Consider the following 57,671-nt stretch of genomic DNA (forward strand, 5'->3'; position numbering starts at 1 on the left):
ATGCTCCTTTAACGCCTCAATGGCCACTTTGGCCTTGAACGATGCACTGAATTTTCTTCTTGATCTCTTCATATTTGACAGGGTTAAATTACAACTTAACTTGCTGTCCTAAAATTGGGGAGTATAATATAATTGTGGATTCCTATGGCAAACCGGTTTAAGGAGCTAAGGTAATTCCCTATTCCAACCAGCATTTAACCCTTTATGATCGATAGGTGAATAACCATTCTTGATTGTTTGGATCCTTGCTTTCTGAAACGCATTTAAATCCATTTTTTTCATAGAATAACCGTAACCCCTGCTCTTCAATAGTGAGCCAATAAGATTGATTAGGAAATTCTTCCATCAAAGCCTTAAGCCATTTGGAACCTAAGGCTTGATTTCTATATTTGGAATCAACGAATAAAAAGCCGATATATTGAAATCCCATGTCTATATACTTCTGACCCTCCTCAATTTCAAAATCCGTCATATTTGGAGGAGCACCTTTAAATACAATACCTCCAGCCGTTATTTCCAATGTATTTTTAAAAACAAAAATATTCGCATTCTTTTTCAAATCTTCCCATACAGGAAGAATGATTTGCTGCCAATCTCCCGGGAGAATTTTAAAAAACTCGTGACCATCGAATCCTATATTTACCAATTTCATATAAAATGATTTGCCTCAAATAATACGCCTTCTATTACAATAGACCCCATGACCACAAGCGATCAAAATCGTCGGACCACCTGTCTCCAATATCCGTTCTATAATAAACGTTATTAATAATAATATTGCTTATCCTATTCTGCATCATTTTTTGGGCATCCTTCATGGTAAGCCCAGTTCCTGTAACCAACAAGGCAATTCCTGTATTCCCAGTTATCAGCCATTCGTCATTTATTTTCTTAAGGTGCATGGGATGTACCCCTTCCTTCATATCCTTTTTGAATACGATAACTGAGTCTTTTGAAAACAGTTCAAATGATTTTTTATCCTCAAAAGGAAAAGGAGGAACCACCATATAGGCCCCGACCTGAAATCCTTTTCGTACGCTGATCTTAAAATGTTGTCCGGAGGCGAGTTTATAAAACATATTACCAAGTGGTTCTAAAATTCCGGCCCTTTGTATGAATATCTGTGGGTACCCAAATCTAGAGGTGAATTCCAAAGGATAAATTCCGTTGCCATTAACAATGCAATTAATATCCAATTGCCCTACAAAACCACCTTCGGCCAATGAACTTTCAAACTTTTTTAAAGTAGCCTCAAAGATGGGTGAATCTTTAGTCCAAAACATACTGGACCCCATTTCCCCTGTGGATACACCTAGTTCTTTAGGAAATAATTTTTTATGTTCGAAAGTAATATTTATAGGATAAATAAACTCCTTGCCATTAAAATAGGCCGATGCAGATACCTCCACGCCTTTTACCTTCCGCTGCAACTGAAAATTACCAAAATCATTTCCCCATGATTTTTCATAAGCCTTTAGCACCCGAATTACATCCAAGCCTTCATCGTCACTACCAACAAATAGTAATTGTTTGTATTCCTGGGTCTCCCCGGAAGGTTTTATAACATAGGCGTTGGGGTTGGCCTTAACATAATCAATGGCATCCTGAAAATTAAAAAACTCCTTGGAGGGCAATATTTTTATTCCATGTTTCTTTAATTCCGCCTGCCCAAAACTACGATCCAATTCCAATAGATCGGAATATTCGGTACCACCTACCACTAATTTGCCCTGTGCCCTTAAATCTGAACATATTTTACCATATCCAGTGTAGTCAAAAATTAGGACATCGGCCCAATCGATTTGGGTTTTCCAATCTTTTACTTTTTGAACAAATCCGTACCCAATTTCCCTTGAGGGTTTATCCTCAATGTACATTTTTACAGCATTGCCTTCGTTCAATATGGCTACTGCCATATCCAAGGTTTCTCCCCAGCGGGAAACAATCAAGAAATTTCGTTTTATCTCTACTTGTTTATTTAATTTCTCCTTTTTCAATTTAATAAGTGATTTTATTTATTGGGGTTAAGTGGTAAATAAAAAAAAGGTACTGCAACACTCCTTTTTTTTCATAAAAATAAGACATGCCAAGAGAACTAAATCTCCCTTTACGTAAAACAATTTCGATAAATATTCGTTTATATTCTTCGGTATCCCCTTATAGGAACAAGTATGCGAACTTATGCAATGCCGGAATTTAAGAGTAAGTTTCAATATAATAAGCCCGTGCCCATAGTGTGTAATTGTATAACAAATATATAAGAAAAATTAATTCGATTACGAGAATTAAATTGGCTTAAATGAAAATTTTAATAGAACTCACAATATTACATAAGTATAATTTCCCTTGGCTAGGAATCCAGCTATTCAGTAACTAAAGAAACACTATTTTTGAACTTAAATATATCGTACATGTTTCATTTCTTTAGCAAGAAAAAATTTTTGATAGATTACTTGGTAGATTTTGTGGATATCCATAACCACATACTACCCGGTATAGATGATGGTGCAAAAACTGTAGATGAGTCCATTGCCCTAATAAAGGGTTTCTCTGAGTTTGGGATAAAAAAGTTTATATCCACTCCGCATATCATGCATAATTATTATCCCAATGACTACGATACTATACACACTGCACATGGAAAAGTGCAGGACGGCCTATTAACTGAAGGGATGAAGGATATTACCTTGGATGTGGCAGCTGAACATATGATAGATGCCAATTTTGATTATATATTGGAGAATGATAAGGTGATGCCATTAAGAAATAGATATTTACTAATCGAGATGTCCTATTTACAACCACCTATCAATTTTGATGATGCCATTCAAAATATTGCCACACACCGGTATTTTCCAATTTTAGCACATCCAGAAAGATATTCCTTCCTGCAACTGAATTCCTCCAAATTTGGAAAATTCAAAGAGAATGGGATTTTATTACAGATGAATCTCTTATCCCTTGGACAGTTCTATGGAAAGGATGTACAAAAAAAGGCTCATAAACTATTACAAAGTGGTTTAATAGATTATGTAGCCTCTGATGTTCATAACCATCAACAGTTGCAAAGTATAAAAGAATTACAATTGAGCACTAGCCTCCTGAAGTTACTTTTCCCCGTTATTGAAAAAACCATTTACGATTTCTATTAACTTAAAAATTCCACCATTTTTTATGGGTTTTACCATAGCCATAGCCATAGGAACCACCATATCCCAAATTGGATACCTTTACATTGTTTACAACAAAGGATAATCCCTTTAACTTGCCTTCATTTTTTAGTTTAACAGGGAAGTCAAGAACTTTCTTCTCAGTAACCCCTGCTTTGGTCACATAAATAATATGATCGGCATATTCCGCAATCAGCAAAGTATCTGTAACCACCATCAAAGGCGCGGTATCGACAACAACATAGTCATATTTCTCGGAAACCTCTTCCAATAATTCTTTCATTCGACTACTCATTAGAAGCTCCGCAGGATTAGGTGGAATTTTTCCCGAGTAAATAACATCTATAGTGTTGGTGTGTACCAACAAAGAATTAATAATATCCTTGGCGTTTAAATCCCGATCGTACAAATATTCCGTTAGTCCTATATCCCTACTACGTGAAGAATTCCCTAATTTATCTACGTTTTTACTATTGAAAAAACTATATAATTTCGGGTTTCTAATATCTGCTCCGATCAAAAGAACTTTTTTATTGGTACTAGCAAAGATCATGGATAGATTGGACGATAAAAATGTTTTCCCTTCCCCGGGTACCGAAGAAGTTATATATATTAAATTACCCTTCTCAGAAGCATTCTTGGACTTCATCATATAGTCTATGTTGGTCCTAATAATCCTCAAGGATTCTGCCAAGATCGATCGATCGTCCTTGCCTACCAATTTCGCCTCCTTCTTACCTAGTTTTGGTAGTTCACCCAACACCGGTATATCCTTTATCATCTTTTCTAAAGAGGTTTTACTATGCACTTTATTGTCCAACAAATCGTTAGCATAGATTACAGAAAAAGGTATAATTAATCCAAATAAAAAGAACGTCAAATAAACTATCTTACCATTGGGAGATACCGGCATTGAACTAACGCTATAGGCATGGTCTATAATTTTTGATTTAGGTTTGGCCGATGCATAAGAAATCTGGGATTCCTCCCGTTTCTGAAGCAAATAAAGGTAAAGAGATTCCGTAGTCTCCTGTTTCCTACCAATGTCCCTCAGGGCACGTTGATTTTTTGGTGCAGCGTATAATCGGGAATTCACCTTAGAAAGTTGACTACTCAAACTATTGACTTGTAGCCCTAAATTATTAGTCATACTGCCCAAACTAGACTGCATACTCCTTTTTAAACCCTGTAATTGTTGATCTAAATTTACAATTACGGGATTTTTTTCATTGGAGCTTTTTAACAAACGGTTTCTTTCAGCCACCAGTTCATTGTATCTATTAGTGGTATTCGCAATAGTAGGGTCGGATAATCCCACATTGGAAGGGAGAATTTCATAACCTTCCTGATTCTCAACCAGGTCTTTCATTGAGGAAGCAATGTCCAATTGTAGTGCAGTATTTTGCAATTCTTGCTGACTACTGGCGCTAACAGTTAGATTAACACTAGATTGCGATGCAATATCTGTAATACCCCTTCCCGCTTTGTAATCTTCCTCATTTTGGTCTTGAAGGGAAAGGTTGGAATAAATTTCCGTAATCCTGTCATTAATAAATTCGGAGGTCTTATCTGCAATGGTCTTCCTGTCCTCTATGGCATTATTATTATAAGTCTCTATTAATGTATTTATAATATCATTGGCCTTTTTTTGTATAGGATCGTTCAAAGAAATATTTAGAATATTGGAATATTCGGCAGCTGGTGAAACCCTAATCCCAAATTGATATTGTTGTGCCACATTGGCCACTGGAGTAATAGCTATCCTATAATTTCTGTCCCTGTAGGCCATAATGTCCGTGACATTAGGTGTTATAACAATGTTACCGATGGGTGTCGAAATAGTTTTCCCATAGGCATAGGGCTTCATAGGCAGATCTTCTTGCTGGGAAAACCCAAATGTCGTTTCATTTGAAAGTGTCAAATAAAAACTAAAATTGGCGTTATTTATTATTGAGTCATTGGCAATAAAATTAACTTTAAAGGGAGGGTTTTGATATATTTCTGAATCCAAAATCTTTCCCAAGGAGGTAATCTTTACATTGAGACCCAATTTTTTAACTACCTCAATTAAATTGGATCTGGAATTTATCAATTGCATTTCATCCTCAACCTTATTAGTCCCACCAGAGATCGCACCTAAATCCTGAAAAGTACTGAGTTCAGATGTGGAATTTTTATCATCCAAAATTTGAATTTTAGCTTGGGCTGCATATTGCGGTACGGAATATCTTAGTTTTAAATAAGCAAATGCTAATGCTATTACAACACAAAGAACAAACCACTTCCAATGTTTAGTGTAATTAGTAATAATATCCTTTAATCCAAGTTCGGATGATAGATTTTGAGAGTTCAAACCCATTGTAATCAATAATTTAATTGTAATTAATTTCTGGTAATCAATACTACGGTAGTAGTAATTAATATTGAAGCTATGGATAGCGCAATGGACGACCTACTATCAAGGGTTGCGGAAGCAATAAGGGATTTGTTGGGCTCCACATAGACTACATCATTTTGTGTTAGGTAATATACTGGTGAGTTTAAAACTTCCTTTTTAGTTAAATCAATACGTGTATAGACTTTGGTTCCGTTAAAATCACGGATAACCATTACATTATCGCGCATACCTTTAATGTTGAGGTCGCCTGCCATGCCCAAAGCTTCCAAAACTGTTATTTGCTCCCCATTAACAGGATAAGTCCCTGGTCTATTTACAGCGCCCAGAACAGTAACTGTGAAGTTTTTAAGTCTTATGTTAATAATAGGATCCTTTAAATAATCTTTTAGGCGCTCGGTTAATAAGGTTTTAGCCTCACCTGGCGAAAGTCCAAGTAATTTTATAGTTCCCAATACAGGGAAATCTATTTCACCATTTTTATCAATGATATAATCCAACTCCTCTGGCCTCATGCCCCCTTCTATATAACCTTTCATTATATTGAAAGGCACACTGGCTTGGGGATCTAATGTGGATACATTAATGCTGATCACATCGTCAATCTTTAACCGGTTTAGATTAGAGTTGTTACTCACTATTGTTTCAAATGAACTGGCATCTTGAAAATATACAACATCCTTTTTAGATCCACAGGAAGATATTAGTAGAGAAGATACGGCTAAAGCAAAAATCCTTAGTCCCATAATTTTGGTATTTTTTAACATAATTTCGCTGATTTCTAATGCAAGTATAATGAAAAATTACGATTGTAAAATTTTCTTTGTAGGGATTATATCGGAAGCAACCTGAACTTCCTCAGTAAGTTTGGTCTCCTTTTTATCCAGTTTACAGAGTTCGGAATTATTAGAAACATATTCGGGCACAATTTCCTTCATCAACTTAACCGTGTTTTCATTAAAAAACATGTTTGAAACACACAATTCGTTAATTTTAGATTTTGTTTCTTCATAAAATAATTCCCTGGACTTACTAATCATAATTTTCTTGTGATACGTAGGCATAGTATCCTCACCATTTGCCAGTAGTTCCTCATATAATTTTTCGCCCGGTCTAAGTCCGGTAATTTTGATATCAATATCTTCAGGGTACTTAAGTCCAGATAACTTGATCATGTTTTTAGCTAAATCAAAAATCTTAACAGAATCACCCATGTCAAATATAAAAATTTCCCCGCCTTGTCCCATTCCACCAGCTTCCAAAACCAATTGCGCAGCTTCAGGAATGGTCATAAAATAACGAGTAATATCCTTATGGGTTACCGTTAGTGGGCCGCCCTTTTCTATTTGTTTTTTAAAGAGTGGGATTACGGAACCATTGGACCCCAATACATTTCCAAAACGCGTGGTAATGAACTTGGTCTTCTTCTGTTGTTCCGCACAGCTAATATACATTTCCGCTATTCTTTTTGTTGCCCCCATTACATTGGTCGGGTTCACCGCCTTATCTGTGGATACAAAAATAAATTTATCAACATTATTATCCAAGGAAAGATCCACTATGACTTTAGTGCCCGCTACATTAATTTTTATGGCTTCATAAGAATTATACTCCATTAGGGGTACATGCTTATATGCAGCAGCATGAAAGACCATATTTGGCTTGTATTCCTGGAAGATAGCGGACATTCTATTTTTATCCCTAATATCCCCCACAATAGGAATAAAATTGTGAAATCCATTTTGTTTTAACTCTTGTTGCAGGTCATATAAGGCAGATTCTGCTTGGTCAATAACAATTAACGATTTGTATTCACAATTTGCAATTTGCCTTACAAGTTCACTACCAATGGAACCTGCTCCACCCGTTACGACAATTACCTTGTCCTTGAGCTCATTGGATATTCTTTTATTCTTAATATTAATTGGCACCCGATCAAGCAAATCTTCAATCTGAACTTGTTTTATTTGGGAAATTTTCAGTTCTCCATTGATCCAATCTTCAATGGGTGGTACAATTTTTACCTGCACCTGAAAATCTACCAGCCCCTCTACCAACTCCCTCAGCCTATTATGGTCAATATTCTGGATTGAAAAAATAATCTCGGAAATATCATTGCTCTTTATAAAATAATCTGTTAGTATCTCCGGACCATATACCCTTACCCCATTAATATTTTTACCTACTTTTTCATTATCCTTATCTATATAACCCACCACTTTGGAAATGCTACCACTATGGCTCGTCAATGCATTTTGGGTTAAGATTCCAGATTCTCCTGCACCATAAATAATTACATTCTTCGTAATTTTAAATTGCTTTACAAAGTTGTAATAAGCAGTTTTAAATACATATCGGGATGCCGTTAAGGCAATAAAGTTTAATAAACTATGAATAATAATTATGGACAAGGGAACGGTAAAACCATCCATAAAATCCATTTCCCGATTAAGGATGACCATGAAAATCGTAATGATACTGGAGAGACATATAGCATTAAAGATATTATATACATCCCTTACCCCAGTGTGCCGCACTACTCCCTTGTATGAGCCAGTTATTAAAAATGAAATGGCACCAATTGCTATTATGACAGGTAACTGTAAAAGCAATTTGTCGCTATCAAAGTTAAGTGTAAGATTAAAACGAATAAGATAGGAGAACACAAAAGTAATGGATACCAACATCAAATCGATCACCAATACAATCCATTTGGAAGTATATTTTTGTGCCCTATTGGATAAGTAGTGTTGTATCATTTGGTCATTATTTTTAAAATTACTTCAATTACACGGTCCAAATCCGCTGTTTCGAGGTTGGAACCACTAGGAAGACATAATCCTCTTTCAAATAAATCTTCGGAAGTACCATCAACATATTTGGCACATTCTTCAAACACAGGTTGCAAATGCATGGGCTTCCATAAAGGTCGGGATTCTATATCAACTTCCAGTAATTGATGTCGTATATTTTCCCGAATTTGTACCGATGGTGTTAAAATACATGTAAGCCACCTATTTGAGTACATACCTGGCATTTCCTCCAAAAATTCAATTTCAGAAATATGCCCTAAATTCTGTTTATAATATTCAAAATTGGCCCTTCTAGCCCCCACTCTATCATCCAGCACTTCCATTTGCCCTCGTCCAATACCCGCCAGGACATTGCTCATACGATAGTTATAGCCTATAGCTGAATGTTGGTAGTGGGGTGCATTGTCCCTCGCCTGTGTTGCCAAAAAAACGGCATTTTCCTTATGTTTTTTATTCTTTGACACCAATGCGCCACCACCTGAGGTAGTAATTATCTTGTTCCCATTAAAGGATAAAATACCAATATCACCAAAACTTCCACATTTAATATCGGCGTAGGTACTACCCAATGCTTCAGCGCTATCTTCCAATACTGGAATACCATATTGTTCACCAATCTGTTTTACTTCATTTACCTTGTACGGCATCCCGTAAAGATGTACGGCAATAATAGCTTTGGGCTTTTTGCCTTTTGAAATTCTATCCTCAATCGCCATTTTTAATAAGTCAGGAGAGATATTCCAAGTATCCTTTTCGCTATCAACAAAAATTGGCCTAGCTCCCAAATAACAAATGGGATTGGCGGATGCGGAAAAAGTAAAACTTTGACATATTACCTCATCACCATCAGAAACCCCTAGCAGCACCAATCCCAAATGAATGGCAGCAGTACCAGAACTTAATGCAGCAACATGAACATCATTATTCAAATAACTTTCAATACTGGCCTCAAAACCGTTAACATTGGGACCCAAAGGAGCCACCCAATTCGTATCAAAAGCTTCCTTAACATAGAGCTGTTCATTTTCTCCCATATGTGGGGATGAAAGCCATATTTTTGTACTTGTAATGGTCATTAATATTCAGTGTTTATGTGAAGTGTCTACACAAAAATATATATACTTTTCTGTATTAATTCATTATGCCTTCTAATTTCGTTTAAGACTAGAAAATATCGTTTAAATACCTTAATAGAAGATTTTATCATCACCAAACCCATATAATTTCTATATACTTTTTACATTTCTTAACAATAATCAAAAACTAAAAAACGAACACTTTAAGGCATGTAAAATTAGCCATTAGAGCTTCTTGTATATTAATCTCTTCCACAGAGGAAACAACATAGCCAAATGAAGAGATAACAATAATATACGAAAAAAGCACATGACTATTCAAATCAGTTAATGGAAATTAATATTGACAATAATTCCACCTACAATTATTTCGGAAATTTCGAAAGCTGAATTATAAAGCATAAAATGTACCACTCTGCACCTAAAATAAATGATTGTTATTGTGAATCATTAAAATTTAATTCCACCAACCCTTGAAGTTTAAGAAATAAAAACTCCTTTTTCTTTTTCCGCTGGTGTTTTAAGTGTGCCTACAAAAAGACTTTCCCAGATGTAAGAAAATACCCTTTAAAAACATGAGTTTATGGTGAAAAATCAAAATTTATCTTAAAGAAAAGTGTATTTCATCGAAAAATATACTTTCTAAAGTCCAAACTACTCGAACCCAACGTAAAACCACCAATGCAACCAAAGTGTGTAGTTCATCGAAAATAGCAGGTATTTTGCCGATGATGTTGTAAAAATAAATAATATTGTAGAACCCAAATGTATATCCGTTAAATTAATGTCTTTACTTATGAAATTTCACCCCTCGAATCTCTTTCAAGTGACCCTAGTTTGTTTTGTCCTTTTTTTAAGTTTTTCCTGCAACAAGGATTCTGATCTTTTAGCGGAATATGTAGTGGAAAAACCGCAATCCTTTTTGGTTAATGACGTGGTAGTCACTTTGGCAAACAATCCAATTGTAATAGCCCCGTTAAGCAACGATACTTTTAAAGAACCGGATAAGGTAGCTATCACAGAAGTAACACCACCTAAAATGGGTACGGCTGTGGTAAATGAAGATAATACAATAACGTATACTCCAGATACTGACCAAACCGGAACCGATGAGTTCGACTATTCCACTGCGGTCACCAATCCAGATAACAGTGTATCAGAAGAAACCGGATCGGTAACCGTGACCGTGACCAATAAGACACCTACAGAACCTACTTCACCTTCAGATATGGGGGCCTTAAAAGCGTTTCCGGGTGCTGAGGGATTTGGGAAAAATACCACCGGAGGTAGAGGCGGCATTGTAGTAGAGGTTACCAATTTAAATGATAGCGGTTCAGGTAGTTTACGAAGCGCTTTGAGTTTGAAAGGCAAAAGAACTATAGTGTTTAAGGTTGCAGGAAATATTAATCTTAATTCATATTTATCTATTGGTCCCGACAATGGCGATTTAACTATTGCTGGTCAAACTGCACCTGGAGGCGGAATAACAATAGCTAATCACGGGATTAGGATACAAGGATCTAATACTATTGTACGATATGTGCGATTTAGACCGGGAAACTCTGCTGATACAGGAGAAGATGCGGTTACTATTGTAGCTTATAGCGGAAGAACTACAAAAAATGTTATTTTAGATCATTGCAGTATATCTTGGGGAAAAGATGAAAATTTTAATATTGGAGCAATAGGCGGAGCCGGGGTTAACAATGTAACTCTACAAAATAGTATTGTAGCTGAGAATATAGATACCGGCTATGGTGTTTTACTTTGGAGTAAGGCCACTAACATTAGTTTTCATCAAAACCTATTGGCCCACAACAAGGCAAGAAATATACGCTCCTCAACTTGTACTAGTGATTTCGAATTTATCAATAATGTAGTATATAGTTTCGGCTCAGGTATGCAGCCAACTTTTGAAAATAAATTTGATATTGTGGGGAATGTATTTATTTCGAACCCCAATGTCTCTAAACCTTCAACACTTGTGAAAATTGAGGCTTCAACAAATAATTGCCCTGATGGAATACTTTCTAAAACACAAGCTTATTTAAGTGACAATACCTATGACGGTAGTAATATCTCAGTTGAATCGGAGCTGAAATCCTATCTGGAAAATTCAAAGATTTTTAATTCCGGTATATCTGCGATTCCGAATGCGCAAGTAAAATCCACCGTTTTATCAAAAGTCGGTACAAGCCTTTACAGAGATTCTTTAGATGAGAGGATCATAGACGATGTCAATAACAGAACCGGCAAGATCCCTGGTTCAGCCGGAGGTTACCCGGATCTACCGAAAGGCACAGCTTATTCAGATAGTGACAAAGATGGGATGAGCAATGAATGGGAAACTGTAAATGGCTTAAATCCAAATGATGCCGGTGACAGTAATAAGGACCGGGATAGTGATGGCTATACCAATTTGGAAGAATATCTACATTATTTGACCAAAAGTTAAAATAGTTAACTTAAACAAATCGAAAAGAAAAAGGGACCTGTACAGGTCCCTTTTTCTTTTCGATTTCCCTTAAGGGGAAACACGACATATCAACAGGTAATCCTACTCGTCCCATTAAAAATACTAGAATTATTTCTCTATAATTTGAATAAAAAGCATAGACTATTTATAGGTGTGGGAATAGAAATTAGCGATTTTATCAAAAAATAAACCTTCTGATTAGACCCAAATTTTCGCCTGAAAATTTCATTATTTATTAAAAAACATCGCGGATATATAATCAACCTGTCATTATGTAGTGCTATATAAAATACTTTTAAATATGAGAACTTCTTTCAACAAAATTCACAGCGCAGAATGTGAATAGGCAGTAACAAATAATTATTAAAAATACACCTATAGCACTAGGCCTGATGCTCAAATCAATACTAAAACTTATTTGGCTATTGATATTTCAATATAGCATGCCTCAAGATATTAAGGAAAACTGGCAATCAACACCTAATAGCCCCTCCAAACATATTTACAAGAAATTAAATAATTTCTTAGCACAAAGTCATTCCACTCACTACCTCTCCACAACTTTCTTATCAAACAAATTATTAAAAAGAAGGCACTTGCAACTCGGAACATTCAAGAAGGTAAAATAGGGCTCTAGTTTGTTCATTCGTTGGTAATATGATTTAAGTTATAACTCAAAGGTTTTAAATGGAGATAAACTTAAAATTTTAATTATTCTTTTTTGACAAAAGGTGAAAATGATTGATTTTAAGGTTTCCCGATTATAACTCCATACGGATTGTTACATTCAAATCTCCGTAAAGTCTTATCCATATTTTAAACACTTCGGTAATTGCCATTGGTTTTCATTTTCAAACGAGATGAATGAAGTTACAGGTAAATAAAAATTCCTAGGTTACAGGAACATTTGTCCTCTAAGCAAATTTACCTTTATTAAGTTACAACTAAAATGGAGAACAAATCATCCAATATCAAAGTCTTCGTAAAGCAAATCTGTGCCGAAAAATTAAGTTTACCTACCAAAAACTCTATTCAATAGATGTTAAAAAATACGCTCTATAACAGGAAAAGTTTTAATCATATCATAAAGAAAGGGGTATTTCATCGAATAAGGGATTTTTAAACATCCAAACCTAAAAAGCATACGTAAAACTAACAATGCACATACGAATAGGCAGTTTGTCGAAAATATTTGTCATATGCCGATGATATTGTGAAAATTAAAAATAATTTTAAACCCCAAATGTTTATCATTTAAATTAACGTCTTAGAACTTATGAAAATCACCCCCCCGAATCTATTACAAGTGACCCTGTCATGCCTTGTCCTTTTTTTAAATTTCTCCTGCAACAAGGATTCCGACCTATTGGCGGAATATGTTGTGGAAGATAATCCAATTGGCACTGAACCTAAAGAAGTAATTATTGATTTAGCAAATGCAGTATTTACTACCGACGAAGATCAACCTGTTTCCTTTAACATGCTTTATAACACAACTAGCAAGAGAAAAGGACGTAGAAGATATAAAGGTAGTTCAAAACCAAAATATGGTAATATTACCATTGAAAAAGACAGTATAGCTGTTTACACTCCTTCTAGCGATTATAATGGCAAGGATAATATTGAAATTACCTTGGAAGAGACAAATGAGGATGAAACAACATCGGAAGTAGTGGTAACAGTTGATGTTACCGTGGAGCCCGTAACAGATGTTGTGGAGGATATAATAGAAGTTCCTACAGAGGCCGAGCCGGAAGCACCTATAGTAATTGAACCCCTTAAAAACGATACTTTTAATAAGGAAAGTGAGGTAATAATAACCGAGGTCAGTGAGCCATCCAATGGTACCGCAGTTATCAATGAGGATAATACTATTACCTATACCCCAAATACAAATAATCCTGAAGAGGTTATCACAGAAGAAGTTACTTCTGAAACCGAAGAGGTGGTTACTGAAGAAATTCCTGCGGAAAAGGATACCTTTACCTATACTACTTCTGTCACCAATCCGGACGATACGGTGACCGAAGAAACTGGATCGGTAACCGTGACGGTAGCCGATAAGACACCTACAGAACCTACTTCACCTACAGACATGGGAGCCTTAAAAGCTTTTCCGGGTGCCGAGGGATTTGGAAAAAATACCACCGGAGGTAGAGGCGGCATTGTGGTAGAGGTTACCAATTTAAACGATAGCGGTTCAGGTAGTTTACGAAGCGCTTTGAGTTTGAAGGGAAAAAGAACTATAGTGTTCAAGGTTGCAGGAAATATTAATCTTAATTCATATTTATCTATTGGTCCCGACAATGGCGATTTAACTATTGCTGGTCAAACTGCACCTGGAGGCGGAATAACAATAGCTAATCACGGGATTAGGATACAAGGATCTAATACTATTGTACGATATGTGCGATTTAGACCGGGAAACTCTGCTGATACAGGAGAAGATGCGGTTACTATTGTAGCTTATAGCGGAAGAACTACAAAAAATGTTATTTTAGATCATTGCAGTATATCTTGGGGAAAAGATGAAAATTTTAATATTGGAGCAATAGGCGGAGCCGGGGTTAACAATGTAACTCTACAAAATAGTATTGTAGCTGAGAATATAGATACCGGCTATGGTGTTTTACTTTGGAGTAAGGCCACTAACATTAGTTTTCATCAAAACCTATTGGCCCACAACAAGGCAAGAAATATACGCTCCTCAACTTGTACTAGTGATTTCGAATTTATCAATAATGTAGTATATAGTTTCGGCTCAGGTATGCAGCCAACTTTTGAAAATAAATTTGATATTGTGGGGAATGTATTTATTTCGAACCCCAATGTCTCTAAACCTTCAACACTTGTGAAAATTGAGGCTTCAACAAATAATTGCCCTGATGGAATACTTTCTAAAACACAAGCTTATTTAAGTGACAATACCTATGACGGTAGTAATATCTCAGTTGAATCGGAGCTGAAATCCTATCTGGAAAATTCAAAGATTTTTAATTCCGGTATATCTGCGATTCCGAATGCGCAAGTAAAATCCACCGTTTTATCAAAAGTCGGTACAAGCCTTTACAGAGATTCTTTAGATGAGAGGATCATAGACGATGTCAATAACAGAACCGGCAAGATCCCTGGTTCAGCCGGAGGTTACCCGGATCTACCGAAAGGCACAGCTTATTCAGATAGTGACAAAGATGGGATGAGCAATGAATGGGAAACTGTAAATGCCTTAAATCCAAATGATGCCGGTGACAGTAATAAGGACCGGGATAGTGATGGCTATACCAATTTGGAAGAATATCTACATTATTTGACCAAAAGTTAAAATAGTCAACTTAAACAAATGGAATAAAAAAAGGGGCCTGTCCAAGCAGTCATGGTCGGAAGAAATTCCGACCATTTTTTTATGTTTCAAAATGATCTAATTTCCCTTCACATTTTACCACAATCATAGCAATGGCCAAATTTCTGAGTTCCATTTTAAATCTTCTCTTGGCTGTTTTGTATCCTATCCTATTGGCCTTTTTGTATATTAGGACCAACATGGCCACAATCAAGGTCATATATAACATCACTTCTATTCCGTTTTTGTTCAACGACACAAGGTGGCTCACATTAAGTTCTTGTTTGATAAAACGAAAGAATACCTCAATATCCCATCTTCTTCTATAGGCCTGGGCAACTTCTTTGGCGGATAGATCAAAATCATTGGTAATAAACCAAAAATCCTTAGAACCTTCTGCCTTGGTTTTTGCGACAATCAGACGAAAAGGAGTCTCCACCAATTCTTCTCGATGGTGGATATTGCCTTTTTTGTTATCAATAGCTCTTCCTGTGTAAAGATGGACTTTACTGTCCTTAACAAGAATCAACTCTCCCAAATCCAAGTCTTGATCTTGATCAAGCAATGATTGTAGTTCTATATGTTTTCGATTTTCTTTTGCTCTAACAATAAAAGTGACAGAATCATTAGTGAATGATTTCATTGTTTTTGTAGATTGGAGACCTCTATCAATAACGTAAATGTTTTGATGGTGCGTTTCTTGCTTTACATGGTTTAGTATAGCCTGCGGCAAGGCTATATCTTCACTAGAATACTTTGCTTTATTGAACACATTGGAGTGGCAGGGCAATAAGCCGTCAAAAGCAATACTATTCTTGACCGACTTTTTTCCACTTTTATTGTCAAGTCCTTCCAACAGTTTACCCGATGCCTCACTGACCATAGAACTATCAACATGGATCAAGTGATATTTTTCGCCATCCTTGTTGGAATAGGCATCGTAAAACTGATGGTAGACACATTGATAGATCTGACGGAAGTAATCCGAGTCAATTTTAGATAATCTTTCTGAAATGGAGCTTCGTCTTATACTTTCTGATTTATCCAGATCAAAAAGAGTTTTGAAGATCACATCATTAAATGTATCCTCTAGGGTACGCTGGCTAAGTTTTTCATTTTCTAAAATACCATATAGCAAAAGATAGAACATCTTTTTTCCATGAAGGACCTTGGCATAATAATCTATTTTAGTGGTTACCGAAAGTTTGGATAAAAGAGCTTCTGGAATTACCCCCAACAATTGATTTACTGAAATCTTGTGACCTTTAAATACTGACATAATAGGCTGATTATCAGATATTAAGATACGAAATTTACATCATAAAAACAAGTTAAATGCCTGAAAATCAATCAGTTGGCCAAAAATTATGGGGATGTAAAAAACAAAAAAAGTCGGAAGAAAAAATCTTCCGACCATGACTGCCTGTCCAAGCCCCTTTTTTTATTCCATTTACCTTATCAAGGAAACAACACATGCCTTAAGGTAATCCTACTCCTCCCATAAATTAAGCCAGCCATTTAAGAAATCAAGGTTTAGATTTTCATTTCGTAAAAAAAATAAATAATATAAAGAGCTCTTTATCCAATATTCTTAATTTTCATAAATCCGTTAAAATTTTTAATGAAACAAAATTATATTCTATCAACTATTAATCTAGGCTTGGGGATTGGTTAACTACAATATGTTTTCAAATTAAATAACTTTAAATGGAAACAAAGATGCTCTTTCTCTATAAGAAATGCGCAATTACTAGATTCATTACCTTTACTTTTAAAGTATTACTTGCCTTCAAGAATAAATTAATAACATCAAAAGTTAAAATATTATAAAAAAAATTATTCGGATCTTCAATTCATAATTTTCAATAAGATCTTTATCATATTTTTTATGGTCTTTTTTATCGATTATAACCAATACAGCGGCTTTACAATAATTACATTTCTCTTTATTACACTTAAATTATGGGTTTTAAAATTCACACTAGCTTGTGGTAATAAATATTTAGTTTATAACTTTAGGAAATACCAGCTCTATTATTATAATAAAACCTTTTTGAAAATTATCAATTACCCATTTCAAGTAAGGAAACGAAAAAAATATTAAATTAAATCAATTAAAATAATCTAATTTATTTTTCAATATTTAATATTAAAATGCCAATTTATCGAATACAAATTATCTTACCTCTTAACGAACTTATCCGACTTACATCGTAAATTCATTGTATAAAATTTAATTATAATTATATTTTGTAATGTAAACCAACCAATTAAGTAATTCAACTTTATATGCCTGATGAAAATAGTGCTTTGAAAAATTATTTAGAGCTCGCCATTGAGGCTGCCATAACGGCAGGAATAGCTATCATGAAGGTTTACAATAAACCAAGCTATAATCAGAAATTAAAAGATGATAATTCCCCTTTAACTGAGGCAGATACAGCTGCCAATATAATCATAAATAAAATTTTAAATACTTCCAATATTCCAATAATTAGTGAAGAAAATAAGAATGCGGACTATGACGTAAGAAAGAATTGGAAAAAATGTTGGATAGTGGACCCGTTGGATGGAACAAAAGAATTTGTCAATAAAAATGGCGAATTCACCGTTAATATAGCGATGTGTGAAATGGGAAGACCAATACTCGGAGTAATTTATGCCCCTAATAGCAAAGAACTATTTTATGCCGATGTAAAAAGTAGAAATGCTTATAAAATACTGTTAAAGGAAGAACAGATGTTAAAGGGTGAACTTTATGATGTTCAATATAAAATTTCACCTAATCCTACTCCAACAAGTACCATTAGGGTAGTAGGAAGCCGATCACACATGAATTCGGAAACTTTGGATTTTATAAATGGTTTAAAGAAAAAGTTTGATCAAGTAGAAATTGTTTCCATGGGGAGTTCCCTTAAACTATGTATAGTAGCAGAAGGCAAAGCAGATATTTACCCTCGTTTTGCCCCTACTATGGAATGGGACACGGCTGCAGGTCATGCGATTTGCAATGCGGTAGGATTAAAAGTATTATCAAAAAACTCCCAATATGAATTAATGTATAACAAGGAAAATTTATTGAACAATCATTTTATACTTCAAAGTTCATAATGGATAGCTCTCATAAAAGGCATATTGCCAAAACCATCACCTGGCGACTAGTGGGTACCGTGGACACCATTGTACTTTCATGGGCAATCACAGGTAACCCATTTACAGGGCTAAAAATTGGGATGCTAGAAATGTTCACGAAATTAATACTTTACTATCTCCATGAGAGGTTCTGGTTTAAATTTTATGTTGAAGAAAGCAAAACACGACACTTAATAAAAACTATTTCTTGGCGAATAATTGGTACTTTAGATACAATTACACTTTCATGGATAATTACAGGAAATGCACTCACAGGATTAAAGATTGGAGCAGCCGAAATAATTACAAAAATGATTTTATATTATTTACATGAACGTACATGGTATAAGATTAATTTTGGTTTGGATAAAACGAGAAGAGCTAAAAAATGGAAAAAAACATAGTACAACAAGAGTATAAAATAAGCCGTACTCTCAGAAGAAAAGCAAACGGACATAATTCCTTCTTGATATTTTTTACAGGGTTTTCTGGATCTGGAAAATCTACCATTGCTAATGCATTGGAACAAAAATTGCATCAGCTCAAAATAAAAACCTATGTTCTGGATGGAGATAATGTACGCAGCGGGATTAATCAGAATCTTACTTTTAGTAAAAAGGACCGATCAGAAAATATTAGACGGATAGGGGAAATCTCCAAATTGTTTGTGGACGCTGGGGTGGTAGTACTCGCTGCTTTTATTGCTCCTTATAAAGAAGATCGGGAGTTTATAAAGGCAATTATAGAAAAAGAAAATTATGTGGAGGTATTTGTGAATACGTCTTTGGAAGAATGTGAATTACGTGATGTAAAAGGATTATATAAAAAGGCCAGAAAAGGGGAAATAAAAAATATGACAGGTATTTCCGCACCCTACGAAGCACCTCAAAACCCTGATGTGGAAGTTTCAGAGCTGCACTCTGTTGAAGAATCCGTAGAGATTATATATGACAAAATTAAAAACAAATTAATACTCTGAAATGATGAATAAATACTTTTTAAACTATTTGGATGAATTGGAATCAGAGTCTATTTATGTACTGAGAGAGGTATGGGCCCAATTTCAAAATCCTGTAATCCTTTTCTCTGGCGGTAAAGATTCCATTGTCTTAACACATTTAGCTAAAAAAGCTTTTTTTCCAAGTAAAATTCCATTTGCCTTAATGCATGTGGATACAGGTCATAATTTTCCTGAAACCATTTCTTTTAGAGATGAGTTAGTTAAGGTTATGGGAGTAAGACTTATCGTTGGTTATGTGCAGGATTCCATTGACAAAGGTAGAATAGCAGAGGAAAAAGGTAAAAACGCCACAAGAAATGCCTTACAGATTACTACCCTATTGGATGCTATAGAAACAAATAAAATAGATTGTGCCATAGGTGGAGGCAGAAGAGATGAGGAAAAATCCAGGGCCAAGGAACGTTTCTTCTCACATCGGGATGAATTTGGGCAATGGGATCCAAAAAATCAACGTCCAGAACTTTGGAATTTATTCAATGGAAAGCAATTCCAAGGTGAGCATTTCAGGGTCTTTCCTATAAGCAATTGGACAGAAATGGATATATGGAACTACATTAAGAGGGAAAGCATACAAATTCCATCTTTGTATTTTGCTCATGAAAGAGAAGTAGTTTGGCGTAATGATTCTTGGATACCGAATTCAGAATTTTTAATTCTTGACTCCAAGGAAGAAACTCATGTAAAAAAGATTCGCTTTAGAACACTGGGAGACATAACTATAACTGGGGGGATAGAATCAGATGCTGATACCCTCGAAAAAATAGTTCAGGAAGTAGCGGCGATGAGAAATACGGAACGTGGCAATAGAAGTGATGACAAAAGGTCGGATACTGCCATGGAAGACCGAAAAAGACAAGGGTACTTTTAACAAAATTTAATTACTAAATAATGAATATTAATAATAGTCAATTATTGCGATTCACTACTGCCGGTAGTGTCGATGACGGTAAAAGTACTCTGATTGGTAGGCTACTATACGATTCCAAATCTATATTCGAGGATCAACTTGAAGCCATTACAACAACCAGTATTAATAAAGGTCATAATGGGGTTGATCTTGCTTTGTTTACAGATGGATTAAAAGATGAAAGGGAACAAGGTATTACCATTGATGTTGCCTATAGGTACTTTACCACTCCTAAACGTAAGTTTATTATTGCGGATACTCCTGGGCATATACAATACACGAGAAATATGGTTACCGGGGCCTCAACAGCCAACGTCGCAATTATTTTAATAGATGCTCGCCATGGTGTAATTGAACAGACTAAGAGGCATGCATTTATTGCGTCCTTACTCCAGATTCCACATATTATAGTTTGTATAAATAAAATGGATCTAGTAGATTTTAAGGAAGAAGCATATGATGGCGTTGTAGCTCAATTTGAAGAGTTTTCATCGAAGCTGTTGGTCAAGGACATCAGATTTATCCCCATAAGTGCTCTATTGGGTGATAACGTAGTACATAGATCTGAAAATATGCCATGGTACCAAGGTGGTCTACTTTTACACACTTTAGAAACAATTCATATAAGTAGTGATATTAATAAGGTAGATGCCAGATTCCCAGTGCAGACAGTTCTACGTCCCCAAAGTGGTGAATATCTTGATTATAGAGGCTATGCTGGTCGAGTAGCTAGTGGGGTTTTTAGAATTGGAGATGAGATTACGGTAATGCCTTCCGGCTTTACTTCGAAAATAAAGACTATAGATACTATTGAAGGAGAATTAAAAAGGGCATTTGCACCCATGTCGGTCTCGATAACCCTTGAAGACGATATCGATGTTAGTAGAGGAGATATGATCGTTAGATCCAATAACAAATCGGGGGCTTCCCAAGATATTGAAGTAATGTTATGTTGGCTAACCCATTTACCTGCGAAACCCACTTCAAAATATACAATAAGACATACTTCCAATGAGCAAAAAGCAATTATAAAGGAAATTATTTATAAAATTGATATAAACTCCCTTTCTCGTTTACCAAACGAAAAAGAATTAAAAATGAATGACATTTGTAAGGTCAAAATACGTACTACAAAACCACTATTGATTGATTCTTACCGTGAAAACCGGGTTACAGGTAGTATTATTTTAATAGATGATAATACTAACGAAACAGTAGCGGCAGGAATGATAGTGTAACTTTAATTAGAACATTTATAAAAACAATTTATTCTGAAATGAACATGTTTTTACTCATTAAACCGAAATAGTATTACCTATATCGATTAATAACAAATAATAAATAATAAATTCTTTAATTAAAGTATGAAAAAATTAAGGTTAATTTTTATTTCAATAGCTGGACTACTATTTTTCTCCATTTTCCTGTCTTCAACAGTCCGTAATATCTATTTATCAAAGGATGGGGGCGTTAATAAATTTGGAATGTTTGCAGAGCCTATTAAAGTATTAGCCGAATTACCATCAATGGTAAAACAAGTTTTGGATCTCCCTGAATTTTTAATCAAAAATGTAGAGGCTAAAGATGGTTTTACATATTTTGGCAATCATAATTTTGATCAATATCCCAAAATATTGATTTCTTATAAAGAAAAAGAATTTGGTCAAAAATTTGACCTTTATGAATTGAGTACAGGAAAACTATTAAAACGTTGGGAACCGGACAATAAAAGCCTGTATGATCAAGCTTACAATCAAATGTATCCACGGAGGCCAAATAAGGGAAGTGACTTGTATTTTATGCACCCTTTCTTTGCTCAGGATAGTTCATTGATACTGAATTCCCAACTTACCAGTTTATTGGTTAAAATTGATAAAAACAGTAATACCGTTTGGTTAAAAAACGACAGGAATTACCATCATACAATAGAAGAAGACCACGAAGGGTATATTTTCACCTCTACACAACCTTTTCTATCAGGGAAATATGACATATTACCAGAAGATTACGATACCTACAAAACAATTCTCTTAGACGATGAAATCACAAAAATAAACCCGAAAAATGGTGATATAATTTATAGTAAATCAGTAATTGCAATATTACTAGAAAATGGATTTGAGGATTTACTGTTATCGAAAGGTCAATTTATAAGTGACCCCATTCATTTAAATGACATACAACCAGCACTTACAGATTCGGATCATTGGAAAAAAGGAGACCTTTTAATATCCTGTAGAAATCTTAGTACAATATTTATATACAGGCCCAGTACCTCTAAAATAATTTGGATAAAACATGGCCCTTGGTATAATCAACATGACGTAGATTTTCTGGATAATAACAAGATAGTCGTCTATGGAAATGATGTTATTCGTGAAGAAAGTACGATTGACCCTAAATTAACCTCTCAAAATCTTTTCTTCAGTGCCAAAAGAAAAAACAATGAAATTTACATTTATGACTTTGAAAAAGACACTATATTTATTCCATATAGTAGATTATTAAAAAATGAAATGGTAAATACCATTACCTCTGGAAGATGTGATGTCCTATCAAATGGTGACTTATTTATAGAAGAAACAAATGATGGGAAAATAATAATAGGTGATAGTATCCATAAAAAAATTGAATTTGTAAAAAGACTCGATGACAATCATATTTCAAGTCTATTTTGGAGCAGAATAATTAATTAAATTTTACAACTATGTTTTTATATCTAGGACCTGGCCTTGGAGGCGGAATAATTGCTGTTATTTCAGGTATTTTTTTGACTTTTTTCGCTTTTTTGGTAGCCATTTTTTGGTTGCCTATCAAACGATTCATTAATTTCATTAAGACCAAACTAAATAAAGGCTAATTTGATTTATTTCCTTATTTTCATTATAACAATACTCTCTTGCGCCATCTTCGATAATCTTGGGATAATGACACTTGTGAAAAACTTGACCAACTCTTATAAATTCCAGTTAAAAGCTTTACAGGATAAAACCAAAACCGATGAAGAGAAACAAAAGGAATTATTACATCAGATTTCAAAACAAATCATTTATCTATTAAAGCTCATTGGAAGTATTATTTTATTTATCAGCCCATTTATTTCCATATTCGTTATAGATGAACTATTTAATTCTACACACTCAGAAACACTATATAGCCTGGGTGGAACTTTAGTTTCTTTGATTGCAGTAGTGCTCTATATCATTATAAAAAAACAATATGTCAAGTTACTCAAAAAGCGAAAAAATACTACATAAACTATATTTATCAAATTATTTTTTAGCAAAGTCATCCTTGGAATTGGAAGAAATTATTTATGGGCCTAAGTCTAAAAATATCCAAATCCAGGAATACGTATTTATAACTGGTTTGGCAAGATCGGGAACAACGGCCCTAATGAATAAAATATTTGGTTCCGATGAATATGCTTCCCTGCAATATTCCAATATGCCGATTTTGCTTTCCCCAAATTTTTGGAATAAAAAACTTAAGATTGAGGCTCATGAGAGAGCCCACAAAGATGGTATAATCATAGATGGCAATTCACCTGAAGAATTTGATGAATATTTTTGGAAGGTATTCATGAAGGATTCTTATATAAAGGATGGACTATTACCTCATACAGTTAATGAAGAAATTGTAAACAAATATTTGACTTACATATCCTTGATTTGTTTGTCAAAGCAAAAACAAAAATATATCTCAAAAAACAATAACAACATTTTAAGGCTGGATACCTTAAAAAAAATAAACAATAGTAAAATATTTATTTTATTTAGGGAGCCCATTTCACATGCTTCATCCTTAATGAAGTTGCACCGTAGTTTTTCCGACAGCCAACTTGATGATCCATTTGTTCTGGATTATTTCAACTATTTGGGGCATCACGAATTTGGTCTTAATCATAAACCTTTTCTATTGACCTCGGATTTTATAGAAACAAGAACACAATATGATCTTGAAGATATAAATTATTGGATTATTCTATGGATTAATTATTATGAATATGTACTAGATACTTTCGACGATTCTTTTATGCTCATTTCTTTTGAAGATCTGGTTAATGAACCTGACGGTGTTTTTGAATATGTGGGCAAAAATCTCCAAGTCAAGCCCTTACCCAGTAGCATCAAAAAACATAAACCAATGGTCTATCAGTCCGTTGAATGTAATCCTGAAGTACAAAATCGAGCTAAACAGGTCTACAATAAACTAAACGCTTTAAAAAAGTATTAAACACTTATTTCAATCTAAAAAATGTTTTTTTAGACACAATATTTGTGTTTCAGTTTAAGTTTAGATTTTTGCATTATTTTTGAACAATTATTAATCAGAAGGAAAGCCATTAAATTTATGAAAATATTAGTTACAGGGGCAGCCGGTTTTATTGGGTTTTATGTGTCCAAAGTATTAATAGACCAAGGTCATACTGTGGTTGGACTGGACAATATCAATGACTATTACGATGTTAATCTAAAATACGCCCGCTTAAGGGAACTTGGCATTACTAAGGAAAATTCCGAAAAATTCAACCAACTTAGTATTAGCGAAACAAGCCCAAATACCTTTAAATTTATACGCTTAAATCTAGAAGACCGAGAGGCCCTACCCAAACTATTCCAAGAGCAAGATTTTGAGGTAGTATGTAATCTTGCCGCCCAGGCCGGAGTACGTTATAGTCTAGAAAATCCCGAAGCCTATATTGATAGTAATGTGGTCGGCTTTCTTAATATCTTGGAATGTTGTAGAAATTACAATATTAAACATCTAGTATATGCCAGCAGCTCCAGTGTATATGGCCTCAACAAAAAGGTGCCCTTCGAAACCAAAGATAATGTAGACCATCCCATAAGCCTTTATGCTGCAACTAAAAAAAGTAATGAACTCATGGCCCATACCTACAGTCATTTGTACGGTTTTGCGACTACTGGATTACGCTTTTTTACGGTCTATGGTCCTTGGGGAAGGCCGGACATGGCTATGTTCCTATTTACAGACGCCATGGTTCAAGGCAAACCTATAAAAGTCTTCAACAATGGAAAAATGGAACGAGATTTTACTTATATAGATGATATTACCGAAGGCGTAGTCCGCATATTAGAAAAAGATGTAAAACCTCGAATTGACAAGGGGGAAAAGTACAAAATTTACAATATCGGAAACAACAATTCGGTGAAGTTACTAGATTTTATTGAAGCAATAGAGAAAAAATTGGGTATCCAAGCCAAACGGAATCTTTTACCAATGCAGGCCGGGGATGTGGAAAAAACATGGGCAAATGTCGATGACCTCATAAAAGATTATAATTACAGGCCCAACACTCCTATTAAGGAAGGTGTTGGTCAATTTATCGATTGGTATAAAAAATTTTATAGTTATAACTAAATTATCCTTATCGCAATCTATAAAAATTTAAAAGTAATCCAGTTAAAGCAGTAAAAGAACAATAAAAAAAAGAAAAGTAACAATAGCCTTTAAACCTTTAAAATTATGCAGTAATTTCATTTCATCGAGTTTATTGCGACTTAAAATACTATTGGCATCTATTTAAGTATCTTTTATTCATCTTTGCGGCTTAAAATAATTCAAAATGCATTTTACTTCAATTGGCTTAAATTCTTCCTACCGTATACTAGTCACAGGAGGGGCCGGATTTATTGGTTCCAATCTATGCGAAGCACTGTTAAATAATGGCAACAAGGTGACTTGCCTAGATAATTTTGCTACTGGTAAACGAGAAAATATTGCGCATTTAAAAGCAAATCCAAATTTTGAGCTCATTGAAGGCGATATTCGAAATTTGACCGATTGCCAAAAGGCATGCAATGTGGCTGATTACATTCTGCACCAAGCCGCATTGGGATCGGTTCCAAGATCTATAAATGACCCGATTACCACCAACGAAGTAAACGTTTCCGGGTTTTTAAATATGTTGGTTGCTGCAAGGGATGCCAAGGTAAAACGTTTTATTTATGCCGCCAGTTCCTCTACCTATGGTGATTCTGAAGCATTGCCTAAAGTGGAAGATGTAATTGGAAAACCGCTCTCCCCATATGCCATTACTAAATATGTAAACGAACTGTATGCTGATATTTTTAGTAAAACTTATGGACTTGAGACCATTGGTCTGCGATATTTTAATGTTTTCGGAAGAAAACAGGACCCAAATGGCGCCTATGCTGCGGTAATCCCGAAATTTGTAATGCAGTTGATGAAATACGAATCCCCCGTTATAAATGGAGATGGTAGCTATTCTAGGGATTTCACATATATAGACAATGTGATCCAAATGAATCTTAGGGCCATAAACAGTAATAATAAAGAGGCTGTAAATACCGTTTACAATGTAGCTTATGGGGAACGAACAGATTTAAAAGAGCTAGTGTCTCTATTAAAAAAATATTTAAGTGTATTTGATTCCAAGATTGCCCAAGTAGAAATCAGCTTTGGACCCAACCGACAAGGTGATGTACCACATTCCCTTGCATCTATTCAAAAAGCGAAAAATTTGCTGGAATACGATCCAGAATACAATATTGAAACTGGGCTGCAAGAAGCCGTAACATGGTATTGGAAAAATTTAAAATAAAATATTATCTAAAATGAATTTAACTGTTATTGGAACGGGCTATGTAGGTCTGGTTAGTGGTACTTGTTTTGCCGAAATGGGAAATACGGTAACCTGTATTGATGTTGACACAAAAAAAATAGACAATTTAAAAAACGGTATAATCCCTATTTACGAACCAGGTTTGGAAGCCATGGTTAAGAGAAATATTCAAAATAATACACTGCGATTCAGCACCAAACTACATAATCATTTGCAGAAATGTGATTTAGCCTTCATTGCAGTAGGGACACCAATGGGAGATGACGGTTCTGCTGATTTAAAATATGTACTACAAGTAGCAAAGGAAATAGGTCAACATATGACACATCCTTTAATTATTGTAGACAAATCTACAGTTCCTGTTGGTACTGCGGATAAAGTATCCGCTACTATTCAAAAGGAATTGGACATACGACAGGTTAGCATTGAATATCATGTAGTCTCAAATCCAGAGTTTCTAAAAGAAGGAGATGCTATAAGCGATTTCATGAAACCTGACCGGGTGGTTATAGGCTCGGATAATGCAGGAGCGACCGAAAAAATGCGCACATTGTATTCCCCTTTCTTTAGAAGTAGTCTTGATCGTTTGATTACCATGGATGTTCGTTCAGCGGAAATGACCAAATATGTGGCTAACGCCATGTTGGCTACCAAAATTTCGTTTATGAATGAAATCGCCAATATTTGTGAATTGGTAGGTGCTGATGTGAATAAAGTGAGAATTGGTATTGGGTCTGATAGTAGAATTGGCTATAGCTTTATCTATCCTGGTTCAGGCTACGGTGGTTCATGTTTTCCAAAAGATGTTAAGGCGTTGAAAAAAACTGCTGAGGAACATGGTTATAAAGCTAGTTTGATTACCTCTGTTGAGGATGTAAACGACAGGCAAAAACTTGTTATTGCCCATAAAGTAATAAATAGATTTGGCGAGGATTTGAAAGGAAAGACCTTTGCCATTTGGGGCTTGGCTTTTAAACCTGAGACAGATGATATGCGAGAAGCCCCTGCAATATATATTATTAAGGAATTAGTGATGCGGGGAGCAAAAATACAAGCCTATGATCCGAAAGCTATGAAAGAGGCTCAACATTTCTATTTAAAAGGAATTGACGGTGTAACATATCATAACTCCAAATACGAAACCCTGAAAAATGCGGATGCCATGATTTTGTTGACGGAATGGAAGGAGTTTAGGTCTCCTGATTTTGAAGAACTAAAAGTACAATTGAATACTCCTATTATTTTTGATGGACGTAATCAGTACAACGATGTATTAATGAACGAGAAAGGAATTGAATATTTTCAAATCGGGAAAAAATAATTAATATATGAATTCAATAAAAATTGCCGTAATTGGATTGGGATATGTTGGCCTGCCATTAGCCCGCTTGTTCGCAACTAAATACGCCGTGATAGGATTTGATATCAACGAAAAAAGAATAACAGAATTACAGGCAGGCAAGGACAATACCTTAGAAGTAGAGGATGATATCTTACAAGCCGTTTTGTCCGATACCCCAAAAATGGATAATACGGGACTGTATTGCACAAATAGTTTGGAAGACATAGCAGATTGCAATTACTACATTGTAACAGTTCCAACTCCTGTGGACAGTACCAATAGACCTATTTTAACCCCACTATATAAGGCCAGTGAAACAGTAGGCCAAGTACTAAAAAAGGGAGATATCGTAGTATATGAATCTACAGTTTACCCAGGGGTCACAGAGGATGAATGTATTCCGGTTTTGGAAAATATAAGTGGCTTAAAATTCAACATCGATTTTTATGCAGGGTATTCCCCAGAAAGGATCAATCCAGGGGATAAGGAACATACCGTAGAAAAAATATTAAAAGTAACCTCGGGTTCAACTCCAGAAATTGGCAAAAAAGTAAATGAACTTTATGCCTCTGTAATTACCGCTGGAACGCATTTGGCCCCTAACATCAGGGTTGCCGAGGCGGCCAAGGTAATAGAAAATTCGCAACGAGATATCAATATTGCCTTTGTAAATGAACTGGCCAAAATCTTTAATTTAATGGGCATTGACACCCATGATGTTTTGGAGGCTGCTGGCACCAAATGGAATTTCCTGCCCTTTAAACCAGGATTGGTTGGAGGGCACTGTATTGGGGTGGACCCCTATTATTTAGCCCAAAAAGCACAGGAATATGGGTATCATCCTGAGATTATTTTGGCTGGTAGACGGATGAACGATGGTATGGGTAAGTATGTAGCGTCGGAAGTAGTTAAATTGATGGTGCAAAATGATATTAAGGTCAAAGGTGCCAACATATTGGTATTGGGAATTACGTTCAAGGAAAATTGTCCTGATGTGCGCAATACTAAAGCTGTTGACGTTATTAACAACCTCAGCACTTATGGTGCGCTGGTGGATATTTATGATCCTTGGGCGTCGGCTGAAGAAGTTATGCACGAATATAAATTAACTGCTTCTAAAGAATTATCGAACAAAAAATTCGATGCAATTGTACTTACAGTGGCCCATAATCAATTTCTATCCTTAGATTTCAGTAATCTCCTAAAACCTAATGGGGTGGTTTATGACGTTAAAGGTTTTATACCTGAAATAGCAAACGGTAAATTATAATGCACAACAAAGTTAAAAAGCAAAAAATTGCTTTTGTTATTCCCTCACTTGGGGCTGGTGGAGCAGAGCGTGTTGTTTCTACCTTGGCGAACGCTCTAATCAAAAATTATGAAGTTTATATAATAACATTTATTAAAATAGTCCCATTTTATAAATTGCACAAGGACGTTCAATTAGTACACTGCGTTGATAAAATTACTCCAAGCAGAAATATATTTAATGCTTTAAAAAGCAATTATATTTTACTAAAAAAAATCAATGCAATTGTTAAAAAGGAAAAAATTCAACTCTTGATTGGTTTTTTAACGAGCGCAAATGTACTATCTGTTCTAGCTGCAAAAAGCAATTCTATCCCTTGTATTATTAGTGAAAGGAATAATCCGAATAAGAATAAAGTCAATAAATTTTGGAAAATACTTAAGAATTTTAGTTATCATAAAGCAAACTTTTTAGTCGTTCAAACAAAGGAAATTAAAGAATATTATGTTTCAAGCGTAACTGAAGAAAAATTAATAATTCTACCTAATCCAATTTCTGATGAATTATCGTTAAAAAGAGATAAAAAGGCTTTAAAAGAAAATATTATTCTTAATGTTGGAAGATTAACCCGTCAAAAAGCACAGGATGTATTAATAAAGTCATTTTCCAGAATCGATGACAAAAACTGGAAACTTTTAATTATTGGTGAAGGCCCCAAGAAGAAAGATTACGAGCAATTGGTTGAAAAACTAGACCTTAAGGACAGGGTATTAATAAAAAGTAAAACCAAAAATATAGATAAGTACTACAATTCTTGTAGTATTTTTGCCTTCTCCTCAATATTTGAAGGTTTCCCCAATGCCCTTATAGAAGCCATGCATTTTGGCATTCCCTGTATTTCTACAGATTGTCCGACCGGACCATCCGAGTTGATCGAAGATGGCATAAATGGCTTTCTCATCCCCATGAACAACGAGGAAGTTTTAACTGAGAAAATTAATCAACTCATTTCAAAAGAAGATTTAAGATTATCCTTCGGCAAAAATGGTCAGAAGACCGTAGATCAATTCAGGGTGGACTACGTCGTTAAACAATGGAATAGAATTATCCAGCTTTCGATATAATTTACAAATGTTTGAATATATAAAAGAATACTTCGGAAATCTTAATATTAAACGCCTAATCCATCAACCGGTATTTAAAAATATCGTGTTGGTTATGAGTATTACCCTATTCATGAAGGGTGTTGGTTTTTACAAGGAATCGGTCGTTGCAGCTACCTTTGGTTTATCCGAATTGCTGGATACTTTTTTTATTGCCATGTTAGTGCCTGGATTTATAAATAGTGTGTTTCTAGGAGCTTTTAGAAATGTATTTATCCCGAACTATGTCGCCGAATTGAAAACTGGAAATAACATTGCCTCATTCCAAGGAACTGGTTTCTTTATAACGGGTTTAGTTTCATTTCTCTTCTTAATAATAGCCTATTTATTTACCGATGTCTATCTTGAAAACTTTTTCGCAGGGCATGACCAAGCTTTTTATGCTCTCGTGAAATTACAATTTCATTATGTTCTACCATGTATTCTCTTATGGGGCTTTTCATCAATTTTAAGTGGACTCTTAAATATTAATGGGGAATTTAGATATACCTCATTCACAACAATATTTACACCAGTTTCAATTATTATATGCCTTTGGCTATTCCAAAACATATTAGGAGATTCAGTCCTAGCCTTAGGCACCTTAATAGGTGCTGTTCTGGGGTTTCTATATCTACTAGTGATAAGTTTGCATAGGAAAGTCCTAAGTGTTGCCTGGCCAAATTTTAGCAATATAAATGCCAAACAAATGTTCTACCAACTACCGGCTAAGGTCTCTTCTGGATTTTTAACTGGTATGAATGGAGTTGTAGACCAGTATTTTGCAGCTCAATTAGCCGTTGGATCCATTGCAGCTTTAAATTATGGTCTTAAAATGCCAGCCTTTTTATCTGGTATATTAATTATTGCCATTAGCAACGTATTGTTGCCATATTTTGCAAAAGCTGCAATTGAAAACAAGAAAAAAACTTTTAAACTTCTTTTTAAAATTCTTAAGTCTCTATTTATAGGAGCAGCTATATTTTCTATAATTGCCATATTTACGACAGATTTTTTTGTACAACTATTTTTTGAGCGTAAAGAATTTACGTCAGAAGACACAGCTTTAGTATCCATAATTCAAAAAATTATATTGGCTTACATTCCCTTTTCAATTGCCGGAATGATAATTGTAAATTTTTTAACAAGCATAAATAAAAATGCAATTATGGCCTACGTATCTTTTGGGGCATTGGTCATTAATATCATTTTAGATTATATCCTAATGCAGTATTACGGTATTTTTGGTATAGCAATTTGTACTACAGTAGTAGTTATTTTAAAAAACATCGTATTATTTGGATATACTCTAAAACTAAGTCGACAGGAAGAAACACTGAAAAAATAGGCAGTATTTATTTTTTAAAAAAATTCACCTATTTTTATAGAACTTCAAGTAGTTTCAGAATTCCATTTTATTTTATTTCATCCAGTAAACTAGAAAGTACAGGACCGTTGTTCAATTGGTGAAAATTAATGTCCTGACCTTTGACATTATTTTCTATCAAAACGACTTCCCCCAAATTGTCTATAGCGAAATCCCAGGAAATTAATCGAAAAAATGGCGCTGTTTTATGTAATTCTATGGCCATCTCTTTAACTTTTTGCACAAATGGGAGGGCAATTTCCTTAAAAGGTATTCCACTGTCAGTTGTCATGAAAATTTTACCAGTATTATTTTGAAACCCATTTTCTCTTAAATTCCCCTGTTCATCTATACCACAAGATAATCCTCCTCCGGTTGAATTATCGGTAAAAGCTCCTTCCCTTCCCATCCTAACAATAATAGAAAGAACTACTGCATCACTACTCTTTAATAAAGTCATTACGCGAAATGTATTTAAGGATGTTCCATTTAAAGCACTCATTTTCGGATGTTGCTTAACAACTCTTTGAATTATAAAATCTCTTTTATAGCCATCCAATAATGACTTTAAGGAACTCTGGCTGTTATTGGTAATTCCATTTTCGCAAGAAAACAGTATTACATTTTTCCCTCCACCAGTTTCAAGTGTGGGCTTCAGGACCAGATTCTCACCCGTATTACACAATTCAAGAATTTCTCCCCAATCAATAAGACCATTTACTCCGTAGTAAAAACCGTTTATATTTTTAAGTACTGTTTCAGGTTGCTTTACTTTAGGGAATAACCTTTCCAATAAATTCTTATCCTCCAAAGCCGGAAAATACAACTCTCTATTTAATTTTGATTCCAAATACATATAGAAAAAATTTTCAGGAATATAACTTTTGGAAAAATTATTGTTGCAGTCAGAATAATATTGATGCCAAAGAACATTGACATTTTTAACACCATAACTTTTGTAATATGATTTTATTTCCTTGACTTGGGTGTTGGTCAATTTTTTTGACCTTTTCAACTCCAAAAGTTTTTTAACCTTTCTTTTCCACCTAATATTGTGAGAAATTTTAGTAGCTTTTTTATAAGCTTTTAAAGATATATAAACAATCAGTGATAATAGTTTCATATTTACTTATATTTTTGCCTGAAATTAATTGTTTAAAGTTATATTAAATAATTCTTTTTTTTTGCCTTTGAACAAATCATAAATTAAATATTTCGATAAATTTATATCCAATCTATAGTTAATGAATTTACTACGTTATATTATCTTGTTTTTAATTTTGTGTAATATGCCCAGCTACCTTCTGGCTTATTTTGGAAGTAGTTTAGGATCCTTGAGTAGTTATGCCTCATCCTTATTGTTAGTAGCTTATTATTTTCTTTCAAAGGAAAAGCACGAATTAATGTTCCCTTTTATTTTGTTGGGAGTGCTTTACTATACATTAAGTGGCCTTAATTTTGCAGAAATTGATCCAGAGTGGTTCTTTAAAGATTTTATTCGGTTCATGATCGTTGTTTTTTGCGCGGTAGACTTACTGCATAAAACAAACAATAAAGATATCTATATAATTTTGCTAATAGGCGCCTTAAGTATTATTATTAACGCAGTCATATTCCCATTGGCCAATGCCAACTTCTACCCTACCTATGGACGTTTCAGCGGTTTTTATTTAAATCCCAACTTCGCTGGCTCAATATGCTTAGTTGGCTATGCCTTAAGTTATTCCATGTCCAATAAGTGGTTAAGATTAAGCGGGCAATTAATTTTTACATTGGCGGGCATTCTAACCTTTTCACGCTCCTTTATAGTAATATGGTTGTTGATAAATATGATTGCGATTTATCATAATAGAAAGAACGTTATTGCCCCGGCAATTGGAGCTTTGGTACTAGTTTTGTTATTTGCCGTTTCGAGTTTCTTAACCTTGAATACAGCTCGTTTTTCGGCATTAAAAAGTATATTCAGTGATGAAAAAATTCAATCAAATACTATACAGGAAGGTTCCAGAACTGGTACTTGGGCTTTATATACAGATGTTATTTTCGACAAGCCATTTTTTGGGAACGGATATGAATATATGCAAAAAAAACATCCCGGTCTCCCTGGTGTCCACAATTCATTTTTAATGGTTATTGGAGAGGCCGGTATATTTCCGTTTTTATTAATAGTCGGAATTTATATTTATTTGCTGATAAAAAGTTACTCGGTTTTTAGATCGAATCCAGAATATTTTTATTTAAGTTGTGTACTAACAATAAGTCTAATGGTAGGACACGGATACTTTTCAAATTATTATAATGTACTTGTTTCTATGTTTATTTTTATACAAATAAAAAAAATATCCGCAAGTTCTTCTGTAATTATAAAATAGAACTAATTTCCAATCGTTTTACTTCAACTATGAAACAACCATTAAAATATATCTATCACAGAACCTTAGTTGGTAAAATAGTGATGAATTTGTATCACTTTATTAATAAAGAAATAGTCCCGGAACGCATTTACCTGAAATACAGATATAAAAAGCACTTTGGAGAGTTTCCCGACTTAAGAAGTCCCAAAACTCTAAATGAAAAAATCATCTGGCTAAAATTACATGATAGAACACCGCTACATACACGATGCGCGGATAAATACGAAGTTCGGGGGTTTATAAAAGATAATATTGGAGAAGAATATTTGGTCCCGTTATATTTTCATACGCAAAATGTTAATGAGATCATTGCTGATAATTTACCTGATACCCACTGTATAATAAAAACCAATCACGACAGTGGTGGCGGAATTTTTGTTTTGGACAAAACTAAAATGAATTGGGAAGACATTCAACAGAAATTAAAAAAAAGAATGGAAAAAAATTACTATCCGAAATCCAAAGAATGGCAATACAAGAACATAACTCCAAGAGTTATTGTAGAAAAATTATTACAAAACAGTAAAGGAGAAATTCCAGAGGATTATAAACTTCATTGTTTTAATGGAAGTGTTAGAATGATTCAAGTAGATATGGGTAGAGGGACAACAAATCATTATAGAAACTGGTACAATACTCATTGGCAACGTGAGCCCTATAAATGGTCTTCCCCAAAAGGTCCTGGAAAATATACAGACCCCAGTCCAGATGATGTGCCAAGGCCTAAAACCCTTGAGAAAATGATATCGCTATCCGAAATTATATCTACTCATTTTGATTATGTCCGAGTAGATTGGTATGATGTAGATAGTAAGTTATATTTTGGTGAAGTTACCTTTCATCATGACGGGGGCAACAAACCAATATTACCTGAAAAATGGGATTTAATACTTGGAAGCGAACTTATCCTTACAAAACTAAAATTACAAGATGTCCCAAAAGATTAATATAACATTTATTATCCCGTCTTTAAGGGCTGGAGGTGCGGAAAGAGTAATGTCATTTATTGCATCTAACTTGAATCAAAGTACATTTAATGCCACTCTATTGGTTATTGGCGGTGAATCTGACAAAGCATATGAAATCACGAACATTCGTGTAATTTATCTAAATAAAGCTAAAATCAGGTTGGCGTTTTTTAAAATATTCAAATATCTATTGTTTGAAAAAAATGATATCGTGGTTAGTTCAATTGGCCATTTGAATACGATGATGGCTATTTTTGCCATATTTTTTAGAAGAGTAAATTTTGTTGCTAGGGAAACTGTAGTGAAAGGCAGTAACAATCCTAAGAATAGAAAATTTCTTAATCTTGATTGGCTTAAAAAGTATACGATCAAAAAAGTAATTTGCCAGTCTAATGATATGATGAATGATTTAGTTACTAATTATGGATTTAAAAAAGAAAAATTAATTGTTATAAATAACCCTGTAACTTCCGACTTTGAAGCAAAAACAGATGTTATCAACTTTAAATCTAAAGAAGTAATCAATTTCATAACTGTCGGTCGCCTAGCTAAGCCAAAGGGCCATGGGCGTATCTTAAATTCACTAGCTAGACTTAAGTTCCCTTTTCACTATACCATTATAGGTTCAGGTCCAGAGGAACAGAATATTAAAAAATTAATATCAACTCTTAATCTAGATAAAAAGACCACACATATTCCTTTTACTAAAGAAATACCAAATTATCTAGCATCCAGTGATATTTACCTTCAAGGATCTTACGTAGAAGGATTTCCTAATGCCCTGTTAGAAAGTTGTGCTATTGGCACCCCAGTAGTCGTATTTGAAGCTCCTGGCGGTATCAATGAAATAGTTGAAAACGGAATAAACGGCTATATAGCTAAAACCGAGGAAGAATACATTAATTCGATTATTAAAATGATAGATATTGGATTATGGAATCCAAAAATCATTAGTAATTCTGTATTAAGAAAATACAATGAGAAAAAAATACTCGAAAACTATGAAGCATTTTTTAGAGAACTAGTAGCATGAAAAAATATTTTGATTGGCTTATCGTAATTCCTACCGACAGTTTGGGTGGTGGAGCGGAACAACTATTATTTAATATTACTAGTTACCTCAGTAATAAGGATGAAAAGTGCCTAATTGTTTTTCTTAGTGAAAAACGATCTGGAATGTGGGAAGTTCTTGAAAATAAATGCAAAATTAAATATTTGCCTTGTAAGAATTTATACCTAGGTTATTTATTATTCATTCCCTATCTAATAGTATTGCGCACCACATCAAGAGTTAAAAATACGTTCTCTTCCCAAACACTAATTAATGCACTCTTAGGGTTAATGAAGAAAATTGGCCTTCTTAGAAGAACTAAAGTTATCGTTCGAGAGTCCAATTCCATATTTCATTTACTAAAAGGTAAAAAATTAAAGATGTATGCATTTGCATATAAAATAGGCTACTCGAAAATAAACTTAGTAATTTGTCAGACCAATTTTATGAAAACCCAACTGCAAGCGGCAAATCCTTGGATGGAAAAGAAACTAAAGGTAATCGTAATGAGCAATCCTATTGATTTAGATATGATTCAGCAAAAGTCAAAAATAGAATTGAATGAGAGTTATGATTGTGATATTATAGTTGCTGCTGGACGATTAGTACCAGTGAAGGGTTTTGATATATTAATTGAATCTTTTTATGAACTTCAGAAGGACTTTCCAAACCAAAAACTAATAATTTTAGGTGAAGGGAAGGAAAGAAATAATCTACAAAAACAAATAGCCCGTTTAAAGTTAGGCGAAAAGGTTATCCTTGCTGGATTCGTTAAGAATGTCTATCCATATTTTAAAAAAGCTAAATTATGTGTTATGTCTTCAAGAATTGAAGGGTTTCCAAATGTACTCCTACAGATGATGTCGCAAAACACTAAAGTTGTTAGTACCATAAGTGCTGGGGGAATCGAGGAAATACCAGGTATTTTCACATGTGAAATAAATAATGTTGACAAATTAACCAATGCTATAAAAAACTGCCTTGTCGCAGACACAGAAATTAATCGGCAAATATTTAATCAAAATCTGGAAAAAAGAACAATGAACGGGTTTGTAGAGAAAATAATTGAAATTGTAGAACATTGACTTATTGGCCATTTTGGCTATTATTTAATAGATGATTAGTATTATAAAAACATAACCAAGAGAATATGTCGAGTTTTAGAAACACCATGAAGAATTTTTACTACTATAATCCAATAGGTAAATTTCTGCTATCTCCCTTTATCTTTTATAGAAATTATATAATGTCCGATAAAACTTATATTTTAAAAAGATTTAAACGGGTAATGGGATATAATCTGGATTTAAATAATCCGAGAACATTAAACGAAAAGATTCAATGGCTCAAATTATATCACAATACTCCACTACACACTCAATGCGCAGATAAATATGCGGTAAGGGAATATGTAAAGAACAAAATTGGTGAAAATTATTTAGTACCTCTTTATTTCACCACAGATAATCCAAAGGAAATCAGACCAGAAAAACTTCCGGAAACACCGTTCATTATAAAGACCAATCACGATAGCTCCGGTGGTGTAATTGTAAAGGACAAAACCAAAATTAATTGGGAAGAAATTCAAAAATCTTTAGAACAAAGATTAAAAAACAACTACTATCATCATGCAAAAGAAAAACAATATAAGGATATTAGGCCTAGAATAATTGTTGAAAAATTGTTAATCGATAATTCCGGTAACATCCCTAATGATTTTAAAATTCACTGCTTTAATGGTGACCCCCAAATTATTCAAGTTGATAGTGACCGATTTTCCAATCATAAGAGAAATTTATACAATGCAAATTGGGAATTGCTTCCATTTACCTGGAGTATTTGGGTAGACAACAAGCCGGTATGGGACAATGGCCCAACCATGCAGAAACCTGAATCATTAAATACTCTAGTGGATTTAGCCAAATCTTTGTCCAAAGATTTTTACTATTCCCGAATCGACTTTTATGTAGTTGATGAAGAAATATATTTTGGAGAAATAACTTTCCACCATGGGGGTGGAACAGAAATTATTTTTCCGAAAAAATGGGACTCCCATTATGGTGATAATCTTCGAATTCCTATTAATAAGGAGTAATTGGTAATTTTTAAGTCAGTAATTCAATAATAATATCTATTATAGAATTCTTATTTCGTTTAATTTTTTAATTGTAGCCTTAATCTTTTAGGCCTTCTAAATATTCAACATTCTTCTTGACCAATGGTTTTGAATTGTTAATATTAAAATCAGATAAACAATGTCAAATCAATTTTGACGTTTAGATGATAACATAATAGTAAAATCGCCTCTTAAAAAATATTAGCAATACTTTTGCTACACAACAATACAACATCAATAATGCAAAAAAAACTTATTCGTATTACCACCGTATCCGGTTCTTTAGATGGATTGCTTCAAAATCAATTAAAATTCATGAGTGATCATTTCGAGGTTATAGGAATGTCTTCTAAAGGAATTCGCTTGGACAAGGTTAGAAAAGAACAGAACGTAAGGGTCATACCACTTCAGATGTCCAGAAGTATTTCCCCATTGAAAGACGTAGTTGCATTAATAAAGTTATACACCATTTTAAGAAAAGAAAAGCCTTTTATTCTCCATTCACACACCCCAAAAGCAGGACTACTTGGCATGATGGCATCTTATTTTGCCAAAGTTCCTCACAGATTACATACGGTTGCCGGTCTTCCCCTTCTTGAAACAAAAGGAATAAAAAGAATAATATTGAATTTCGCTGAAAAAGCCACCTATGCCTTTGCAACGAGAGTTTATCCTAATTCCTTTGGGCTGGAAAAAATAATACTTGACCATAATTTCACTAATAAAAATAAACTAAAAGTTATTGGAAATGGCAGCTCAAATGGTATAGATCTAGCACATTTTGACCCTAGTTTATTTTCCGAAGAGGAAAATGGGGCGTTACGTCAGCAATTGAATATTGGTGAAAGTGACTTTGTATTTATAAATATTGGTAGAATGGTAAAAGATAAAGGGATAAATGAATTAGTAGAAGCCTTTTGCAAAATTCAGGATACCCATAAAAGTGTCAAACTTCTTTTGCTAGGAGAATTTGAAAAAGATCTAGACCCATTATTACCTGAGACCATGGATCATATAAAAAACAACCCTAATATAATTTATTTAGGTTGGCAATGGGACGTTCGTCCTTATTTTGCTATTTCCAATATGTTGGCATTTCCTAGTTATAGGGAAGGATTTCCCAATGTGGTAATGCAAGCAGGAGCCATGGGACTTCCCAGTATAGTCTCAGATATAAATGGTTGTAATGAGATAATAGTAAACGGCGAGAATGGCTGTATAGTTCCTCCGAAAAGTATGGACGATCTATATGTCGCTATGATCGAAACCATAAATAATGGGACATCAAAATTTAAAAATGCTAGAAACTCTATCGCTGTAAGATTCGATAGATCAGTAATTTGGAATGCAATATTAGCAGAGTATGACTCGTTAACACCAAATCCTGAAAAATAACAGATGACAGTCCAATTTTTCTTTGGATATATTCTGACAAAAAAAGGAATTATCGACTAAAAAGCAATCCTTCCTTTTTAACTATTAATCCGATTTAATTCATAGTTGAGCACAATTAATTGGCTGCCGTTTTGTGAAATTATATTTTTGTAGTTCATATAATCAAAAGGAGGTTACCATTTAATTTTACCATTAAACCAATTAATGTAAATTAATAATGTATAGATTGATAATCAAAAGATTACTAGATTTAATATTAGCTTTGATAGCCTTCATACTATTATTGCCCATTATTATAATCATCACACTTATTTCTTTGGTCATTAATAGGTCTAACCCCTTCTTTTCACAGGATAGGCCCGGCAAAAATGAAGTTGTTTTTAAAATGTACAAATTTAAGAGCATGACGGACAAAAAGGATTTAAGTGGGAAATTATTACCTGATGAAGCTCGATTAACAAAAATGGGGAACCTATTAAGAAAAACGTCGTTGGATGAACTTCCTCAATTAATTAATGTAATAACTGGCGACATGAGTCTAGTTGGACCACGACCACTTCGGACATACTATTTACCCTACTACAGTAAAAGAGAAGCAATTAGGCATACTATTAGACCAGGAATTACCGGATTGGCCCAAGTCTCGGGAAGAAATGCCATTGGTTGGGATGAAAAACTAGAACTAGATGTTCAATATGTGGAAAATTTATCTTTTGCCAATGATCTGAAATTAATCTATAAAACAATTTTAAAGGTAATAAGACCATCCGATGTAATTTTGGATGATAACATGTTAACCTTGGTTGAACATCGAACGAAAATATGAACCTGACTTATTAATAATTGTTAGATTATTTCCAAGCCATATCTAAGTTTATAATTAAAAGTTTTATTCCATTATGATCCAATCTATCCATCCGTCTTTTGCCATCTTTAGGGATGATTTATTTCCTTTATTAGGCGGCGGGAACAAAGCCCGCAAAATGATGGCGCTACATAATACAATTCAAGAAGGTAAATACACTTCAATTGTGACCACAGGCGGAATACAATCCAATCATTGCAGGGCGACAGCATTATACTGTTCCAAGTACGATTTGGATTGCACATTGGTGTTGCATGGCAATAAGGAAAATTTTTTATCTCAAAATGGCAATGCCAGATTAATTAGAAATACTAGGGCCAAGGTGGTTTTTTCCAATGCTGACGAAATTTCAATAGAAATGGACAAAGCTATGAACCAATACCAAACAATGGATCGCAAACCATTCTATTTATATGGAGGTGGACATACTATGGAAGGTGGGAAGGCGTATATTGAAATTTTCGAAGAAATAGAAGAAAGCGGTTTTATCCCGGATTATATTTTCTTGGCTAGCGGCACTGGTTCAACCCAAGCAGGTTTACTGGCCGGCATATCTAAATATAATTTAAAGACAAAAGTCATAGGAATTTCGGTTGGCAGGGAAAGATTAAGATCGGAAAAAATAATAAAAGAATTCTATTCCAAGTTATGTAATCTATACTCTATTCCTGAAGATGATAAAAATATAACGGTAGCTGATGAATATCTATGTGGAGGCTATGAAAAATTCAATAATGACATATTGCAAATTTCCAATAATTCCTACACCAAATACGGAATTCCCCTAGACACAACATATACAGCTAAGGCATTATATGGCATGGAACAAATTATTAAAAAACAAATGCTTACCGGGAAAATACTTTTTTGGAACACTGGTGGAATATTTAACTATTTTAACTAATGATTGAAATTAAAAACAACAAAAAAGATTGGAATAACTTTCTATTAAGAATGGAATCCTACGATCTATATCATACCTTTGAATACCATGAAGTTATGAAGAAAACAGGGGAAGAACCAATTATCATCACCTACAAAAAAAATGAGACTGAAGTTGGTATTCCTTTTTTAAAACGAAAAATAAATGATGAATTATTCGATTTGGTATCCGTACATGGATATTTAGGTCCGGTATCCATCAATGTTGATGATTCTTTTGATTCCGAAAATTTTTCGATGGAATTTCAGCAGTTGTTGCGTGAACAAAACATTGTTACGGCTTTTTCAAAATTAAATCCATATTTGCGCAATCAAAGTAAAATATTGAATAAGCTGGGCGCAATCGAGAATATTGGTGAATTGGTGTATTTTGACCAGCAAATGGACATGGATGACCAATTTCTTTGCTACAAAAAGGACACCATTAGGCTTATAAAAAAATTGAAGCCCATTGCCAACTATAAATTTGCTGAAAATTCTGAAGATATTGAAACTTTCATAGCTATTTATTACAATAATCTGGATAGGCTAAAGGCCAATAAATCATTTTATTACAAGAAGGATTATTTTGAGACTTTAATAAATTCCGACATGGCGGATGCCAAAATTATTTTAGCCATCCATAATGAGACTGGTGAAGTAATGGCAGGTGTTTTTTATTTTGGGACAAAGAGTATAACACATATTGAATTAGCCTGTACCAATGACAAATATTACAATATAAGTCCTATTCGATTTTTATATGACCAAATAAGAATATTGTGCCATAAGGACGACATGAAATATTTAAATATGGGTGGAGGCAGCGGAGGAAGAGAAGGCTCTTTAATGAAGTTCAAGTCTTGCTTTGCCCAAAATTATGTTGATTTCAATGTTTGGAAATTAATAGCCATTCCCGATGTTTACGATGAACTCCAAACCGTTGACCAAAAAAATTCGGAGTCAAATTACTTTCCTAAATATAGATTAAACCATTAACCATTAAAAAAGAAACGTGAATATACTATTTACTTGTGCCGGCAGAAGAAATTATTTAATTAATTATTTTAAAAAAGCCTTAAATAATAATGGCCAAATAATTGCTGTTGACACGCAATTGACTGCACCTGCCTTGGTAGATGCCGATAAAGCTTTTAAAGTACCGTCTATATACGATCCCGAATATATAGATAGCCTTAAATCTATAATTAAAGATAATAATATAAAGGCTATTATTTCATTAAATGATTTAGAACTGCCTATACTTTCACAATATAAAAATGAATTAGAGGCTTTGGGGGCCAAAGTAATTATTTCGGATGAGAACGTAATTGATATGTCATCTGACAAATGGAAAACCTATAATTTCTTTAATAACCTAAACATACCCACGCCCAAAACCTTTATAACCATAGAGAGTGCTTTGGAAGCAATAAAAGATACTTCGTTGCATTATCCCTTAATTGTCAAACCAAGATGGGGAAGTGCGTCTATTGGAGTGGATGTCGTTGAAAATGAAAAAGAACTTTTACTAGCCTATGAGTTACAAAAATTAAGAATAAAGAGGTCCATTCTTAAAACTGTTAGCTCAAGTGATATTGACCATAGTATCATTATTCAGGAAAAATTAGAAGGTGAAGAGTTTGGTATGGATATTTTAAATGATTTCAATGGAAATTATTATAGCTGTTTTATAAGAAAAAAATTATCAATGCGTTCTGGTGAAACAGATAAAGCTGTTTCCGTAATTGATGAAAACTTTTCTAAATTCGGCGAATTGATCGGAAGTCATACCAAACATATTGGGAATATGGACTGCGATTTTTTTGTGGTCAACAACAAGATGTATATTTTAGAATTAAATCCGAGATTTGGAGGAGGCTATCCTTTTTCACATGAAGCTGGTATTGACACTCCCGCCATTTATATTTCATGGTTAAATAATGAGGATGACGTAAGTAGGTTTAACAAGTTTAAATCAGGCCTATTATTTTCAAAATGTGATATGTTGATGCAAATCCCAAACATTTTATAAGAATACTTAATGAAAGATATTACTACTAATTCCAAAATATACTCCTCTACTTGGCTGAAACATTTTGGTAATGGATATTTAGAAAACAAATTTAATTTTATCGATAATATTTCCTTTATCAAGGACAAAGTTCTTCCAATATATATCAATATCGGGAAAAATTTATCGCTAGGAATATCCTATTCCAAACCGGAAAATGGACCAATTGAATCTGCTAAAAAATTAAAAAATGGTGTAATTCTAATTTATCATGTGCCTACTTATTACAAGCCTGATTTTTTAGATTACAACAATTCGATCGGGTTGCACAAAATATACGATTCCACTGGGTATTTAATCGATTTTAAATCCTTTGACGACCTTGACAGCTATTTTACAGCCACATTAAGCCCCAGCCGTATAAAGAAAATCCAGAGAAATAAGAGACAGTTGGAATCTAGGCACGATATATCTTACAAATGGTATTATGGGGAAATCTCGGAATCGGAGTATGAAAAAGTATTTGAGTCGTTTCGCAAGTTATTGGAAAAAAGATATGATGATAAACAACAATACAATCGTCATTTAAACGATGCTATTTGGAATTTTTACCATGAGATTTTTTACCCTCTAATAAATACCAAAAATGCTTCATTCTACATTATCTATAATGGCTCTGAACCTATTTCCATTTGTCTAAACTACAACACCCCTGATAGTATTAAGGGAGCTATCTCCGTATTCGATATCGACTTTGCCAAGTATGAAATTGGCAATATGTATTTAACCAATCAATTCGAAATCTGTTTTGAAAACAACATAAGAATTTTTGATTTAGGTCTTGGCAATTATGGCTATAAAAATCGATGGAGCACTGATACTTACACTCTGGACCATCACGTATTCTACAATAGAAAATCTATTATTTCCAGAACGTTAGCAAAAGTTATGCAAAAGTACTTTCAAACAAAACTAAAACTCAAAAAGAAGGGAGTTAAGAATATCTTTGTAAAAAATCAAAATGTTCAAATAGAATAACTTGATTTAAATTGTATTGAATTAATACTATTTCATTTAAACCTTTACGACCATAGTATTAGTTAAAGACTATGAAAAACCTACCTAAAGCGTGGCATAAAATCATTGATAGATAGTTAATTATCTATGAACCGTTCAAAATAAATTCTTTTTGAAACCAAGTCTAGACTATCAATAGAATAAGTGTAATTTCTTCCGTTTTTTGGGATTTCTAGAAATAATGATAAATTATTGATGTCGACCATGCAATATAACATTGGGTCATCTTTGGATTCATCAAAATCCAATACTTGGTAGGCCGTTGTATCGCCTGGTGCCAAATTATTAAACCTCACTGAAAATAGGGACACACTTTCAAGTTCATGTACACTATTGTTCACGACCCTTATTTTAGTTTCATTCTGCTCATCCAACACGGATTTACTTTCACAGAAAATGAAAATAGAACAAAGAAATAAAAAACCTATAGCTTTCATAATTTTGATTTTATTGTTACCGTTAAAATTTGACAATAGCCAAAACATATCTATTTCTTAATCCCTTGGGCCGTAGCCAAATTTCAAATAATAATTATTACTTTCTATTTAATGAATGGGTAAAATATCAATTAAAGTTAGTAAATTAACTCCTTCTAAGGAATTAACTATGTACAATTTTTCCGATCTATTTTTGCCCTACATTAATTAAATCAATCTTTATTTTTGTCTCAAGCCTTCATATTCAATGTCTCTTCAAGGTAATAATTTGAAATACAAATGATGTACATCAATTATAAAGCCAAAGAAAAATAATTCGTATGCAATCGTTGTTAAAAAATACATTTATAAGGTTTATATTAATTTCTTTATTGTTTTTATTGCCACTGTTCGCTACAAGTCAAATTACTATTTCGGGAACTGTTGTCGTAAATGATGGCAAGGGAACTGCAATTGCACGATCTGGAGTTCATGTTTATTGGCAGGACAGCACCGCCATGGTTTTGACCAACACAGAAGGTTATTTCAAAATACCGTATAATAACAATACTAAAAAACTTATATTAAGCTTTCCTGGATATCAAACAGATACCCTTGATGCGAATAGACCAAATATTGGTAAAATATTATTACAGAAGGAAATAGATTTGGAGGAGGTTATTGTTATGAATAAAATAAAACCTCTTCAAAAGTCATTGTTCGAAGTGCAGAATGTTGTCACTGTTGATAGCAGGGAAATGCTCAAGGCCGCATGCTGCAATCTTTCGGAAAGCTTTGAAACCAATCCCACCGTTGATGTCAACATTTCTGATGCTGTCACTGGAGCCAAACAAATTCAAATGTTGGGCTTAAATAGTCCCTATCTCCTATTTACACAAGAAAACATACCGTCTATAAGAGGCGCATCCCAAATTTATGGGTTATCCTTTATTCCTGGTTCCTGGATTGAAAGCATACAAATTACCAAAGGGTCCGGTGGGGTTCAAAATGGATATGAAAGTATTTCCGGACAAATAAATTCGGAATTGGTGAAACCACTAAGCGACAAGCTTTTATTTTTGAACATCTATTCCAATAATTATGAACGATATGAGTTTAACGGAAGATTCAACAAGAAAATATCCAAAAATCTAGGAACAGGAATTTATGTCCATGGCAATTTAAGAAATGGCACCATAGACAACAATAATGATGGATTCTTGGATACGCCATTGGCCGAACAAATCAATTTAATGAACAGGTGGCAATATATGGACAGTGAAAAGGGCTGGGTAAGTTTTTTAACCCTTCATTATCTAAAGGACAAAAAAAACACTGGCCAGGTAAATTTTGTACCAGAACGAGATAAATTAACAACTAATAATTGGGGTAGTGAAGTACTAAGTCACCGGTTGGATATTTCTTCTAAAGTGGGATATGTTTTCCCTGATTTACCTTATCAAAGTATTGGAATACAAACGTCTTATAACGTTCACGACCAGAATTCGTATTATGGCCTGAACCTTTACGATATAAAGCAAAACTCATTCTATACGAACCTAATTTTTAACAGCATCATTAATAACACACGAAATAAAATTAAAGCTGGCGTCAATTATAGTAATGACTATTATGACGAACAAGTAAATGGGCAAGCCTTAGAAAGAAATGACAATACTATAGGATCATTTTTTGAGTATAGTTATGATAGCTTGGAAAAATTAAGTTTAGTAGCCGGAATTAGATTGGATCACCATAATAAACTTGGCAATTTTATTACCCCACGTTTGCATATAAGATATTCACTTTGGGATAAGGCAAGTCTCAGGGGTTCTTTAGGCAAGGGTGTAAAAGGAGCCAACATCTTTGCAGAAAACCAACAACTATTTGCTTCTTCAAGAAGTGTGGAAATAATAGAAAATTCAGGTAAAATCTACGGTCTTAACCCGGAAGTTGCCTGGAATTTTGGGATAAGTTTAATCCAAAAATTATATCTCTGGAATAGAGTCTTGGATTTTTCTACTGATTTTTACAGTACACAGTTTCAAAATCAGGTGGTAATTGATTGGGAAGATCCTAGAAAAATATCATTTTATAATTTGGACGGAAAAAGTTATTCCAATAGTTTACAAATAGATTTAAATTATGAAATAGTTCAAAATCTTGACCTAAGGGCAACCTACAAATATTATGATATTAGGGTTGATTACCAATCAGGTAGGTTAACAAAACCTTTACAACCCAAACATCGTTTTTTCACTAATATAAGTTATGAAACACTTAGCAAATCGAATGGATCTCAATGGCGATTCGATTATACCCTTCACTGGCAGGGTGAACAACGATTGCCCAATACAGCTTCAAACCCTAATGAATATCATTTAGCATCATTTTCACCCTCATATGCTTTAATGAATACACAAGCAACCAGAGTGTTTTCAAAGAAATTTGAAGTTTATATAGGTGGGGAAAATATCGCCAATTATACCCAAAACAGGGCTATATTAGGGAGTGATGATCCATTTGGACCGTATTTTGATAGTACCATCCTATATGCCCCTGTTTTGGGAAGTACTTATTACATTGGCTTAAGATATAAATTATAAATTTTTGGTATGAAAAAATTAATTATCTGCTTATTATTGATTATTACTTCTGTAAAAGCCTATTCACAGGACAAAAATAAGAAGGTCTCCTTTGAGGTAAAGGGAAATTGTGCTATGTGCAAAGCAAGAATAGAGAAGGCGTCCCTTAAGGTCAAAGGAGTTAAATATGTAAATTGGGACATCGCCTCCAAACAACTGACTTTAATTTTGGATGAGAATAAATGTGGACCCCTAGATGTTAAAAAGGCTATTGCAAGGGTTGGTCACGATACCGATTCGGCTCAAGCGGATGATAACACCTATAACAACTTACCGCCCTGCTGTAAATTTAGAGATCCAGAAAGTGTTCATATGGACCATAATGTTAAACATTGAGCAATAATGCTTCCGTTAAAGTTGGGTAGCTGAGCTAATATTTTTTTTAAAAAATAGGGTAACCCATAATATATGCCAATTGTCCTGCAAAATGCCATTAGCGTTGCGATACACCTCTGTAACAATGATTGGATATAATGCAAAAAAATAGCTAGGAAGTTTCCCAGCCATTTTTTATTTGCACATCTAATAAGATATTCATTGAATTAAAATATCTAAAGTTTCACGACTCTCTTGGCCAATAATATTTCACCTTGACCATTTACTACTTGAATGACATAAATACCGGAGGAAAGGCCGTATAGGTTGTTAATTTCCAAAGTATCCGTGTTTTGAAAGGATTCTTTTCTAATGGACATACCCATCATATTAAACACTTCGATAGAACAATCGGTTTTTTTATTTAGCTTGATAGTGATCTTATTGATGAAAGGGTTAGGAAATGTAGTCATAAAAACAGGGCTATCATCCTTATTGTCTTCCTGCCATTCCACAACATTTTTGATATCTATATGATCAAAAGGTTTGTCATTTACTACCAAGGCTCGACTGGATTTTCCTGTTAGACCAGAATTGGCAACATCTATCCTTGCCGTAAATGAAGAACCACTTTCCGCCGTAAAGCCCGGCTTTAACTCAATCGTATTTAATGATTCAATTCTAGCTGAACGGCCGGAGGGCACAATAAAACCGTTATCTCCCGCTTCTATCAGAAATTGATAATAAAATACTTCTTCGGGATTGTAGGTATTACCCACAATGTAATTATCCAATACCGCAAGCCCATTTCTTGCATAGAAAACACCCAATACCCTACTATCAATAATACTATTTGGATTTACGGAAGGCAATGTTTGGCCATCAAAAACATAGGTTCCGTCATAGCGTAGCATTGAAGTACTAATAAAACCAGATGAGCCAGGATTATTTTCTTCCCATTCTTGCCAAAGTCTATCTACATTGGTATGATGCAAATAAAATACAGGGTCCCTTGGCGAAGCCCCCGTGGGCATAAAGCCTCCTGTCCATGAATGTGCACCTGAATGAACCCTTCCTCGTTCGAAACGATTGGAATATGCGTAAAATCCTACTGTCTGGGAATCCGGAGGTGGCCAACTTGTACCGCTTATGCCTTGTATCACATTCACATTACTATCACTAGTACCAGTTGTAACTGGCAAAGTACCTGAAGCACCTAAGGCCCTGCCCAAGCCCCAATTGGCATCAAAACTTCCCATTAAATCTTGGTTCCACAATGTTGAATTCACAGACCTCTCCTCATAACTTTCCCAATAAACCAAGCTAATTCTAGGATTTATATTTTGAAGGGCCTGTTCTACTTCAAACATTTGTCGTCGGTGCCAGGCAAGAAAAATGTCCCGCTGCGGTTCGTCTGGTAGGTTGAAATGTATGTCCAATCGTGTTGGATCAATAGTATTATCAAAATTGAAAAAATTATTGTGGAATGTAGCTAAATCATTAACTAAGTCTGCACCTGACCTCAAGCCATAAAATCCATTGACCAATTCAATTTTCTCATATTGAGACATCTCAGTAAAATTTTTCCGTATACTTTGGGCTCCAACTTGAGACACCAAAAATGAAAAAACAAATAATGCATAATACTTATTCATAATACATTATATTTTCTAATTATTTCCTTTAATTAACCTTTCCAATTCAATAAATTTTTCAGACAATAATTGGATTTTCTTATTTTCATTTTCCAACTTAATTATTTTCTTTTCTTGTTGGATGGTATATAAAGTCAATTCTTCTATTTTCTGAAGTAACTTCGCATTCATTTCACCTAACTTAATACCATTTAGTTCAACTTCTGCGGCACTTGGGATATTCTCTAAATGACCTTTATCTAGAATATGCTGCTCCACTTCCTCTAAGGTAGGAAGACCATAATTTTTTGTAAAAACAAAATCAGGCCAATTTTGGGATAATTCAACTTTTATTTCCTCAGCCACCACATTACCATCAACAGCCAATCTATAGCCTTGGGTATTTGTAGTACCGATACCTACATTTCTACTAGCGAACAAGTCCCTAGCGGTCCAATCCACTGTTGGTAAATTTGAGTTTGCTGAAGTATAATCAATTACACCGGTTCCTGTTGTAGTAACATTTGCTGCATTGCTCGCAGGTGAAACATTACCGGCAGCATCCCTAGCCGTTATTGTAAAAGCATAGGAAGTATTTTGAGTAAGTCCGGTCACATTAAAAGTAAGGGCTCCTGTTGTGGTTCCTATACTGGTACCGTTTTGCAATATGGTATATCCCGTAACCCCAACATTATCAGTAGAAGCTGCCCAAGAAAGGTTTGTAGTGGTTGTTGTGGTTCCATTGGCCGCCAAACTACTTGGTGCCGTTGGTGGCTGGCCATCCGCCGCCGTTAAGGTTGTGACATTTGCCGTATTACTAACGGGCGAAACATTGCCTGCCGCATCGCTTGCGGTTACCGTAAAGGCATAAGTAGTATTTTGGGTAAGTCCGGTCACATTAAAAGTAAGTGCCCCTGTGGTAGTCCCAATACTAGTGCCATTCCGCAGTATAGTATATCCAGTAACCCCAACATTATCAGTAGAAGCTGCCCAAGAAAGGTTTGTAGTGGTTGTTGTGGTTCCATTGGCCGCCAAACTACTTGGCGCCGTTGGTGGCTGGCCATCCGCCGCCGTTAAGGTTGTGACATTTGCCGTATTACTTACCAGCGAAACATTGCCTGCCGCATCGCTTGCGGTTACCGTAAAGGCATAGGTGGTATTTTGGGTAAGTCCGGTCACATTAAAAGTAAGGGCTCCTGTTGTGGTTCCTATACTGGTACCGTTTTGCAATATGGTATATCCCGTAACCCCAACATTATCAGTAGAAGCTGCCCAAGAAAGGTTTGTAGTGGTTGTTGTGGTCCCATTGGCCGCCAAACTACTTGGTGCCGTTGGTGGCTGACTATCAGTAGCCGTTAAGGTGGTGACATTTACTGTATTGCTTGCAGGTGAAACGTTGCCCGCTGCATCGCTTGCAGTTACCGTAAAGGAATAGGAAGTATTTTGAAAAAGACCGGTTACGTTAAGGGTAGTAGCGCCATTTGTAGTTCCAATACTAGTTCCATTTTGCAATATAGTATACCCCGTAACCCCAACGTTGTCCGTAGACGGTGTCCAATTCAAGGTAGTCCCCGTAGCTGTAGTGCCACTTGCCACTAAGTTCGTAGGTGCTGTTGGTGGTGTTGCATCACTTCCTGCTGGGAGTATGGAAACGTTATCTATAAATACTGTATTTCCTGCTGTGTTTCCGGAGGAAGAAAGTCCATTGTAAATAGTTATCCGTGGATTAGAGGAGGTAGCGGTAACATTAAATACATATTGGGTCCAATTTGTATCAGTAATAGGAGTCGTGGAAAATCCTGTAACGCCCGTCCAATTTGCAAATGCTGGTGCTGCGGGTGTAGTTACCTGGGGGCCTTGTCTTGCCCATATTCGTATAACATAATCGTTGCCGATTGTAGCGTTATAAAAATAGTCCATTCGATATCTGCTACCAGTGTTCGAAACCATACTTATTGCGAAGTTCCCCTGTTGAGGATTGGTAGCACTAGATGTAATAACAGCCGAACCAGACCAACCCGTTGTAGAATTGGACTCATTTGCAATTGAAGCTGCATTTGACTGTGTGTGAAGCTCTTGACCAATTCCGCCTTCAACATAAAACAAACATAATGACAAAAATAATAGTAATATTTTTTTCATATTAAAACACTTTATAAATGAATATACCTTGAGGGGGAATTTGCCACAAAATTAACATATTTTCTGCCTCATGATTACATTTTTCTATGAACTGCACTTAAATAGCTATAAATGGTATTAAATAATGTAAAAACCTCAAAAAAACGACTATCGTTAGGCAGTTAAAACTTCACCTTACAATGAGTTGAAAAAGAATTTGATTTAAAATATCCCAACCTTTGTTAAACCTAGAGCCATCTACTCTCAAATTATCAATAATTTTCCTACTTAAAATCTCACATATCCAATGTTAAAGTCTTCAATTTCCCTAACCGTCTATAATTAGCTAATTGGTAAATTTGTTACATTTGTCGAATATATTTATTCTTTTGACTAAAGTTCAATATATTGGCACGCCCTATTTGTACTTTTACACAAATTTAATCTTACTCAAATTTTATTTATGCGCAACACAAGGCTTTTTAAAATTGCTCTTTCACTGATCTTCATGGCAGTTTTTGTAGGTTGTAGTCCGGAAGATGGCACAGATGGCCTGAATGGAACGAACGGTATTAATGGCATTGACGGTAACAATGGAAACAATGGACTAATAAAGACCCTAGTGGAACAGCCTGGGGCAAATTGTACCAATGGAGGTTTCAGCGTTCAGACTGGTTTGGATACAAATGCCAATAGTATTTTGGACGCCAATGAAGTAATTAGTACTGAATATTTGTGCAACGGTGACAATGCCAATATTACTTATCAAACATACGTTTCATTGATCAGTCAATCGGGTACAGAAAATCCAAGCTCCAATGTTCTGGAAAACACTTTAGATTTAAACATTAGTTGGGTAAGGGAATCCCAGGGAAAATATGTGGGAACTCTAGATAAAACAATTATCATTGGAAAAACTGTAATTTTTTACACTACACCTACAACCCATACTGGGGTAAGAGGTGAAATAATTGGCGATAATCAGGTTAGAATAGAACTCCAAAATGGCATTAATGCTTTTATGGATAATTTCAGCAACCTGTCCTTTGAATTAAGACAATATGAGTAGCGTATGTATGCACCGTCAATTTAATTACACGATTATGAAGAAAAAATATATTGCTCCGATAGCGTTCTTTTTCGTCCTTTTGGGATATAGTCAGGGAAATTATTTCCCGGCCTCGGGGAACGTTGGAATTGGTACCTTAACACCAAATTTTAGCCTTGAGATAGCCGGAACTTTTAGTGCTTCAGAAATATTTGTAAATGGTTCCGTAATGCAAAGTTCCCCATGGTTGCTAAATGGCATTAATACCTTTTACAATGCAGGTAGGGTGGGAATAGGCACCAACAATCCTGGATTTGCCTTGGACGTAGCAGGTACGGTAAATGCAACTAATCTATTAATAAATGGGGCTCCGCTCCCAGCTTCGCCATGGTCTCTTTCTGGATCCAACACGTTTTACAACGCTGGACGGGTGGGCATCGGCACCAATAACCCCGGATTTGCCCTAGATGTGGCAGGTACGGTAAATGCCACAAACTTTTTGATAAATGGGGCAGCACTTCCTGCTTCACCATGGTCTCTTTCTGGATCCAACACCTTTTATAGTATAGGACGGGTGGGCATCGGTACAAATAGCCCTAATTTTGATCTAGATGTTGCTGGGACTGTAAATGCTACAAACCTATTGATAAATGGAGCCCCGCTCCCAGGTTCACCATGGTCAATTTCTGGGAATGAACTTTTTTATAATACAGGTAATGTAGGCATAGGCACAATCAACCCTAACTTTGATTTGGATGTGGCAGGAACCATAAATGCCACTACTATTCTAATAAATGGAGATCCGCTTCCAGGATCCCCATGGTCAGTCTCTGGGTCAAATGTAGTGTATAATGGAGGTGGCGTCGGAATTGGTCTAACCAATGTCCCATCTGGCTACGCATTGGCTGTGGATGGTAATGTGATTGCGGAAGAAATAAAAGTTGAATTATCCCAAAATTGGCCTGATTTTGTTTTTGCCAAAAATTACGGTCTTCCTACCTTAGAGGAAGTGGAGCAGCATATTCTAGATAAAGGTCATTTAGAGAATATTCCAAGTGCCGCAGAAGTTGAACTAAATGGTATTAAGTTAGGTGAAATGAATGCGAAGTTACTTCAGAAAATAGAAGAACTCACTTTATATACGATTCAACAACAAAAAGAAATTAAAGAATTAAAATTGGCCAATTCGAAATTCGAAGTCGAAAAGGAAAATTTAAAACTATTAGCGAACCGTTTAGACAAACTTGAAAAAACATTAACTGAATAATTAGGTCTACAGTATCAAAAAAAATATTTAAACAGAACATCTGTGGGTTTAACTTTTAAAGTTGGACCCTTTTTTTTTAAATTAAAGACACTATCCTTTTTAGTTGTAAGTTAAAATTAACTAGGGATTGCCTTTTAATTAATGTCAATCCTTTTTTCAAAGATCACAAGGAACTGATTTTTAATAGCTTCCTAGTAAGAACGGGCATTGTAAATGTGTTTTATCAGCCGTAAATTCTTCTCTACCCGTGCAACTAAATATAGCTACAAACACTTCATATATCGTCTACCTCACACATTTAAACCTTGGATTCCCAAAACCCATTCTTGACAGCTTCGGTAATTTTCAGGAGCTAAATACGGATGTCTTTGGCGCCACACACCCTGAAATAGATCCGTCCATGCAACTCACATACAAGCAACTTCCCGACACCTTGTTTTAGGAGATATATAAAAACACTATTGAGTTCATCTCCAGTCTTGCCTATTTTAGAAATTCATCAATATATAATTCATTTTTATTTAATGTGTAAATATTAAAAATTGAACAAAAAAATAGCTGGGGGACATGCCCCAGCTATTTTTTGCTCACTCACTTTATTAGGTAGTAGAAAATTAATTTCAGACAGCAACCTGTTTTACAAAAAGTCCAAACTAAAAATTAAATTATCACCTATTTTATGACATGTAAGAACAACAAATTAACTTTAATTAATTTATTCAAGTAATTCCTATTTAAAGATTATCTGCTGAGTTTTATTTTTTCCAGAAATTATATAAGTATTCTCCCGATCACACATTTTGTAAATGGTCAGATTATCGGAATGTTCAGAATTAATATATTGGAAATCGTAAATGATTTTTCGCAAAAAAGAATAATCTTCGTTAATTATGTCAACTTCAATATGATCAGAAATGGATACGGTTTCGGTTAAATCGACCAATTCTACATCCGGAGCAGTACTATTAATTGGCAGTGACACCCTAGAGTTCCTTTTTAAAAAGGATCTAATTTTGGGTTTTATGGGTAAAATCCCTTTATTCCTTAAATACGTCTTAAACTTCATAATAAAAGCAACTAAATAGGCCCCTAATTTTTTACCAATATTTCCCTTATTGTACACAATGTGACATTCGTATGGCTCAACGGAATTACACCACAAACTTTTGTAAGCCAATTCTCCCCATCGCATATCATATCTACTAAAGCCATTTGCAAAACACCATTCTATTTTCTTCAATACCGCTATATTGCCAAGTCCGAATTTGGCATAATCAATATCATAGGAAGTTATGGCACTATCAAAAATATTTTGATAGTGAAAGTTAAGACCGATTACAATAGGTTTTTCACCATCCGAAATGACAAAAACAGAAGCTCTTTTATCCAATATTAGCTGATAGGCAGCATCCTTATAAAAAGCCCATTTTTTCAGACCAGAATGTTCCTGATTTCTTTGAGAAAACCTCGTATTAATCATTGATTCCAAATAATCCATCAAAAAAATATATTTTTTCTGGTTTATAGAACCATAAAACATCTCATAATTAATATCAAAGCATACCTCCAATCTTTTGTGGCGACTGTTTATAGTTTTTTTAACTCCTTTACTAAACTGAGCTTTCATGTACTCCTCCACATTATTAAAATTATCCAAAACTGCCTTATAACCCGTGTACGTATTGAATTTATAAAGACCGTATGAAGAGCTCTTCTTGTCAATTTTAAGTTCAAAGTATGGTGGGATATACTGAACAATGGAGATGTCACTTATATATATCTCACTATTTTCTTTATTATTATTAATGAATATATCACCATTGGTTTTATTATATAAACCCTTATAAAACGGAAAAATAGAATTTTTTTCAAAAAATTCGTGACTAAAATTTAATCTTTTAAGCATGAGGGGTATTAAAATTTATTGGATTCTAACAAAAAACCCATAATAATAAAAAACCAAAATAGTAACAACTTTCCAGCGTTCAATTAAGGTTAAATTATTTATTAAAATTGGTATGGGCTTATCATGGTTTATTTTAGTAATCTTTTCTTTAATGTTAATCCAAATTTCGTGATATATCTAAAAATTTTGTTGAATAGGTAGACAAACAATTCAAAAAACAAGCTTTTGTACTTTAGATTTCCCTTGAATAATATAGCTCATTTCCTCATTAATAACCCGATAAATATTAATATCCCTGGAGTGCTCCAAATTATCATATTGATAATTACACACTGGATTTTGCAAAAATTGAAACTCTATAGCATTAAAATCCAGAGCACTTAATTCTTCGTTAAGAGGAAGTTGATCTAAGTCCTCTATTTTATAAGCGGGACCATTATCTTTATTGATATTTCCGATGGCTTTATGCATATCCCGAAATTTAAAACTGACTTTTAACGGTAATATTTCATGGAGGAGCAAGAATTTCTTTAATATTATAATTTTAGAAACCACAAACGCCATAATTTGTGAAATTGGCAAATCGTTATAAATAACATCACATTTATACTCTTCAATTGCATTGCACCATTGTTTCTTATAGCGTAATCTCCCCCAACGCATATCCATTCTTTTATAATTATTTTGGAAACACCAATCTAATTTTTGAACAACGGCAATATTCCCCAATCCAAATTTGGCATAATCAATATCATAGGAAGTAATGGCACTATCCAAAATATTATCAAAATGATAACTAAGACTTATGGCTATGGTTTTTTTGTCATCGTAGATAACAAATAATGAGGCTCTTTTATTTAAGATTAATTCGTAAGCATTTTTTTTGTAGAAATCCCACCTTTTTAGACCAACATGCTCCTCACCCCTTTGTTCAAATCTAACTCTTATCATACGCTCAAACTCCTCAAACAATACCCGGTATTCGATTTGCTCTATTTCTCCAAAATAAATTTTATACTTAATATTAAAACAGGATTCCAGCCTTTTTAATCGGTTTAATATATTCTTGCTATGCCTAGAGCCCATATGTGAATTCAAATATTGTCCAACACTTGAGTATGGACTCAAATCAATTATATAACCAGTTCTGTATCTAACTCGAAATGTCCTATAAGGTGTATTATGATTGTTAATTTTCAAATCAAAATATGATGGAATCATGTTTACTACACAAACACATATGCCTTTATTGAGTTTTTTTATTTCATTAACACCTTCATTGTAAATAATCTTGTCATTGGTTTTATTATTTAAACTATCATAAAATGGTATTAAGGAATTATTCTCAAAAAATTCGAAAAAAAAGTTTAACTTTTTAAGCATGGGGAACACTCATTAAATGTTAGGTAATACGTAAGATATTCTATTTTTAAATAGCCAAAATTTAGCAAACAACACG

At 34.3% G+C, this 57,671-nt stretch carries 46 protein-coding genes; 33 read left to right on the top strand and 13 right to left on the bottom strand.

The genetic code is table 11. The features are described from left to right. Positions 1-202 precede the first annotated feature (202 nt). Together CWD90_RS13620 and CWD90_RS13625 are read right to left on the bottom strand one after the other, a co-directional pair. A complete protein-coding gene (locus CWD90_RS13620; protein ID WP_103476626.1) occupies positions 203-652 on the bottom strand; it encodes a GNAT family N-acetyltransferase in 450 nt (149 codons plus the stop codon). Positions 653-686: 34 nt separating this feature from the next. Beyond that, entirely contained in the window at positions 687-1,997 is a 1,311-nt protein-coding gene (locus tag CWD90_RS13625) for a phosphoribosylamine--glycine ligase (protein WP_239986519.1), read from the bottom strand. Between the two features lie 414 nt (positions 1,998-2,411). Between CWD90_RS13625 and CWD90_RS13630 the strand changes: the two genes are divergently transcribed. After that, a complete protein-coding gene (locus tag CWD90_RS13630; RefSeq protein WP_103476627.1) occupies positions 2,412-3,152 on the top strand; it encodes a tyrosine-protein phosphatase in 741 nt (246 codons plus the stop codon). 1 nt (position 3,153) lies between these two features. On the opposite strand, the gene CWD90_RS13635 is transcribed toward CWD90_RS13630, so the two are convergent. From CWD90_RS13635 to CWD90_RS13650, 4 genes are read right to left on the bottom strand one after another with little or no spacing between them, the layout of a single operon-like run. Further along, on the bottom strand, positions 3,154-5,529 hold the full coding sequence (locus tag CWD90_RS13635; RefSeq protein ID WP_103476628.1) for a GumC family protein: 2,376 nt from the start codon (positions 5,527-5,529) through the stop codon (positions 3,154-3,156). Positions 5,530-5,552: 23 nt separating this feature from the next. Next, positions 5,553-6,311: a polysaccharide biosynthesis/export family protein gene (locus tag CWD90_RS13640; protein WP_239986520.1), complete on the bottom strand. Its 759-nt coding sequence runs from the start codon at positions 6,309-6,311 to the stop codon at positions 5,553-5,555. Positions 6,312-6,368: 57 nt separating this feature from the next. Continuing rightward, entirely contained in the window at positions 6,369-8,324 is a 1,956-nt protein-coding gene (locus CWD90_RS13645; protein ID WP_103476630.1) for a polysaccharide biosynthesis protein, read from the bottom strand. Continuing rightward, positions 8,321-9,454, bottom strand: a complete 1,134-nt coding sequence (locus CWD90_RS13650; protein ID WP_103476631.1) for a DegT/DnrJ/EryC1/StrS family aminotransferase — start codon at positions 9,452-9,454, stop codon at positions 8,321-8,323. Before CWD90_RS13650 ends, CWD90_RS13645 begins: the two co-directional genes overlap by 4 nt. A 796-nt stretch (positions 9,455-10,250) precedes the next feature. Here CWD90_RS13650 and CWD90_RS13655 point away from each other — a divergent pair. Together CWD90_RS13655 and CWD90_RS13660 are read left to right on the top strand one after the other, a co-directional pair. Next, entirely contained in the window at positions 10,251-11,909 is a 1,659-nt protein-coding gene (locus CWD90_RS13655; protein WP_157941227.1) for an Ig-like domain-containing protein, read from the top strand. A gap of 1,297 nt (positions 11,910-13,206) precedes the next feature. Next, positions 13,207-15,252: an Ig-like domain-containing protein gene (locus CWD90_RS13660; protein ID WP_103476633.1), complete on the top strand. Its 2,046-nt coding sequence runs from the start codon at positions 13,207-13,209 to the stop codon at positions 15,250-15,252. Positions 15,253-15,331: 79 nt separating this feature from the next. On the opposite strand, the gene CWD90_RS13665 is transcribed toward CWD90_RS13660, so the two are convergent. Further along, on the bottom strand, positions 15,332-16,549 hold the full coding sequence (locus CWD90_RS13665) for an IS4 family transposase (protein ID WP_103476634.1): 1,218 nt from the start codon (positions 16,547-16,549) through the stop codon (positions 15,332-15,334). Positions 16,550-17,580: 1,031 nt separating this feature from the next. Between CWD90_RS13665 and cysQ the strand changes: the two genes are divergently transcribed. The 14 genes from cysQ to murJ all read left to right on the top strand — a co-directional run bounded on the left by cysQ (position 17,581) and on the right by murJ (position 32,021). Further along, positions 17,581-18,381 (top strand): 3'(2'),5'-bisphosphate nucleotidase CysQ, encoded by an 801-nt coding sequence (cysQ, locus tag CWD90_RS13670; RefSeq protein ID WP_239986521.1) that lies wholly within the window; start codon positions 17,581-17,583, stop codon positions 18,379-18,381. After that, positions 18,381-18,806, top strand: coding sequence for a DUF2061 domain-containing protein (locus tag CWD90_RS13675; protein ID WP_103476636.1), 426 nt, complete (start codon positions 18,381-18,383; stop codon positions 18,804-18,806). The genes cysQ and CWD90_RS13675 overlap by 1 nt, the downstream gene beginning before the upstream one ends. Continuing rightward, complete coding sequence (cysC, locus tag CWD90_RS13680; RefSeq protein ID WP_103476637.1) at positions 18,791-19,381, top strand: adenylyl-sulfate kinase; 591 nt, start codon at positions 18,791-18,793, stop codon at positions 19,379-19,381. The genes CWD90_RS13675 and cysC overlap by 16 nt, the downstream gene beginning before the upstream one ends. A 4-nt stretch (positions 19,382-19,385) precedes the next feature. Continuing rightward, complete coding sequence (gene cysD, locus CWD90_RS13685) at positions 19,386-20,291, top strand: sulfate adenylyltransferase subunit CysD (protein ID WP_103476709.1); 906 nt, start codon at positions 19,386-19,388, stop codon at positions 20,289-20,291. A 20-nt stretch (positions 20,292-20,311) separates the two neighbouring features. After that, complete coding sequence (locus tag CWD90_RS13690; protein ID WP_103476638.1) at positions 20,312-21,568, top strand: sulfate adenylyltransferase subunit 1; 1,257 nt, start codon at positions 20,312-20,314, stop codon at positions 21,566-21,568. Between the two features lie 126 nt (positions 21,569-21,694). Then, on the top strand, positions 21,695-23,026 hold the full coding sequence (locus CWD90_RS13695; protein ID WP_103476639.1) for an arylsulfotransferase family protein: 1,332 nt from the start codon (positions 21,695-21,697) through the stop codon (positions 23,024-23,026). Positions 23,027-23,257: 231 nt separating this feature from the next. Beyond that, the gene (locus CWD90_RS13700; RefSeq protein ID WP_103476640.1) at positions 23,258-23,587 is read left to right on the top strand and encodes a hypothetical protein; all 330 of its coding nucleotides are present in this window, start codon (positions 23,258-23,260) and stop codon (positions 23,585-23,587) included. Continuing rightward, a complete protein-coding gene (locus CWD90_RS13705; protein WP_103476641.1) occupies positions 23,550-24,566 on the top strand; it encodes a sulfotransferase in 1,017 nt (338 codons plus the stop codon). Before CWD90_RS13700 ends, CWD90_RS13705 begins: the two co-directional genes overlap by 38 nt. A 117-nt stretch (positions 24,567-24,683) precedes the next feature. Then, the gene (locus CWD90_RS13710) at positions 24,684-25,715 is read left to right on the top strand and encodes an NAD-dependent epimerase (RefSeq protein ID WP_103476642.1); all 1,032 of its coding nucleotides are present in this window, start codon (positions 24,684-24,686) and stop codon (positions 25,713-25,715) included. Between the two features lie 205 nt (positions 25,716-25,920). Next, complete coding sequence (locus CWD90_RS13715; RefSeq protein ID WP_103476643.1) at positions 25,921-26,919, top strand: SDR family oxidoreductase; 999 nt, start codon at positions 25,921-25,923, stop codon at positions 26,917-26,919. Between the two features lie 13 nt (positions 26,920-26,932). Then, positions 26,933-28,261, top strand: coding sequence for a UDP-glucose dehydrogenase family protein (locus tag CWD90_RS13720; protein WP_103476644.1), 1,329 nt, complete (start codon positions 26,933-26,935; stop codon positions 28,259-28,261). Between the two features lie 7 nt (positions 28,262-28,268). After that, positions 28,269-29,552, top strand: a complete 1,284-nt coding sequence (locus tag CWD90_RS13725) for a nucleotide sugar dehydrogenase (protein WP_103476645.1) — start codon at positions 28,269-28,271, stop codon at positions 29,550-29,552. Further along, positions 29,552-30,655, top strand: a complete 1,104-nt coding sequence (locus tag CWD90_RS13730) for a glycosyltransferase family 4 protein (protein WP_103476646.1) — start codon at positions 29,552-29,554, stop codon at positions 30,653-30,655. Before CWD90_RS13725 ends, CWD90_RS13730 begins: the two co-directional genes overlap by 1 nt. 112 nt (positions 30,656-30,767) lie before the next feature. Next, positions 30,768-32,021, top strand: coding sequence for a murein biosynthesis integral membrane protein MurJ (gene murJ, locus CWD90_RS13735; RefSeq protein WP_262494955.1), 1,254 nt, complete (start codon positions 30,768-30,770; stop codon positions 32,019-32,021). Positions 32,022-32,088: 67 nt separating this feature from the next. Here murJ and CWD90_RS13740 read toward each other — a convergent pair whose 3' ends face one another. Beyond that, positions 32,089-33,162: a sugar-transfer associated ATP-grasp domain-containing protein gene (locus CWD90_RS13740; RefSeq protein ID WP_103476648.1), complete on the bottom strand. Its 1,074-nt coding sequence runs from the start codon at positions 33,160-33,162 to the stop codon at positions 32,089-32,091. 166 nt (positions 33,163-33,328) lie between these two features. Between CWD90_RS13740 and CWD90_RS13745 the strand changes: the two genes are divergently transcribed. The 11 genes from CWD90_RS13745 (at position 33,329) to CWD90_RS13795 (ending at position 44,821) form a co-directional block, all read left to right on the top strand. Further along, on the top strand, positions 33,329-34,411 hold the full coding sequence (locus tag CWD90_RS13745; RefSeq protein WP_157941228.1) for an O-antigen ligase family protein: 1,083 nt from the start codon (positions 33,329-33,331) through the stop codon (positions 34,409-34,411). Positions 34,412-34,440: 29 nt separating this feature from the next. Further along, positions 34,441-35,400, top strand: a complete 960-nt coding sequence (locus tag CWD90_RS13750) for an ATP-grasp fold amidoligase family protein (RefSeq protein WP_103476650.1) — start codon at positions 34,441-34,443, stop codon at positions 35,398-35,400. Continuing rightward, positions 35,384-36,454: a glycosyltransferase gene (locus CWD90_RS13755; RefSeq protein ID WP_103476651.1), complete on the top strand. Its 1,071-nt coding sequence runs from the start codon at positions 35,384-35,386 to the stop codon at positions 36,452-36,454. The genes CWD90_RS13750 and CWD90_RS13755 overlap by 17 nt, the downstream gene beginning before the upstream one ends. Further along, complete coding sequence (locus CWD90_RS13760; RefSeq protein WP_103476652.1) at positions 36,451-37,557, top strand: glycosyltransferase; 1,107 nt, start codon at positions 36,451-36,453, stop codon at positions 37,555-37,557. Before CWD90_RS13755 ends, CWD90_RS13760 begins: the two co-directional genes overlap by 4 nt. Before the next feature lie 161 nt (positions 37,558-37,718). Further along, complete coding sequence (locus CWD90_RS13765) at positions 37,719-38,567, top strand: ATP-grasp fold amidoligase family protein (protein ID WP_239986523.1); 849 nt, start codon at positions 37,719-37,721, stop codon at positions 38,565-38,567. Positions 38,568-38,828: 261 nt separating this feature from the next. Further along, positions 38,829-39,983, top strand: coding sequence for a glycosyltransferase family 4 protein (locus CWD90_RS13770; RefSeq protein ID WP_103476653.1), 1,155 nt, complete (start codon positions 38,829-38,831; stop codon positions 39,981-39,983). A gap of 217 nt (positions 39,984-40,200) precedes the next feature. Beyond that, positions 40,201-40,809, top strand: a complete 609-nt coding sequence (locus CWD90_RS13775; RefSeq protein ID WP_103476654.1) for a sugar transferase — start codon at positions 40,201-40,203, stop codon at positions 40,807-40,809. A gap of 73 nt (positions 40,810-40,882) precedes the next feature. After that, positions 40,883-41,752 (top strand): 1-aminocyclopropane-1-carboxylate deaminase/D-cysteine desulfhydrase, encoded by an 870-nt coding sequence (locus tag CWD90_RS13780; protein ID WP_103476655.1) that lies wholly within the window; start codon positions 40,883-40,885, stop codon positions 41,750-41,752. After that, positions 41,752-42,768: a hypothetical protein gene (locus tag CWD90_RS13785; RefSeq protein WP_103476656.1), complete on the top strand. Its 1,017-nt coding sequence runs from the start codon at positions 41,752-41,754 to the stop codon at positions 42,766-42,768. Before CWD90_RS13780 ends, CWD90_RS13785 begins: the two co-directional genes overlap by 1 nt. Positions 42,769-42,784: 16 nt before the next feature. Next, positions 42,785-43,804 (top strand): ATP-grasp domain-containing protein, encoded by a 1,020-nt coding sequence (locus tag CWD90_RS13790; protein ID WP_103476657.1) that lies wholly within the window; start codon positions 42,785-42,787, stop codon positions 43,802-43,804. A gap of 9 nt (positions 43,805-43,813) precedes the next feature. Next, positions 43,814-44,821, top strand: a complete 1,008-nt coding sequence (locus CWD90_RS13795; protein WP_103476658.1) for a GNAT family N-acetyltransferase — start codon at positions 43,814-43,816, stop codon at positions 44,819-44,821. Positions 44,822-44,937: 116 nt separating this feature from the next. Here the strand turns inward: CWD90_RS13795 and CWD90_RS13800 are convergent, their stop codons facing one another. Next, positions 44,938-45,297: a hypothetical protein gene (locus CWD90_RS13800; RefSeq protein WP_157941229.1), complete on the bottom strand. Its 360-nt coding sequence runs from the start codon at positions 45,295-45,297 to the stop codon at positions 44,938-44,940. A gap of 320 nt (positions 45,298-45,617) precedes the next feature. Here CWD90_RS13800 and CWD90_RS13805 point away from each other — a divergent pair, with 320 nt between their 5' ends. Both CWD90_RS13805 and CWD90_RS13810 read left to right on the top strand, forming a co-directional pair. Beyond that, the gene (locus tag CWD90_RS13805) at positions 45,618-47,882 is read left to right on the top strand and encodes a TonB-dependent receptor (protein ID WP_103476660.1); all 2,265 of its coding nucleotides are present in this window, start codon (positions 45,618-45,620) and stop codon (positions 47,880-47,882) included. Positions 47,883-47,891: 9 nt separating this feature from the next. Beyond that, entirely contained in the window at positions 47,892-48,257 is a 366-nt protein-coding gene (locus CWD90_RS13810) for a heavy-metal-associated domain-containing protein (RefSeq protein WP_103476661.1), read from the top strand. Positions 48,258-48,472: 215 nt separating this feature from the next. On the opposite strand, the gene CWD90_RS13815 is transcribed toward CWD90_RS13810, so the two are convergent. Next, on the bottom strand, positions 48,473-49,891 hold the full coding sequence (locus tag CWD90_RS13815) for a tyrosinase family protein (protein ID WP_103476662.1): 1,419 nt from the start codon (positions 49,889-49,891) through the stop codon (positions 48,473-48,475). Between the two features lie 15 nt (positions 49,892-49,906). Next, positions 49,907-52,012, bottom strand: coding sequence for a fibronectin type III domain-containing protein (locus CWD90_RS23475; RefSeq protein WP_103476663.1), 2,106 nt, complete (start codon positions 52,010-52,012; stop codon positions 49,907-49,909). 442 nt (positions 52,013-52,454) lie between these two features. Between CWD90_RS23475 and CWD90_RS13825 the strand changes: the two genes are divergently transcribed. From CWD90_RS13825 to CWD90_RS23070, 3 genes are all read left to right on the top strand, one after another. Beyond that, positions 52,455-53,060, top strand: a complete 606-nt coding sequence (locus CWD90_RS13825; protein ID WP_157941230.1) for a DUF7151 family protein — start codon at positions 52,455-52,457, stop codon at positions 53,058-53,060. Between the two features lie 34 nt (positions 53,061-53,094). After that, on the top strand, positions 53,095-54,306 hold the full coding sequence (locus CWD90_RS13830; RefSeq protein WP_103476665.1) for a hypothetical protein: 1,212 nt from the start codon (positions 53,095-53,097) through the stop codon (positions 54,304-54,306). A 247-nt stretch (positions 54,307-54,553) separates the two neighbouring features. Then, complete coding sequence (locus CWD90_RS23070) at positions 54,554-54,748, top strand: hypothetical protein (RefSeq protein ID WP_157941231.1); 195 nt, start codon at positions 54,554-54,556, stop codon at positions 54,746-54,748. Between the two features lie 288 nt (positions 54,749-55,036). On the opposite strand, the gene CWD90_RS13835 is transcribed toward CWD90_RS23070, so the two are convergent. Next, complete coding sequence (locus CWD90_RS13835; RefSeq protein ID WP_103476666.1) at positions 55,037-56,212, bottom strand: GNAT family N-acetyltransferase; 1,176 nt, start codon at positions 56,210-56,212, stop codon at positions 55,037-55,039. Between the two features lie 210 nt (positions 56,213-56,422). Then, positions 56,423-57,595, bottom strand: coding sequence for a GNAT family N-acetyltransferase (locus CWD90_RS13840; RefSeq protein WP_103476667.1), 1,173 nt, complete (start codon positions 57,593-57,595; stop codon positions 56,423-56,425). Positions 57,596-57,671: the final 76 nt, after the last annotated feature.

The sequence above is a fragment of the Arenibacter catalasegens genome (assembly GCF_002909235.1).
In the GTDB taxonomy this organism is placed as follows: Bacteria; Bacteroidota; Bacteroidia; order Flavobacteriales; family Flavobacteriaceae; genus Arenibacter; species Arenibacter catalasegens.

Bases quoted from the DNA above. Each gene is read 5' to 3' on its own strand.
- CWD90_RS13620 (WP_103476626.1), bottom strand. From the start codon at position 652: ATGAAATTGGTAAATATAGGATTCGATGGTCACGAGTTTTTTAAAATT.
- CWD90_RS13630 (WP_103476627.1), top strand. From the start codon at position 2,412: ATGTTTCATTTCTTTAGCAAGAAAAAATTTTTGATAGATTACTTGGTA.
- CWD90_RS13635 (WP_103476628.1), bottom strand. From the start codon at position 5,529: ATGGGTTTGAACTCTCAAAATCTATCATCCGAACTTGGATTAAAGGAT.
- CWD90_RS13640 (WP_239986520.1), bottom strand. From the start codon at position 6,311: ATGGGACTAAGGATTTTTGCTTTAGCCGTATCTTCTCTACTAATATCT.
- CWD90_RS13645 (WP_103476630.1), bottom strand. From the start codon at position 8,324: ATGATACAACACTACTTATCCAATAGGGCACAAAAATATACTTCCAAA.
- CWD90_RS13650 (WP_103476631.1), bottom strand. From the start codon at position 9,454: ATGACCATTACAAGTACAAAAATATGGCTTTCATCCCCACATATGGGA.
- CWD90_RS13655 (WP_157941227.1), top strand. From the start codon at position 10,251: ATGAAATTTCACCCCTCGAATCTCTTTCAAGTGACCCTAGTTTGTTTT.
- CWD90_RS13660 (WP_103476633.1), top strand. From the start codon at position 13,207: ATGAAAATCACCCCCCCGAATCTATTACAAGTGACCCTGTCATGCCTT.
- CWD90_RS13665 (WP_103476634.1), bottom strand. From the start codon at position 16,549: ATGTCAGTATTTAAAGGTCACAAGATTTCAGTAAATCAATTGTTGGGG.
- CWD90_RS13675 (WP_103476636.1), top strand. From the start codon at position 18,381: ATGGATAGCTCTCATAAAAGGCATATTGCCAAAACCATCACCTGGCGA.
- cysC (WP_103476637.1), top strand. From the start codon at position 18,791: ATGGAAAAAAACATAGTACAACAAGAGTATAAAATAAGCCGTACTCTC.
- cysD (WP_103476709.1), top strand. From the start codon at position 19,386: ATGAATAAATACTTTTTAAACTATTTGGATGAATTGGAATCAGAGTCT.
- CWD90_RS13690 (WP_103476638.1), top strand. From the start codon at position 20,312: ATGAATATTAATAATAGTCAATTATTGCGATTCACTACTGCCGGTAGT.
- CWD90_RS13695 (WP_103476639.1), top strand. From the start codon at position 21,695: ATGAAAAAATTAAGGTTAATTTTTATTTCAATAGCTGGACTACTATTT.
- CWD90_RS13700 (WP_103476640.1), top strand. From the start codon at position 23,258: ATGACACTTGTGAAAAACTTGACCAACTCTTATAAATTCCAGTTAAAA.
- CWD90_RS13705 (WP_103476641.1), top strand. From the start codon at position 23,550: ATGTCAAGTTACTCAAAAAGCGAAAAAATACTACATAAACTATATTTA.
- CWD90_RS13710 (WP_103476642.1), top strand. From the start codon at position 24,684: ATGAAAATATTAGTTACAGGGGCAGCCGGTTTTATTGGGTTTTATGTG.
- CWD90_RS13715 (WP_103476643.1), top strand. From the start codon at position 25,921: ATGCATTTTACTTCAATTGGCTTAAATTCTTCCTACCGTATACTAGTC.
- CWD90_RS13720 (WP_103476644.1), top strand. From the start codon at position 26,933: ATGAATTTAACTGTTATTGGAACGGGCTATGTAGGTCTGGTTAGTGGT.
- CWD90_RS13725 (WP_103476645.1), top strand. From the start codon at position 28,269: ATGAATTCAATAAAAATTGCCGTAATTGGATTGGGATATGTTGGCCTG.
- CWD90_RS13730 (WP_103476646.1), top strand. From the start codon at position 29,552: ATGCACAACAAAGTTAAAAAGCAAAAAATTGCTTTTGTTATTCCCTCA.
- murJ (WP_262494955.1), top strand. From the start codon at position 30,768: ATGAAGGGTGTTGGTTTTTACAAGGAATCGGTCGTTGCAGCTACCTTT.
- CWD90_RS13740 (WP_103476648.1), bottom strand. From the start codon at position 33,162: ATGAAACTATTATCACTGATTGTTTATATATCTTTAAAAGCTTATAAA.
- CWD90_RS13745 (WP_157941228.1), top strand. From the start codon at position 33,329: ATGCCCAGCTACCTTCTGGCTTATTTTGGAAGTAGTTTAGGATCCTTG.
- CWD90_RS13750 (WP_103476650.1), top strand. From the start codon at position 34,441: ATGAAACAACCATTAAAATATATCTATCACAGAACCTTAGTTGGTAAA.
- CWD90_RS13755 (WP_103476651.1), top strand. From the start codon at position 35,384: ATGTCCCAAAAGATTAATATAACATTTATTATCCCGTCTTTAAGGGCT.
- CWD90_RS13760 (WP_103476652.1), top strand. From the start codon at position 36,451: ATGAAAAAATATTTTGATTGGCTTATCGTAATTCCTACCGACAGTTTG.
- CWD90_RS13765 (WP_239986523.1), top strand. From the start codon at position 37,719: ATGTCCGATAAAACTTATATTTTAAAAAGATTTAAACGGGTAATGGGA.
- CWD90_RS13770 (WP_103476653.1), top strand. From the start codon at position 38,829: ATGCAAAAAAAACTTATTCGTATTACCACCGTATCCGGTTCTTTAGAT.
- CWD90_RS13775 (WP_103476654.1), top strand. From the start codon at position 40,201: ATGTATAGATTGATAATCAAAAGATTACTAGATTTAATATTAGCTTTG.
- CWD90_RS13780 (WP_103476655.1), top strand. From the start codon at position 40,883: ATGATCCAATCTATCCATCCGTCTTTTGCCATCTTTAGGGATGATTTA.
- CWD90_RS13785 (WP_103476656.1), top strand. From the start codon at position 41,752: ATGATTGAAATTAAAAACAACAAAAAAGATTGGAATAACTTTCTATTA.
- CWD90_RS13795 (WP_103476658.1), top strand. From the start codon at position 43,814: ATGAAAGATATTACTACTAATTCCAAAATATACTCCTCTACTTGGCTG.
- CWD90_RS13800 (WP_157941229.1), bottom strand. From the start codon at position 45,297: ATGAAAGCTATAGGTTTTTTATTTCTTTGTTCTATTTTCATTTTCTGT.
- CWD90_RS13805 (WP_103476660.1), top strand. From the start codon at position 45,618: ATGCAATCGTTGTTAAAAAATACATTTATAAGGTTTATATTAATTTCT.
- CWD90_RS13810 (WP_103476661.1), top strand. From the start codon at position 47,892: ATGAAAAAATTAATTATCTGCTTATTATTGATTATTACTTCTGTAAAA.
- CWD90_RS13815 (WP_103476662.1), bottom strand. From the start codon at position 49,891: ATGAATAAGTATTATGCATTATTTGTTTTTTCATTTTTGGTGTCTCAA.
- CWD90_RS23475 (WP_103476663.1), bottom strand. From the start codon at position 52,012: ATGAAAAAAATATTACTATTATTTTTGTCATTATGTTTGTTTTATGTT.
- CWD90_RS13825 (WP_157941230.1), top strand. From the start codon at position 52,455: ATGCGCAACACAAGGCTTTTTAAAATTGCTCTTTCACTGATCTTCATG.
- CWD90_RS13830 (WP_103476665.1), top strand. From the start codon at position 53,095: ATGAAGAAAAAATATATTGCTCCGATAGCGTTCTTTTTCGTCCTTTTG.
- CWD90_RS13835 (WP_103476666.1), bottom strand. From the start codon at position 56,212: ATGCTTAAAAGATTAAATTTTAGTCACGAATTTTTTGAAAAAAATTCT.
- CWD90_RS13840 (WP_103476667.1), bottom strand. From the start codon at position 57,595: ATGCTTAAAAAGTTAAACTTTTTTTTCGAATTTTTTGAGAATAATTCC.